Below are 55332 nucleotides of genomic sequence, written 5' to 3' on the forward strand. Positions count from 1 at the left end.
TTGCCTCCACTACCGTCTGCGTAGTCGTTGAGCCGTTCCGTGGTCCGCGATACGCGGTTCGCCAGACCGGCTACCGCGCGTTCGGCCACGGTCCCGGCAAGGTTCTGCACCGATTGCTGCAGCAAACCCGTCGGGGCAGATGTGGCGGTTTTCCCTGCCGTCGCCCCGGCACGGCCCACGGTATCGGCGACCCGGCCGATGGTGTGAGCGGTCGCCTTACGGTGTCCGTCGGTCTTCGGCATCGACCTCACCTCCTCACGCGGCGCACAGGCGCTTCGCCGGCGTCGGCGCCGGCTCGGACCGAGGAGACCGACTTACGGTCCGTGGAACCGGAGCGACGCTGCGAGCTTCGAGAGCTCGATTCCTGGCTGCCGGCTCGCGCACGCGCGGCGGGCCGTCCCCTGCGCTCGTCTTCTTCTTCGTACGAATCCGTTTCACGCGAATCCGTTTCGCGCTCATCTGGGCCTCTGTCGGCGACGAGTGTCGAACCCTGCTCTAGCCGGGCGCTGAGCGCATCGAGACGGTTGCTCGTGGCAGTCACCGCGGCCGAGCGGACCGCCCCCAGCAACTCCCCGCGCACCGTGTCGGTGAGCTGCGCCAGCTCCGGCGACGATTTGAGCAACGAAGTCCCGCGCTCTAGCAGCTCTGCGGTCATCCCCGTGTTCCGCCTCGCCATCGCCGCACCCGCAAGCGACAACGCAAAACGCATCTTGCGCGTGCGTCCCAGCACGTAACCGATCCCCACCCCCACCACAATTCTTACGCCATCTTTCATGGCCTACTCCTTGCTTGCTCGGCTGCCGCAGCACCGATACGGCCCCAGGTTGTTAGAGGTCGGGCCGCGACACCCTGATGAGTGGGATAGGCCATATTGCGAATGGCCATACTCGGCATATACCCGGCAACCACCCATCGAATCTGACGTCACGTGACGGTCGGATGTTGGCGGCGGTGAGCACTATCGCGCCCACCGTGCTGAGTGCGAGCCTGCCCGCGCCGATACGCCGAACCCCGACCTGGGACCGCGGCCGGGAAATCGCCGGCCACAAGGCCATCACCGCGGCGTGGCACTCAGCCGGGTCGATGGGGTGGCTTTGTCGACCCGCCTTGTCGTGGCGACGCCACTTGGCTGGAGTCACTGTTGACGGGCTGCGGGGATCTGGTGCCGGCCGAACGCACGCACATGCCGAATGTCGCGTATTTCGGAGGCCGCTAATCGGTTGCCGGTCAGTCTGCGAGCAGGATGGTGAGCAGGGTGCGGAGTTGGTGTTGTTGCTCGCTGGTCAGTCGTGCCAGCGGCCGGCTGGCGAAGGGCATGCGGGCTTGCAGGTCCTCGGCGACGCGTCTGCCCTGATCGGTCGCCGCGACCAGGCGCACTCGACGGTCGTTCGGATTCTCCCGGCGCTCGATCAGGCCCCGGGTCTGCAATTTGTCGACGAGCGCGGTGACATTCGACGGCTCGGTGTGCAGATGTTCGGCGATCCGCCGGGTCACGACCGGTTCCTGCGCCGCCAGTAGCGCTTTGGCCTGCATGGGCGTCAACCCATGGGCGCCGGCCGCTGCTTCCGCCTCGGTGGCGTACCGGCGGTTGATCGCGGCGAACAGCCCCACCACCTCGGCCGTCAGTTCCCGCTGCTCCTGCTCGCTCGACATGCCCTCCACTATAGCGATACCCCATAATAATTATGTTGTATTATGATTATGGTTCATAACCAATAGCCAGGAGGAACCCCATGAGCCCGTCCATCGACCGGAAAACCGTCCTGATCACCGGCACCTCAACCGGCATCGGACTGCACACGGCCATCCACGCCGCCCGCTCCGGCTGGCAGGTAATCGCCACCATGCGCGACACCGCGCGCTCGACCGCACTCGTCGAACTCGCCCGCCACAACGGCGTCGCCGACCACGTCGAGGTCCGGCAGCTCGACGTCACCGATCCGGCCTCCGTCCACCGCTGTGTCTCCGGCGTCGTCGACGACCACGGCCACCTCGACGCACTGATCAACAACGCGGGCGCCGGCCACCTGGGCACCCTCGAACTGGAGGACATCGGCGAGATCCGCGCCGTCATGGAGGTCAACTTCTTCGGCGTCCTCGAAGTCACCCGCGCCGCCCTGCCGCAGCTGCGCGCCACACGCGGACGAGTGCTGACCGTCAGCAGTGTCGGCGGGGTCATCGGACAGCCGTTCAACGAGGCATACTGCGCCGCGAAGTTCGCCGTCGAGGGCTTCATGGAAGCCTTGGCCCCGGTAGCCGCGCAGACCGGCGTCTCGGTCAGCGTCATCGAACCCGGTGCCGTCGCAAGCGAATTCGTCGCCAACGTCGGTGGACGAGAAGCACTGGCCACGAATGCGACCGGACCGTATGCCGCCGCGCTGGCCGCCTACCGCAAGCGCACCGAGAACGCCTTCGCCAACGCCCAATCTCCCGAATCCACGGCCCAGGCCATCGTCGAAGCACTCGACGCCAGCGACCTCCCGTTCCGAGTCCAGACCTCCGACACCGCCCGAGACTTCGTCGCCGTCAAACTCGCCGACCTCGACGGCGCGAAAGTGCAGGAGATGACCAGCACCTGGATCGGGTGAACCACCCAACCGCGTAATCAGGCCCGTCGTACCCGGATGTGGGCGAGCGAATAATCAATTCATCGCGTCGCCCACACCTACGCACCCTCCTCGCGCTGGTCACCGTTTTCGAACTACACCCATACGCCGCGAGGCGCGCGGTTCGAAGCGGCCAGGTCGCGTGACGAAAGATCAACGGTCCGAGATCATCTCGGGCCGCTCGGTCACGCGCGTTGCACGCGCAACGAGCGGATCGGCTCGTGGTTTGGCATGCCAGGATGGCCGCATGACTCAGGTCCCCGAAGAATGTGCACTTCCCACTGATCCGGCTCGGGCGAACGACTATGACAGCTTCGCCGAGCTGTACACGGCCGAGAATGAGACCAACCTCTACAACGCCTATTACGAACGGCCCGCGATGCTGGAGCTCGCTGGGGACGTAGCGGGCAGACGCATCCTCGACGCCGGCTGTGGCTCGGGCCCGCTTTCCGCGGCGTTGCGCGATCGCGGGGCCATTGTGTCCGGCATCGACGCGAGCACCGGGATGCTGGAACTGGCCCGACAGCGCCTCGGTGCTGACGCGGATCTCCGGGTCGCCGACCTGGCCGGCCCGCTGCCCTTCTCCACGGCAGCGTTCGACGACGTCGTCGCGTCCCTGGTGTTGCACTACCTGGAAGACTGGGGACCGACGCTGACCGAGCTGCGGCGTGTACTGATCCCCGGCGGCCGACTGCTCGTCTCGGTCGACCATCCCTTTGTGGCCTACGGCGTTCAACGCCTGGCCGGACGCAGTCCCAACTACTTCGAAACCTACAAATGGACCTTCAACTGGACCCTGGGCGACAGGACCGTCCCGATGAGCTTCTGGGCGCGGCCACTGCACGCGATGACCGACGCCTTCACCGCCGCTGGCTTTCACATCTCGCTCATCTGCGAACCGCAGCCGGTCCCGGCCGCCCGCGAGCTGTTCCCCGAGCAATACCGAGCCCTCACCACCGGCCCGAACTTCCTGTTCTTCGTCCTGCACAGCAGCTGACCGCCGCCACTTCGCGCCATTGCCAGCACTGACCGTGCCCATAAACATCCGCTTCTGCCGCGTGGCGCGCTGACCGAACCGGCCAGTGAGTGCGGCGGAACATCAACTGGCCCTTGCCATCCGAGGAACGGACGAACGCACCGTAATGCCGAGATCCGAGTGGTTGGCCCTATCTCGCACAAACCCTTCCGAATCGGCGAATCCTGACCAATTCCGTTGGCAACGTGCGTGATCCAGCCAACCCGGAACGCCGACCACCCTCCAGCTTCAACGCACTCTCCAGCCGCATACCGCGCTGACCGAACCGGCAGGCAGGCATCGGAAGATCAACGTACGCAGATCATCTGATGAAACGGCCGCGACTCGGACTCGACCGCTGGCTCGTGCGGCGGTCGAGCCAGCAGGCCGTCAGCTCAGCGTCTTCAATGCCGCCGCGTCGTATGGCTTCAGCTCGTCGATCTGTCCCGCAAGCACTTTGGAGGCCCATTCCGGGTCCTGGAGGAGCGCGCGGCCGACTGCTACCAGGTCGAATTCGTCGCGTTCGAGGCGGTCGAGGAGGTTGTCGAGGCTGCCTAGCGCGGCGCCCTCGCCGGTGAAGGCGCGCAGGAAGTCGCCGTCGAGACCGACCGAACCGACGGTGATCGTTGTTTTGCCGGTGAGCTTTTTGGTCCAGCCAGCCAGGTTCAGGTCCGAGTCCTCGAATTCCGGGAGCCAGTAGCGGCGGGTGGAGGCGTGGAAGGCGTCGACACCGGCCGCGGCGAGCGGTGCGAGGATTGCCTCGAGTTGCTGCGGGGTCTCGGCGAGGCGCGCGTTGTAGGCCTCTTGCTTCCACTGTGAGTAGCGGAAGATCACCGGGAAGTCGGGGGAGACGACCGCGCGGACCGCCGCGACGATCTCGGCCGCGAACTGTGTGCGGGCCACGGCGTCGCCACCATAGGCGTCGGTGCGGCGGTTGGTGCGCTCCCACAGGAACTGGTCGAGGAGATAGCCGTGGGCGCCGTGCAGTTCGACGCCGTCGAAACCGATGCGCTCGGCAGCCGCGGCTGCCTCCGCGAAGGCGCCGATCACGTCGTCGAGGTCGCGCTGGGTCATCGCCTTGCCCGTGCCTTCGGTGCCGTCGAGGCGAATGCCGGAGGGGCCGACCGCGGGCGCCTCGGCGAAGGGCGGCTCGCCATGGTTGCGGACCATGCCGATGTGCCACAGCTGTGGCACGATCGTGCCGCCCGCGGCGTGCACGTCCTCGACGACCTTGGCCCATCCCGCCAACTGGTCCTCGCCGTGGAAGCGCGGTACGCGATCGCTCTGTCCGGCCGAATCGTGGCCGACGTAGGTGCCCTCGGTGACGATCAAGCCGACGCCCGCGGCGGCGCGGCGTGCATAGTAGGACCGCACGTCCTCGCCGGGAACGCCGCCGGGGGAGAACATGCGCGTCATCGGCGCCATCACGATGCGGTTCGGAACGGTGAGTCCGTTCAGTGCGACGGGCTGGGACAGCAGGTGGGCCGTTCGGGAGGCGTCGGAGGCGGTGACGGTCACTGGGTACTCCTCGTGGTTACTTGCCAATGTCGATGGTTGAGAACTTCAAGCAATAGGTCAGACGCTAGTGGTAAATATTTGAGGTAGTCAAGTATCTGCGGATAGGCTGGTCCCATGGCAGCAGCTCCCCGCGTCGACACCGCCCAGCTCATGGAGTTGCTCTCGCTGTCGCTCGGCGCCTACTACGGGGACTTCACGCTCGCGGCGGCGAGCGAGAACCTCACGGCGATCCAAGGCAAGACCCTGACCGTGCTGCGCCGCGGGCCCGTCGCGATGCGCGCCCTGGCCGAAATCATGGCCTGCGACGCCTCCAACGTCACCGGGATCATCGACCGACTCGAGAAGCGCGGGCTCGTGCGCCGCGAGGCCAGCGCATCCGACCGGCGCGTCACGAACCTCATCATCACGACCGAGGGTGAGCGGATCACCGACGCGATCCGAGCGAAGATGCATGCCACCCGGGATGGGCTGAACAGACTCAGCGACGAAGAGCAGAACCACCTGTGCGCCTTGTTGGAACGGGTGTTCATCACCCGGTCGGCCGCCCGCCCCGAGTGACCCGTACCGAATGTGATTGGAGCCGAGCTTTATTCGGCGCATCTGCGGGGACTGTCCCGGTCGGCTCAGCGACCACCAACAGCGATCGTTGAGGCAACGGCAAGTGGATCATCGTCCTGGGCGCGCTCCGTGAGGTGTCACGTATTCGAATTACGTTGTGCCCCTCCTGATCGGGGCACCGGAACCCGTGGCTGGCTACAGCACAATGATCTTGGAATGGTTGGTAGCGCATTCCATTCCAACAGAGGGGTTTCCGCACGATGACTACTGTTCGCTCCGCTCTCCGTGCCGGCCTGGTGACCACGGTTGCCGCCGCCGCGATCGCGGCGGGATCCGCGGTCGCCGCCGCCTCCCCCACGTCAGCCGACGGGGTTCCCCTGGAACTCGCCTCGCCCGCAGACCAGCCGACCGTCGCCCAGCCGATCTACACCCCGGACAGCGGCAGCGCCGCAATCAACCTCCTCAACCTCCTCACCGGCAGCGCAGATCGCCCGTGCAACACCCCCATCACCTGCGGCTGACCTGACCTCGCACGCAGGCCATCCATCGCCGACTTCGCTCGATCCCGCCCCACCACAGCGTCCTAGCTGCCACCGGCGCGGCCTCAACTACCGTTACTCATTCGAACGTTCTCCTGCGATGGGACACCAAGCCCGACAAGCGCATCAGGAGGACGTTCCTCATGTCCAGACACCCGAAGCACCGAACGTCTTTCCATGCCGCAGGTCGCGCTGAGAGCACCGGCCAGTGTGGCGCAGTGGGAGATCAATTGGCCCTGGCGATCGAGGCCGGCGGAACGCACGCACATGCCGAATGCCGTGCGACCGGTCAAATCCCGCACAATCCGCTGTAGAAAGGCAATTTCGCGCCAATTCCTCAGCTGTAGTGAACGTTTAGAACAGATGGGTTGGCCGTGCATGTCCGCGTGGCAGCGCACTCTCCTGCCGCATAACGCGCTGACCGAACCGGCCAGTGCGAGGCGCCGGCGGTCGGAACCTGGTGCGGTGCAGAACGTCCGCAACTGCCGGTTCCAGGACATTTCGGACCGCTTACAGGGCCACCAGAACTAGGCTTCGCGGATGGTTCCGATCTCGCATGCGATTGGTTTCGCCATCGCCGCGTTCGTCATCATTGTCATTCCAGGGCCGAATGTACTGTTCGCCGTTGGGCGCGCACTCACGTTGGGACGGCGGCCCGCAGTGCTGTCGGTCATCGGTGGTGTGACAGGCTCGCTGGTACCGCTCATAGGCGCGGCTCTGGGGCTGGGGGCTGTCTTGATGGCCTCGGCGTTGCTGTTCACTCTCGTAAAGCTGATCGGAGCTGGGTACCTGATCTATCTGGGTATCACGACGATTCGGCGACGGAAGGAACTGGTTGCAGCGCTTGGTGCCGATGTTCCGGCCTCCGGTAACCACCGCGTGCTGCGACAGGGATTCATCGTGGGTGCGACGAACCCGAAGACGATGGTCTTCTTCGGCGCGGTGCTTCCGCAATTCGCGGCACCCGATGCGGGCGCGCTGCCAGCGCAATTGTTGACACTGGGTGTGATTTTCCTTGTTCTCCAGGCGCTTTCGGACGGCACATGGGCGTTGATGGCGGCCACCGCGCGGTCATGGTTCGCGCGATCGCCACGTCGACTCGAAGCGATCAGCACTACCGGTGGCGTGATGATCATCGGAGTCGGGACCAGCGTGGCATTCGCCGGAACCAACTAGGTACCGCAAGGAACGGCGACGGGACCGATGCACTCCAGGCCCTCAACGCCACTCTGCAAAACGCCCTCGACGAATACGGAGCCCTCGCCCCGGGGCACTGACCACAAGATCCTGCGCTCGGGCCCGAGGCCGTCGTCGACGTCCGCCCGGACGTGGCCGTCAGCTATGCCGATGAGGGCCGCTATGTTCCGTTCGGTGGGTCACCGGCCAGCGGGTGACGCCCACGGAATGCTCGTAGCCGACACTTCGCTCGATCAAGGCGGGCCATTCGCCGATTTCGCGCAGCGCCGACTAGACGTGAAGTCGAATGAGTCCATCGAGCGCCGCGACACCCATGACCCGGGGAATACCGATATCGATCTGCCCGGAGCGCGGTTCGGCCACCAGCAATCATGCGTTTGGGCCGGCTGTGTCCAGGGCGAACCACGGGTTCCGGCGCGCTGCGCCGAACCTTACGCGGTCGAAGAAAAAGCTCCGCACCTGTGGTGCGGAGCTCTTTATAAAAGGTCGCGCTGAATCAGATGGCGCGGACGTCCTGGGCTTGAGGGCCCTTCTGGCCCTGCTCCACCGAGAACTCGACACGCTGACCCTCGTCGAGGGATTTGTAACCCGCGCCGCTCACGGCCGAGTAATGCACGAAGACGTCCGGGCCGCCTCCGTCCTGAGCGATGAAGCCGAAGCCTTTTTCACCGTTGAACCATTTCACACTGCCTTGAGCCATGCTGTAAACAACTTCTTCTCTGTAGTGAGCCGGGCAAATTCTTGGTGAGAAGCCCGTTCTCAATCCCATACTATGCCATGAGGCTCCGCGATCGCGCGCATCGCATAGCCACAAAGGCCATGCCCGGCTAGGCCCGCGCTACGGCTGGTCACGGAAAGGTCTACCGCCGCAGACGATTTCGCCTGCTACCAGCCACGTGGTTGGGTGATCGTTTTCCGAACGGCTCCCGGCGGTCCGGGTGGTCTGCGCTCGCGGTGTGGACGGTCCAGTTCGGTGCCCTCCCTACCGCCGACGGCACGGCGGTCCTGCGTACTGATCACATGGCAGATCGGCCGAAGCGATACAGGAACGTGTGGGCTGGGGCCGGTAGTCGCCTCATCTCGCCTGTTGAGCAGTACGCTGGTCATTGGTCCCGGTGATTGCCGAGCCGCTCGAGGCCTCTCTGCGGTCCAACTTGTCGAATCGCGATGCCGGCCGAATCTCTCGGAGAGGCGAATGTGGCAACGACCGCAGGCGAAACGAATGACCAAGACTCCACTGCCGCCTTGGCGGGGCACTATGACGCTGCGGACAGCATCTGGGATGAGGACGAGTCTCCGGCGCTGCGCCGGGCACGTAAGGAAGCCGAGCTCACCGCCAGTGGTGATTCGACGCGAGCGTATCTGAAGCAGATCGGGCGAGTTCCGCTGCTCTCCGCGGCCGAAGAGGTCGATCTTGCGGTCCGGATCGAGGTCGGGCTGTATGCGGCGGAGAAGCTGCGGGCCGAGTCTTACAGGCCCTCGGGTCTCACGGTCGCACGTCGCCGAGACCTGACCTGGGTCGTGCAGGACGGCATCGCGGCCAAAGATCATCTGCTCGAGGCGAACCTGCGGCTGGTGGTGTCGATCGCCAAGCGGTACAGCGGGCGCGGCATGGCCTTTCTCGACCTGGTCCAGGAGGGCAATCTGGGCCTGGTGCGGGCGGTCGAAAAGTTCGACTACAGCAGAGGATTCAAGTTCTCGACCTATGCCACATGGTGGATTCGCCAGGCGATTTCTCGCGCCATGGCCGACCAGTCCCGCACCATTCGCATCCCGGTGCACATGGTGGAGATCATCAATAAGCTCGGGCGTGTACAGCGCGAACTGTTTCAGCAGCTGGGCCGCGAGGCGACAGACGAAGAGCTTGCCGCGGAATTGGGTATTACACCCGCGAAGGTTCTCGAGATTCGGCAAATCGCACGGGAACCGATCTCGTTGGACCAGACCATCGGTGACGAGGGCGCAACCCAGTTCGGCGATTTCATCGAAGACGCCGAGGCCATCGTAGCCGTCGAGGCGGTGGCGTTCACCCTGCTGCAGGAGCAGTTGGGGGCGGTCCTCGACACGCTCAGCGAGCGCGAAGCCGGCGTCATGCGCCTGCGTTACGGCCTGGATGACGGGCAGCCTCGAACCCTCGACGACATAGGGAAGATCTACGGCGTCACCCGTGAGCGGATCCGGCAGATCGAGTCGAAGACGATGTCGAAGCTCCGTCACCCATCGCGCTCACAGTTGCTCCACGACTACCTCGAATAGAGGGGTGATGGTCCTGCGGACGGTTGAAGGTCAGCAGCGGACCCTGCCGCATTTGTCTCGCGGCCCAATCCGGGAGGCCGGTCGGTGAACGCCTGGTACGCGCGCCGGGAGGCATCCACCAATCCTGATGTCCGACAACATAATTACATGCCCGCGGCCGTCTCGATGGAGCGCAGCATCGCCGAGAAGCCAGTTGCTGGCCGTCGAAACTTGAACCAGCACAGCGGCTTTGCTCAGGCCACGCGGTTCGAGGCCGGTCGCGGTGCGCCCGTGTAGGTCCACGCGACCGGCAGCAGGACGCCGACGTCGAGCTCGTCCGCCAATCGCTGCCTGGCCAGGCGTTCGCTCAGCTCCGGCATCGCGCCGACCGGACTGCCCGCCAGGTCGGTCAGGCACCTGCGCAGTACCGATTCCACCTGCCGCCGCGAAACCTCGCCGCCGAACTCCGCGCATAGCCGCCTCACCGTCTGCTCGTACATTCCGGGATTCATCGTGTGTCGCGACGGCGTGGTATCGAGAACCATGATCACGGCTACCAGGCTGCAGTGTGCGTCGACGCCACGGCAGGGCCGAAAGGCTCCTCCCGATTTGCCTTGGCCACCAACGGTTGTGCACTGCATCCAGGACCGACGGCAAGGTTGCGGGAACAGTGATGTGCCCTTCGGGGCCCCGACAGCTGACTTTCGGCCCCTGTGGTGAGCCAGCGTGGCGGGCGATCTTGGATCAGGCAGCGCCAGCGTAGCCGCTGCCACTTCCGGAATGTTCCTGCGCATCAGGAGAATCGCATGAGCGACACCACCGCCCAGCCCGCCATCGGCCGGAACTCGGTAATCTGGCCCGACCCCAGCCCCTTGGACTCTTGGTGGCACCGGGTGATGTACACCGAAACCAGCTCGGCCCCGCAGACACTCCGAATGGCACGCTGACCAGCGACCCTACGCATGCAAATCGACACCTCGAGCCGAAGAAGGAGAATCGGAGATGGCCCGAAAGCAGTGGAAAGATCTGAACGTGCGCACTCGCAGGCTGATCGTGGGCGCCGGCGTGATCGACGGCATCGCGAAGATCGCGGCCCTGCTGGATCTGCTCCGACGGCCGCCCGAGCAGATCCGCGGCTCCAAACGCGTATGGGCAACCTCGATCGTGCTGGTGAACTCGATAGGCGCCCTCCCCGTCGCATACTTCCTCCTCGGACGCCGCGCACCGGACGACAACGCTTGACCTGCCGCTGTACGGTCCTCCCGATCCCAATGAAGTTCATCGAGGGCGCACTCGATCGCCGATGAGCGATAAATCAGGGCGAGGATCGGCTGATGCAGTCCTACGAGTGCGCGTTCTGCGGCAATACGGTCGAGGACATGAGCGCTGACTTTCCTGTCATATCGGTGTCAGGCTCCGAGATACAGTGTTCTCGAGAGCTTTTCGTCGTTCAGCGGCGGTGGCGACCGCGACCACCGGAGCGAACCTCCTCAGTTGCCCGCGGTGTCCGAATCGGTCAGCGCGGTGCGGCCGGCGGCGAGACCGACAGCTGCCCAGAGACATTTGCTGCCGCCGAATGTCGCGCATTCACGAGGTCGCTGACGAGCGGCCAACGTCCAAGATCAGACAACAACCCCGCACCGCAGTAATGACTCGCTCTTTCTGGCGAGACATCTGACTGACTCACCTCAGCAGGCCCCAGCAGAAGTCAGGGATCTTAGTTCTCCTCCTCGTCGCCGTACATGAAGTCGCGGGCCCCCTTCCTCGTCCAGCCACCGCTGCTCATCACCCTCGCCGCGGGAGCTACTGTCGGGACAGCGGTGTTCCTGCTCGCCGCACGAATGATCGGAATTCCTGAAATTCGCACAGCGCGAACCACGCTGATCCGTTCGTGACGCCCGGGAGAGCGACCCGCCCTGGGACGCACGCGCGGCGAAGACCGGTGAGGCCGGAGACTATTTCCCCACCGCGGTGGCCTTCGCCACGGTGGGGTAGCCGAGTTGGGCGAGGGTTTGCCGCAACCCCGTGACGTCGGTGCTCGAGCGGCCGGAGATGGCCTCGGCCGAGGCGAGCACGACCTGGTGCTGCTGCTGGATCTTCTCGATCTGGTGCAAGGTGTCGACATCGCGGGCATTGTCGCCGAGCACCAGCCGGGATCTGCTCGAGCATCTCGATCCTGGTGACCGACGGCCGTGAGCGGCACGCGATGGCGGTCACGAGCAGCTGCGGTGGTGGCTGCGGAGCTGGTCACGTTCGGCGGTGAGCGCGGCGTTGGTGTCGCGCAACTCGGTGTTGGCGTCCTCGAGGTCGAGGATCCGCGCGATCGCGACCAGGTTGATCCCCTGCCCGGCCAGGGCGGCGATACGCGCCAGCCGCGCCAGGTCGTCGTCGCTGTAGCGGCGGGTGCCACCCGAGCTGCGGGCCGGGGTGAGCAGCCCGTGCTGCTCATAAAGGCGCAGCGAATGCGCTCCCATCCCGGCCAACTCGGCGGCCACCGAGATCCCGTACACCGCCTGCCCCCGACCGGGCCGGTGATCGGGCGGGTAGTGGTCGTGTCGATCCTGCAGCATCGGACTCCTCTCTCATTCTCCCCAGATTACCTCACAGCTATGCTTGCACTCTTCTCGGTAGAGTGCTAAAACAAATCTAAGCCAGATGACACAAGTTATCTGATTTCCCTTCTATCGAGAATGGAGTGAATGGGAGGTGGCGACCATGCTGATGCGTACCGATCCCTTCCGTGACCTGGATCGCCTGACGCAGGCGGTGTTCGGCACGCCGGCACGGCCGGCGGTGATGCCGATGGACGCCTGGCGCGAGGGCGAGGAGTTCTTCGTCGAATTCGATCTGCCCGGCATCGACCCGGACTCACTCGACCTGGATGTCGAACGCAATGTGGTGACCGTGAAGGCCTCACGCCCGGAACTGGATCCGGGCCGGTCGATGATCGCCGCGGAACGCACCCGCGGCGTGTTCTCTCGCCAGTTGTTCCTGGGCGACAACCTCGACACCGACGCGATTCGCGCCGACTACCGCGACGGCGTGCTGCGCCTGTCGATTCCGGTCGCGGAGAAGGCCAAACCCCGCAAGATCGAGATCACCCGCGCCGAGCCCGACCGCCAGGCCATCGACGCCTGACCCCCGGATCCCGCACGGCGACGATGGGGGTCCGGTGATGACTGCACCGACCAGCACCAGCGCCACGGAAGCCTCGTGGCTCGATGCGCGGCTGCTTGCGCTGGATCCCGACCTCGAGGAGTTGTTCGCCGCGGTCGAGGAGGCCCTACGCGCTGCCGCACCCGGTGCCCCGCGACCGGGACTGCACCCGGCGCCGCGGTCGCGCCGGTCCTGGCGGGGGCGCGCGGGGCGGCTCGCCCGCCTGCACGGCCGCAGCCCGGGCCCGATCCCACCGGCTCCGCGCGGTCCCCCGAGCCCGGGGCGCTGTGTCGGTCCGAATCCGAGATCGTGAGCGTTCGAGGAGGTGATGCCTGTCCCTCAACAGCACAACCGTTCCCGCACGGGAGGCCGGGCGCGTCGACCCCCTGAGCCTGTAGCCGGCACCAGTCCCCGGTCCGAGACTCTCAGGACGGGCGTGCACAGCCACTCGAGGTGGCATCGCAGGCAAGGCGCGTCGTTCCCGCCCCCACGTGGGATCTTTCACAACACTGCGTCAGATACCTTCCGTCGACGGGTGAGCCCGGTCAGCTGACATCTTCCGGGCTCACCCGGCCCCTTCCACTGCCCACCCGATGAGTTGGGAGGAAGGACACCGCCATGGTGACATCACGACCACCATCCCGGCCGGCACCGACAGCGTCGAGCAAGCCCGCCTGGTGCGCGAGGCCGATCGCGATCTCGGCCTGGACACGACCGCGCTGCAACCGCTGGCCGAACGGGTGCGCGCCGCCTTCGACTCCGCCGCACTGTTCACCGCCGCAGACATCGGCAGCGGCCCCGAAGCCGCCCGCGTCGTGCCCTACACCCGCGCCCACATGACCCCACTCCTCCCGTCGCACCGTCCGCGCCGCGTGCGACAACGTCGGCCGCGGTGGCGCCACCACACGCCGTGACCCGGTCACGCGGCCACAACCCGACAGGCTCTTGCCGGCCGCCTCCGATCCCGACACCCGCGGGCAGCACACGCGCCGACCAGCACACCAGCACGAGGATCATCATGACCCGCCGATCACATCCGCATGCCCCAGCCGATCATTCCCACGACGTGGGACAAAGGCTCACGGCCGCAACCGATTCCGGCGACTCACCGATGGGTGCACCGGCCCGAACCCAGCCCCCTGCGATCCGGGTGGAACACCACCATGGCTCCCGCCCAGCCGCCGAATGCGCCACTGAGGCCATGACCGAGGACTACGGCGGCACTGGTGAAGCGGTGGCGAAGGTGGTCGGCGCCGGCAACGCACTGCAAGCGGGCTGGTTCCGGTTCCACTTCGCCGACCAAAGCTGGGAGTGGTCCGACGAGGTGGCCCGCATGCACGGTTACACCCCCGGCGAAGTGACCCCGACCACCGAACTGCTGCTGTCGCACAAACATCCCGATGACCGCGACCGAGTGGAAGCGGCACTGGTCACCTCGGTGCACGACCACGCCCCGTTCTCCAGCCGCCACCGCATCATCGACACCCACGGCACCGAGCACCACGTCGTGGTGGTGTCGGACTCGATCACCGACGACACCGGCGCCGTGGTCGGCACCGAGGGCTACTACATCGACCTGACCGACCGCGACGCCGCACAAACCCACGCAATCCTCGACGACCTGCTGCCGCGGATACTCCAACACCGGGTGGTGATCGAGCAGGCCAAAGGAGCGCTGATGCTCGCCTACGGCATCAATGCCGAGCAAGCGTTCCGGGTACTGGTATGGCGGTCGCAGGAAACCAACATCCGCCTTCGTGATCTGGCGGCTCACCTGATCGGTGAAATCGCCACCATCCAGATATCACCGGCGACGCGCACGCAATTCGATCACCTGCTGCTGACCCTGCACCAGCACGCCCCTCGCAAGCCCGTCGAACAGGGCCTCGAACCATGAGACTCCGGCTCGCACGGCGGTGTCCCGGTAGCCGATCGGCTTACGGAACAGCCTGCCAGGTGGTCGGGGAAAACTCGCCAGGCCACGGTGTAGTTGCTGTCGGAGATCGAGGTAACCGCGAACCGCACGTGCTCGCCGCGGTGATCGACCGGGACGTCGGCGCCCATGATCCGCTCGGTGAGAGCCTCACGCGCGGCCGAGGACAGGACCGGGCGGCCGCGCTGATCCGTCCGGCCTCGGCGTCAGCTTTGCTGCGTTCATCAGCGAACAGCAGCTCCGGCAGGTTCTCTCGGTCGCGGATGCGCCAGGCGTCGGGTGCCGGTAAGAATCATGTCGCCTGGTACCTGAGCGTGTCTCCCGGTCTTCGGCCCTTATTCGATCTACAGCATCTCGGCGTACATGCGGCCGTCGCGCACCCCGAATTCGATCCGACACGGGAACTCCGACGGGTATCCGGCCTGGAGGTTGTGCAGATTGCCTCCGATGACGAATGTCGCCCACTCCCGCAACTCTTCGGGCAGTTGAAACATCCAGCCGTCGGTGGCGCGCACGTACGGGATGTCGGCACCGAGGGGATCGTGGCGGCCGAGAGCGGCCACATCGAGGATCATCCCCTTCTCCTGCGCTGACGCGATCGTGGGCGGCTGCAGCAGCATCATGGCGGAACCGTAGCGCCACCCACGCCCTCCGCGGGCGAGGCGCGACGAGGCGCGACGAGGACGCCCGATTTGCCCGGCCGGCAAGCCCGGAACCTACCGAAACCGCTGGTCACCCGACGCAATGAAAGCGCGGCGGCGCTTTGCCGCAAGGCATTTCAGCGGCTTCATGTACCACCTGACGCGATTCTTACTTTCACCCTTCGTGTGCGAGTGGTGGGGTCGGCTCCAACCCCCGCGGGGTGACACCCCGGCCAGCAGGGGGTCCCCTGCTGCGAAGCAGGGGACCCCCTGGGTTTCGACAGGGCGGGCAGTCATGCCGCCCAGGCGGTCAAAGCACTCGTTCGAGTAGCCAGTTGCCCTCTTCCTCGTTGACCAGCGAGGTTTTCGAGGCCGGGCCGGATGCGTAGAGGGCCTCGTCGAACTGGGAGCTGTCCGGATCGTCGCGGGGGCCGAGGCCTTCGAGGTCGCGGGTTCCCGCGCTGGTGATCTTCTCCAACCGCGGCATCTGGGGCATGGCTCCGACGGCGTTGAGCGCGTCTTGTTCGGCCGCGGTCGGTGTCGTGCTGTCGAGGCTGAAGAAGGCACCCACCCCATGAGCCATCCGCTTGTACTCGAGACGGGCCAGGGCGTAGCGGGTCAGCAGCGCGGCCCGGCCGGCGCCGACGACGGCCATGGGCTTGCTGCCAAAGCGCATCGCCTGCGTGCGCAGCGCAGCCTCTTCGATCACTTGCTCGGCGGTGTCCCAGTCGGATTTGTCGTCGTAGCCCACCAGGATCACGTCCTTGCCGCGTTGGGCCAGCTTCGTCCGCAGCGGATAGTCCGGGCCGTCCACCCGGTCCGCGAACGCGTCGAGGTCGGTGGGTCCGGGACCGGGTTCGGCGACCACGATCACCGGATCGACGACCCGCACCGCACCGTTGGCCGGGTACACCCAGGCGGTGCCCCCGCGGAGTTTCCACTGATCTGACGGAATGTTGTTGCCAGCCATGATTCGAACTCCTCTCACGTCGGAAAACGAAGAAGGAATCTCCCATCACGCACCCGTGACGGCGTGCAACAGCGCCCCGGTCACCGGCCACCGAACCGACGGTCACCAGGTGATCTTGATTCTAGGAGGCGTCTCCGTAGAACCACCGCTTCTCAGCGATCGCGGTATCAACCCGCGTAGCGCCGATGCGATCTAGTAGCTCCGCGGCCTGAGCCGGAGCGCCACACCGATCACGCTGGCGGGCAGCTTGACGGAGCATCCCCACCGGGCACCTGGACCGAATCCTGGCCCGGGACCCGGCCCTGACACCAGTCTTGAGTAGCCGCGTATGGCGCAGGACCGGGGTGCTGGACATGAGAGTAGCTCGCTTCCTGTTACGAGCTCGGATGTCAGAGTTGCCGGGGCGGAGCGCTAGCTGCCGGGCAGCAGGTTCGAACTACCGGATCCGATGCTGCCGCCGCCACCGCAGCCGCCCTGCTGGAGCTGCTGCGCCGCCGGTGTTCCGGGGGGCGCGGCGACCACGACCACCGTCAACGATTCCGTGTTACTGCCGGTGTGGGTGGACAGGGTGTGGGTTCCTGCGGTGAGTGGAACCCAGATGACGGACTGCCTGGAGCTTCCGATGCAGGCGCCGTTGTCGTAGAAGCTGCTGACGGGATTGACGGTGCTCACGCCATCGTAGCCAGCGATGAACGAATAGCTTTGTCCAACAATGAAAGACGCGGGTGTCGTGCAGGTTCCGCTCGAACAGTCCTGCACCTCGGGGCCGTGGATGCCAGCGGTGGCGAGGGCCGGGAACAGCGCGGTGAGGGTTCCGGCGACGCCGACAAGGGCTGCGGCCCAGGCGATGTGGCGTGCGCGACGGTTTGCGGCGGGCATTGGCGCTCCTTGCTTCGTCCAGATTTCTGGTCGAGCGGAATCCTGCCTTCACCCGCAGTGAAATACTCTCGCTTCACAAAATGGGTGACCCCAAACTTGTACGGGCACCGAAACGGGGGTCAGTCCGCCGCAGAGTACAGCGCGGTGGTCACCGTCTAGATTCGGCAGTCGTCGCCCCGTCATGCATGAACTGCACCGTGGCGATGAGCGAATCGGCCTGGTGACCGTTCGGAGTTCCCATTGCGGCCATGACTTCCCCTTGCTCTGCCCGAGGTACAGGTCGCACCAGGTGGTCAGCGGGTCGACGGCAGCGTGCCCGGTGACGACAGAGGTTCCTGCGATGAGAGCCAGCTGGATCGCACCGACGAAAGCTGCGCGGTGTGCGTACTTTGTGAATCGGTGGATTGCCATTATCCCCGCCCTCCTATCAGTGCCCGCGAACGTGTCGTCTCGGGCGCAGGGAAGGTGCTGCCGCATAGGGCCGACAAGATCCGCAAGTGCCTGGTCATAGATCGTTCGGCGGGAAAGTCGAGAATGGGTGGCGACGACCGGCCCCGACCTGGGGTCAACCCGCAGCCGGCAGAGTTCCGGGACCGGTATGCCTCGTGGGCGACGGAAGGTACTCGCGCAGCGCTGCACGATTCAGGCTGACGAAAGTCATCTGGAGCGAGCTGCGATGCCGCTGGTTGCGCTGACCGGACCCGCCATCGCGGGTGCGTGGAAGGTCAACGGGCAGGGGTCCGTCTGAGCCCGCCGATCGGATGTCGTCAGTGCACGGTAACGCCGAGTTACGGATAGCCGGGTGTCCCGCACTGCCTACCGCCAATCAGCGCCGTCTCGGTGCGGATTCCCCGATGGTCGATCCTTTCGGCCCTGGTGGGGTGGCTGGCGGAGCGCGCAGAGTGGGTGGACCCCGGTCGGCCCGACACGAATAGAGGTCATCGATGATTCCGGCAAATACTCTGGTACACAGTATGTTTCAGCGACTGTATGCGATCAAACGTCGGATGTACCAGGGCGGGCGGCCCGGAAGCCTGGCGAAAGCGCTGAACTGGATCTCGCGCCTGCAGTACTCGGCAGGTCTGCTGTCTCCTCACTATGCCGTGACATTGGAGATAGCCGGTCGCAGTACTGGCCGCCCGGTTCTGCTGCCGCTCGTGGCCGCAGACTTCGAGGGCGACCGTTATCTGGTATCGATGCTCGGCGCGGACGCCAACTGGGTTCGCAATGTCCGGGCCGCCGGCGGCCGAGCCATACTGCACCGCCGCGGGTCCGAAGCTGTGCACCTGGAAGAAATACCCCCTGACCTTCGTGCCCCCATCTTGCGCCGCTACCTGGCCATAGCTCCTGGCGCCCGCCCTCACATCTCGATCGATCGTCACGCACCGCTGGACGAGTTCGAGAAGATCGCCGATCAATACCCCGTCTTCCGTATCGACCCTGCGGTCTGACATGAGACACGTACCGTGCGACCGAGCGAGCCGACCCGATCCAGATGAGAATCGGCGAGAACGCACCATGATGCCGCACGCCGCGCTGACCGAACCGGCCGGCGTGGAGAAGGCAAAGGTCAACGGGCCGTGAGTATCCGGTGCCGACTGAACGCTGTTGCGGATGGATGGTCGAGGGGTGAGCCCGATCTGGGCTACCCGCTGGGGTATTCCGTGTGGATTTCGCCGGCGAACAGTCTCCAGTAGAAGGCGTTCATCGTCGCGGCGGCGGGTGCGTGCTGGGTCAGGATCTCGGCCACTGCCGGTGGCACGTCGTCGGGGATATGGCCGGCGGCGCACTGGAGTACGTACTCATTGCGGGCGACGGGGCCGCCGCTGGTTGGCATCGGTATTCCGCAGACCTCGGTCACCAGCCAGTTGACCAGACGCATTGCGGCGTAGTCGGCGTCATGAGTGGCGTGACGTTCGACGAAGTCGCGTTCGGCAGTCGACAGGTCGAAACGCGGCGAGGTGGCCAGGCCGAAGTCGGAGAGATAGATCCGCTCACCATCACTGCGCATGTTGCCGAAATGTCCATCCATATGCAGCAACTGGTGATCGCGCAGGAACATTACGATCTCTGAAAGCTGCTGCTCGACCAGGACGGCCTTACCAACCGGGTTCTCGCGCAGCCAGTCTGCCATCGTGAGTGGGATGTATTCGCAGAACAGCACAAGGGAGCAGCGCGCGGCGGCCAGCGCGGCCAAACGGGCACGAACCGCCGGGGACCCGCCCTGGGCTGCGACAACCGTGTCGATGTCGGCGTGTTCGGCTGCGACCGGCGGCCGGCCGGGCAGCACCCGCCAGTGGTAGAGCATCGGGAACGACTGTGTCTCACAGGCCAGAACGGCGTCGGTGACGATACTGTTCGCTGCCAGCTCTCGCCACGCGTTGAAGCTCGGGCCACCAATTCCGTACTGGCAGAACAGCGGCAGATCGAAGAGATTCGCCGTGGAGGCCCGACGGGTCAGCTCCCGATCGGTCAGCGGGATGCGCTTGACGAACACCGGAACGCCGTCGACGTCGAGAACCGCCGAACTGCCGCCCACTCCCACACTGTCGGGCCGACCCGCGTCCATCAGCTCGGTGAGCTCGAGGTCACCGTGGGAAGCCAGCACAGCTGAGAGTCTTTGGTAGCGCTCACTTCTGGGGGCTGTCACGGCACGATTCTGTCACCGGCCGACGAGGTCGGCTGCTGGTGGTGAACTGCGCCCCGTGACCGATGACGGGACAGGTCTTGTCGGCGAACGCACGATCGTGCCGATTGAGTGTTGCGATAGGGCAGGATTGCTTCCCGAAAGTCCTGCGACACCACTGCTCGAACCTGCCGGCCATGCGGTCGGCGTGGCGAACGACCCAGTCCTGCAAGCCGATCGAGTCTCCGACGCCAATCATCCGTGCGGTTGAAGCACAGCGGGCCCGAGCAGCCGACTCATCGCCCAGCTGGGTACGGTCGAAAACCGTCTCCTCCGTTGCGATCTCGACGTACCAATCGTCGTCTTCCGCGGCGAGTACGGCCGCGGTGAGAGCACGGCCGACGCGGCAGGGCCGTCGGGTTCAGCAGGAGGAATTGGCGGATCGCCGCCCCGAAACCGGTGGTCAACGCGGCCCATGAAATCCGGTGGTCGGGTGTGGCGACCACGTGGCAATACGGAATGGGGAATGAACTTCTGGAATAGCAGATGATCTCAGCAATCACTGCTATCCCAGACGCTCACTCGGATATCGAGCGTTGCAGGCCGGAGTTCTTCGAAGCCGGACTCAGATGCACCAGATGACGCTGCCGAGGTTGAAACACCATGCGGCTGATCCGAAGGATCCGTCGACCGGGGTGGCGGAAGTGGCCGGAGGTGCCGGGGCGGTGGAATCGGCGGTAGCCGCGGGCGCGGCCAAGGCGAGCATGGGTGCGGCAATAACGGTCGCGGCTACGGTTTTGAAGATTCTTCTGGACATTTCGCTTCCTTACAACGAGCTTTGTGACGTCCGACGTGCAACTAGGCTGCGCTGCCCAACCGCCGGACAGGGACTGCTGAATGCGTCGCGTGTCGAACCGACTTCGCGACACCCGATTCGCTCTTCGATAGGTACCCGACCCTGTCAGCAGCATACTCCCGGCTACCGCGCGATTTGTCCGGAGCTCGGAGATCAAGATGATGAATTTTCCGCATAAGTGAGCGATCGGCGTACAGTTCGAACCACCCTTCCGCCGACGCTCGGCAACCTGATCACTCGGCAGATCTGAATCGATCCAGGAAAGAGAGAATCTCGGTCGCGGTTCGGTCGACCTGGTCGAGGTGGAGGTAATGGCCTGAGGCTTCGATGCTCGCAACGGTTGCGGCGGACGAGATGAGTTGTGCCGCAACGGTCTCAGCTTCGTCCTCGGGGGCGGGCAGGTCTGCGTCCTCGGCGCCGGCCGGATTCCGACAGGTTCTTTCGGAGATCGGCGATCGACTGGTCGAAGTCGGCGGGCCTCCCGGCCGGGAAGAGTGTTCGGTTGGCTGCGCGAATCCAAGACCGCAGAGGACCCGACCGGGTTCGGCGGGTAGTCGCGCGGCGACGAAAGGTGCTGGCTAGCGGTTGAATTCGGCGTTGACCACGCCCTTGGTGAAGGCGGACCATTCGGCGGGGTTGTAGTCGAGGGTGACGCCCTGGGGGTTGATGAGGGTTGCGCTTCCGTCGGCGAGGACCTCGACGGACAGCTGGTCTCCGATTGGCCCGGAGTCGCCGCTCAACACGAGGTCCAGGAAGGCCGGCCAGAGTTCGGCGGTGATCGCCAGCGTCGGTTGGTCGTGAGACGGGCCCGTGTACTTGCTGTCTCGGATCAGTACACCTTCGGCGCGGTGAGAGACCTCGACACAGGTACCGTCCCCGCCACTGAAGGTGGACTTGAAGAATTCGGCGCTCACGCTTTTCACCTTAGTTCTGACATGCAATCTCCTTGATCAGCGCAAGCGAACGCTGGTGGTCGAGCGCGATCGCTTGGATCTGCTCGAAGAGGTACTCGAGTGCGGTGACTCGCTTGGCATCATCAACGATCTCGAAGTACGCGGCAGCTTCGATCCAGCCCAGAGTGGGAAGCCGCGCGCTGTCGAAGTCCAGCAGGTGGAAGGTCGCGGAGTTCAGACTCGCGATGGCGCCGCCTGCCTCGTACGGAATGATGCGGATGTCGAGAGTGTCCGGATGCTTCTCTGCCATCTCGATCAGATGCTGCAGTTGCCTGCTGCGAATGTCATCGTTGCCGACCTTGTACATCAGGGCCGCCTGCCCCACCACGACCGACAGCTCGAGCGGATCGGAAGCTTCGAGTAGCTGCTGCCGACGTAGCCGCGCGCTGACACGCGGCTCGACTTCGGTTGGCCTGCCAGTGGTTACCCGGGCCTTCATGAGAACGCGTGTGTAGTCCTCGATCTGAAGCAGTCCCGGTATCACGATGTTCTCGAAGCTGCGGATGCTCTGCGCACCCGCTTCCAGCCCGTAGTAGCGCATGAGGTGTTCGTTGAACAGGGCGGAATACTCAGCGAACGGATGCCGCGCTTTCGCAATGTCGCGCAGCGCCAGCAACTCTTCTCGTTCGTCGGCGTCGAACTCGAGCAGGCTCATGAGGTCCTTCAGCTTGTCCTCGGCGAGCGTGCCTCGCCCCCGAGTGAGCGCGGACCAGTACTGCTGGCTGACATCGAGCGCCTTCGCGATCGTGCTCGTCTTCACTCCGCGCTCGTCGGCCCGGTTTCTGATGCGCAGCATCAACTCCCAGTTGGCGACCGTTGGAGACGTACCAGTCATCTCGATCCTTCCTGCGAAGAAACCGCCAACACCGTATAGCACCGGACACGCCCGAAGTGCCGATTCAAGTCTTGCTAGTTGTAACAACTAGACGTAACGTGTGATTTGAACAACATTTCACAGCCGAGGTGGCGCACGGACCGCCCGGTATCGAAACCCAAGATCCGCAAGCGCATTCAGCGAGGAGCTGGCGTAATGCTTTGGGACATTTGGTTTTTACTTCTGATCACTGCTACCGGAATCGCACTACTGGCAGTCGCGCGGTGGGGATTCGGCGAGACCCGCCCCGCTGTAACTGGTCACGCCCCGCCGGTCGCGGGCCGGTTCGCCCGGGTGCCGCTACACAACCGCCACCGCGTGCGCGGCAGACATCGCGCGCGGTAACAACGTGCCCTCTTCCCATCGAACGAATCGGAGTCGATGATGACCAATCCCTATATCGCGCCCGCCGATCCACCCATGGCCGGCCGGGCGGCGGCATCGCTGCGCGATTACCCGGCCTTGCATGCCGCACCCTCCCACAGCACGATGTTCTCCGATCGGGAGATCGAAGCCCTCTTGCGCGCCCACGGCGACGAATGCGACAAGGGCGGATGCGCGCTGCGCCGACATCTCCTGCGGTTGCGCGATGAGCGCGAAGGGCGGCGAGCATGATCAGGCTGCCCGATTGGGTGAAAGTCGGTGCGCCCGTCCGGTTCCGGATGACCGGGCGAGACGAGTCCGACTGCACCATCACCGCGATCAGTTCCAGCGGGCGCGTCACTCTCTGCAATGGCGAATGCTTCGCCCCAGCCCACCTGACATCCGGAAGTCTCGATGCCACACGGTATTTCGAGAAACTCAACCGGCTCTCCGGGGTGACGAAGTCCGCTCGCAGCGGCTGACGAGAGCCGACATGACGCTGTGGAGCGGGGCAGTGGCCGCGCTCCACGGGTTCATGTCAGGCATTCAGTCGATCTTGACGCTCATCCCGTAGTCGATGGTGGCGTGGGACGGCGAGGAGATGGTGAGCCGGTAGGAACCGTTGACCGGCAGCACGACCCGGGTCCACTGGTGCTGGTAGGACAGGGTTCCGGTGGGGCCGGTGACGGTGACGGTCGCGTCGGACCAGTTCGGGCTCGCCTCGACGATCATCACCTGGCCGCCACGGGCGTCGACCTGGTAGGTGTCGTGGCTGAAGCCGGTCAGGCGGCCGCTGACATAGCCGTTGTCGGTGTTGTACGCGAAGTAGATCTGATGCACGTCGTCCGCGGAAGCCGGGCCGGCGCCGAGAATGGTGGCGGTCGAAGCGGCGGCGAGAACTGCGGCGGCGAGGAACTTCTCTTTCATGCTGCCAAGAGTCGGCGGACGCACCAATCAAATTCCAACAGAACACTATCGGAGCTCGTGGTTGTCGATTCCCACACCGCGACGCGCACGTCGTTGTAGGAACGTCGAACATCCCCGCAACCGCGAAAACGGCCACGGTCAACGTGCTCTGACCGGTCGCCCGGGTTCGGCTCAGGCCGCGCGCCGAACCCGGGCCCGGCTCAGGCCGCGCCCGATTCGAAGGCGCTCATGGTTCCGGCAACACTGTCCGGCTTCTCCCACGGAGCCGGTTCCGGGAAATACGACTCCAAGAATTCCGAGACCGCGCGCACCCGTTCGGTCTCCGGGACCTCGGGGAAACTGCCGTCATTGAGACAGAAGAAATCCACGTTCCGCCGCTTGGCCAAGCCGTCCAGCAGCGCCAGGCCGGTGTACGACGTGGTGTCCACATAGCGCATCTTGGCGGCCTCCTGCGGCACCGCGCGGCCGGTGAGCAGGGCGTAATAGTGGTAGAGCGAATTGGTCACCGAGATATCGGTGGCGGCGCGGAAACGGCTGGCCCGGGTGCGGGCGAAATCGTCCGCGAAGACCTGTTCCATTTCATGGAGAACGCTGCGGCGCAACGGGACCGGGGTGTGCTCCAGGTGACGGGTGATGACGTGGCCGAAGCGCCGGGCCAGCAGGGCGCGGTTCACGCGGGCCGCGTTCTCGAAGCCGCTACGGCGTTCGTCATTGGCCCCCGGACCGATGCGGGTACCCGCCTCGATATAGCGGCTGATGCCCGCCGGGGTGAAGAACATGGACGGGCGGACCGGACGCGCGAAGAACATGTCGTCGTTCGAATACAGGAAATGCTCCGACAGCCCCTCGATGTGCTGCAGCTGGCATTCCACCGCATGGGAATTGAAGACCGGCAGCCCACTGATATCCGAGAAATGGTCCACCGCACGGACGATGGTGACCTTCGGATCCTCGGCCAGCCAGTCCGGCACCCGGGAATCCGTGGCGATGAAGATGCGGCGGATCCACGGCGCGTTCTTGTGCACCGAGCGCAGGGCGTAGCGCAGCTCGTCGATCTGACGGATGCGGGCGTCCGCCGCATCGCCCTCCCCGACCACCACCTGCGCCATCATTCCCGCACGGCGGGCCCGGAATTCGGGGTCGGTGCCGTCCACCCACGAGAAGACCAGGTCGATGTCGAAGCCGACATCGGTCGGATTGGGGGTGAACATGCCCGCCAGGGTGGGCCAGCTGGCGTCGTAGAGCAGGACTGTGGCGGGCTCCACGTCGGCGACGTCGAAGACCATGCGGGTCAGGGCATTCGGACGCGGGCATTCGACCGTGTCGCCGTGGTACTCCCACAGTTCGAGTTCCACATGATGGGCCGGATCCAGGTCACGTCCGAGGCGGAAGACATTGTGCGGCTTCTCATTACAGGAGAACCCAGCGACCATCGCGGCCCCCAGTACCCGTCTCAGGGCCGCCCGGTGACCGCTGTCCACGGCCAGCACCAGGCGATGGTCGGCGTCGCGCACCAGCACGAACGGCACCTCAGCGGCGGCCAGTTCGCCACGCAGGTAACGCAGATCGTCGATCACCGCGTCGGACACCATCAGATTCGCCGCGGTCGCGCGCCCCACCATCTCCACCATTTCCGGCTGCTGCCCGGAACCCAGATCCACCATCACCGTCTCCACTCTCTTCGCTGTGTCCACCTCACGTTCGTGGCCTCGTCTCGGCGCGACCGGGCACCGGGCGGGACCCGGTGCCGGCGTGCGCCGTGAAATCTGTTGCGCAGTCAGAAGAACGGAGCGGACAGGGTGGTGCGGTGTGTGGTCCACGGTCGTCGCTGATACGGCCGGAATCCCATTCGCACTCACCTCACTCGTTCACATGGCGCCTGTCGCGCCGGTTGGCAAAAGCTGTCGCGTTCGTCGACGCCCGGGATGGACAAGCGACCTTCACCGGGCGGTCATCGGCCGGTTACTCGCGTGACCTCGTTCAGTCGAGGGACTGTTACGAATGATGCAACCGTTATCGCTTCTCGTCAATGTGTTTCCCCGCAGGTCCAGTGGTGTTTTCACAGTCGTAACGGACAAACCTCACGAGACGGGCAACACTCTGAGGTCGATTCGGACGCCAGCGGGCCAGCGCGGCAACGACATACACTTGCGGAGCACAGTCCAGCTCGCTGTGCGCAACCCGATGGTGAGGTGACGCGGATGGTAGCCGACGCGCGGGAACGTCAGGAACCCTCGACAGTGACGCGACCGGACGACGCCGGAACGCAAGAGACCGACCACCCCGAACTGGACATCCTACCCGAATGGCCGCAGGACACCATCGCGGTCCTGGTCACCACCGACCCCGCACCGCACGCCATCCCGGTCTCCTGGCCGGTGCGCGCCGGGGATCGCCGAATCCTGCTCAGCCTCAAGTCCGATCGCGGTTCCCTGGCCCGGCTGCGCAAGCAACCCGACATCGCGCTGCTGATCCTGGGCGGCGGCGATGTGGCACTGTGCGCCCGCGGCTCGGCGGCGGTGATCGCCGATCCCATGCCCGACGCGGACGACTACGCGGCGGTGGAATTGACCATCGAGGTGATCGACGATCATCGGCAATCGGCATTCGCGGTCGCCACGGGAATTCAGCGCACCGTCCTCGACGACAGCGAACTACGCTATCTGGAGAAACGAGTCGCGACGCTGAAAGTAATGGCGGCCGACCGCAACTGAGTATCGAAGGAGACCGTGTGTCTGTCAGCTTGGCCAAGGGCGGAAACGTTTCACTCTCCAAGCAGGCGCCGAACCTGACCAAGGTCGCGGTGGCGCTGGGCTGGGACGTGCGCACCACCACCGGCGCCGACTACGACCTGGATGCCAGCGCGCTGGCCTGCGGATCCAATCAGCGCGTGCTCTCGGACGCGCACTTCATCTTCTACAACAACCTGCGCTCCCCCGAGGGCACCATCGAACACACCGGCGACAACCTCACCGGCGCGGGCGACGGTGACGACGAGGTGATCAATGTCGACCTGGCCGCCATGCCGCCGACCATCACCAATATCTTCTTCCCCGTCTCCATCCACGAGGCCGACGTCCGCCGCCAGTCCTTCGGACAGGTCCGCAACGCCTACATCCGCGTGATCGACGCCGTCACCAGCGCCGAACTCGCCCGCTTCGACCTCACCGAGGACGCCTCCACCGAGACCGCCATGGTCTTCGGCGAGCTCTACCGCCATGGCCCCGAGTGGAAGTTCCGCGCCATCGGCCAGGGCTACGCCTCCGGCCTGGCCGGCATCGCCCGCGATTACGGCGTGAACGTGTGATCATCGCCTTCTCCGTGACACCGCTCGGCGTCGGCGAGGACGTGGGTCGCGCCGTCGCCGAAGCGGTACGGATCGTGCGGGCCAGTGGGCTGCCCAACGAGACCAATGCCATGTTCACCACCATCGAGGGTGACTGGGAGGAGGTCATGGCCGTGGTCAAACAGGCCACCGACGCGGTGATGGCCGTCGCGCCCCGATGCAGTCTCGTCCTGAAAGCCGACATCCGGCCGGGCGTCACCGGCGCCATGCAGGCCAAGGTCGACACGGTCGAGCGCTACCTCGCCGAGGACTGACGGACCGCAAGCCCTCAGTCTGTGACGCAATGATCACGTCAAAGTATTGACGCGTTTGTGCTGTTCGCGACGCCAACGTTGTCCGCCACCGATACCCGCGTACACGGCGGACACTCCGATCACGCTGAACCACCCGTACGACCGGACCGCATAGTTCGGTCAGCGGTCAGGCGATGCGCTGGCGAAGCCACGCGGGGATCTCGTCGCCGGCGCGGGGGTAGGTGGCGAGTTCGCGGCGGCATTCGTCGGGCTCGGGGATGGGGAGCCAGTCGGGGATGTCCTTGAAGGACAGGGTGAATTGGGCCTTGGTGGAGGCGGCGCGCAGGACCACCTGGCCGCTGAGCCAGGTGCCGGTCATCGGGTCGTAGCAGACTTCCTTGAGCCGGTTGAGGAGCGCGAGGACCTCCTCCGAGGGCTGGAGCTCATCGGCGTGATCGGCCTCGGGGTCGGTCATCTCCAGCTGGATGCCGGCGTGACCGTCGTCGCCGACCAGGGAGAACCACAGCACCGCGAGATTCCAGCTCGCCGGAAGCGCGTCGGTGAGAGCACTGACGAGCGCACTCTCCACCATGTCGCGATCGGGCGAGCGCGGCGGGGGCGGCGGCGCGTCGGCGGGCGCGTCCTCGACGGCGAGCACGGACAGACCCGGATGATGGTCCCGCATGACGTCCACCACCATCTGCACCGGCACCGGCAGGCGCTCGGCCACGATGAACAATCGGCGGTCCGGATTCCGGCGCGCGATAACATCACCGAGTGCCTGTACACGGTCACGGAATTCGGCGGGATCACGCAGCACCACCTCCGCGAACATCTCCGCGCGACCGCCCTTGCGCAACCGCCCGATACCCAGGCGCACCCGCTCCACCTCCGCCCACGCCACATGCGGGAAACCGCGATAGGTGAAGCCCTGATCGGTGACCAGCAGCGTCGGCTGCGGGCGGAGCAGATCCTCGAGCATGGCGTACACCCCGAAACCGAACAACGCCATGGCCAATCCACCGAGCACCCGCATGACCAACTGTTGATCACCGTCGAAGACCACGAAACCCGGTAGCGCGGTCATCAATAGGAAGAACACCAGCGCGATGATCGCGCCCATCCGCGGCGGGTAGTACTCGGTGATCGATTCACGCCCCGAAGCATGCACCCCTCTGACGCTAGCCGAAACGCGCCGAAGGCAACACCGCCGTTATCGTCCGGCATCGCGTCCGCAACGCGCGGCCCATCCGCCGAGCCGGAACCCGTTCAGCCGCGCGGCCAGTACCGATGCCAGTCCGCGGCGGTCAGCGCCCGACGCTCACCACGATCGATTTCCGCGGCGTCCTCGGCGGCGCGAACGGCCGTGGCGAACGCGAGAGTGGCCTTGCGCAGCCGCTCTTCGGCACTGTCCGGGCCGCCGAGTTCCACGACCCGCAGCGCACCCGGAATCAGATCCTCGGGTAAACCGGCCTTGATACCGCGCGAACGGACCTTCTCCGCCAGCGCCAGCGCGGGCTGCGCCATGGCAATACCGTCCAGGCAGGAGCGCCGCGCCTTCTCCGCGGATTTACGCTCCTCCCAAGCCTTTTCCTGCGCCGCGATCTTGTCCGCGACCGCCGCGGCCGGATCGAAGGCGTTGTCGATCAGGTGCGGACTGCGGTGCACCAGCTTGGCCACCAGCGCCGCTGCCACCTCGGCAACCGTGAATTCCCCTGCGGCCTCGGCGATCCGGGAGTGGAACAGCACCTGCAGCAGCAGGTCGCCGAGTTCCTCCTTGATGGTCTCGGCGTCCTCGTCCTGAATCGCGTCGAGCAGCTCGTAGGTCTCCTCCAGCAGGTAGGGCCGCAGCGAATCGTGCGTCTGCGTCACCTCCCAGCCGCCGAAGTTCCACAGCCGGTCCATCACCTCGACCGCGTCGCCCAGTGCCGCGGTCATCCGCGCGATATCCGCCACCGCCTCGGTGGTGAGGCCATCCCCTGCGGTCATCGCGGAGCCAGCACCTCCGCGGCGACCTTGACATCCACTGCGCCCGGGGCCTTTCCGTCCAGGGCGAGAAGCAGGTCGGCGACGAACTGGAGCACCTGGACATCGCGGACCCTCGCCGCGCCGACGCTGTCCTCCACGCGCGGCAGCGGCAGCTGGACGATGCCGGTCGCCGCGCGATAGGTGGCGTTCGGGTACAGCCGCTTCAGCCGCAGCTGCTTGGAATCCGGGAGCTGCAGCGGCGACACCTTCAACGTCGTTCCGGTGACGCCGATCTCGGCGATGGCGTACTCGCGGGCCAGCAGCCGCAACTTGGCGACCGAGACCAGGCGGCCTACCTCCACCGGGAGCGGGCCGTAGCGGTCCACCAGCTCCTCGACCACCGCCGACAGCGCCGAATCGTCCTGGGCGGCAGCAAGTTTGCGGTACGCCTCCAGGCGTAGCCGGTCGGAGGCGATGTAGTCGGGCGGGATGTGCGCGTCGACCGGCAGGTCGATGCGGACCTCCTTGACCTCCTCGTCCACCGTGATCGGGCGGCCGTCGGCAGCGGCCCGATAGGCCTCCACCGCCTCGCCCACCAGGCGTACGTACAGGTCGAAGCCGACGCCGGCGACATGGCCGGACTGCTCGGCGCCCAGCACATTGCCCGCGCCGCGAATCTCCAAGTCCTTCATGGCCACCGCCATACCGGCACCCAGGTCCGAGTTCTGCGAGATGGTCGCGAGGCGGTCGTACGCGGTCTCGGTGAGCGGCTTCTCCGGCGGGTACAGGAAGTAGGCGTAACCGCGTTCGCGGGACCGGCCGACCCGGCCGCGCAGCTGGTGCAGCTGCGAAAGCCCCAGGGCGTCGGCGCGTTCCACGATCAGGGTATTGGCATTGGAGATGTCCAGACCGGTCTCGATGATGGTGGTACACACCAGGACATCGAATTCCCGCTCCCAGAAGCCCTGCACGGTCTTCTCGAGCATGTCCTCGTTCATCTGCCCGTGCGCGACCACGACTCGCGCCTCCGGCACCAGGTCGCGAATCCGCTTGGCCGCCTTGTCGATCGACGACACCCGGTTGTGCACGTAGAACACCTGGCCGTCACGCAGCAGCTCACGGCGGATGGCCGCGGCCACCTGCTTGTCGTTGTACGCGCCCACATAGGTGAGTACCGGATGCCGCTCCTCCGGCGGGGTGAGGATGGTCGACATCTCGCGAATACCGGCGAGGGACATCTCCAGCGTGCGCGGAATCGGCGTGGCGGACATGGTCAGCACGTCCACGTGGGTGCGCAGCGCCTTGATGTGCTCCTTGTGCTCGACGCCGAACCGCTGCTCCTCGTCGATGATGACCAGGCCCAGATCCTTCCAGCGCACCCCGGTCTGCAACAGGCGGTGAGTGCCCACCACGATGTCGACATCCTTGGTGGTCATGCCCTCCAGGATCTCCCGTGACTCGGCCGCGTCGGTGAAGCGGGACAGGCCCTTCACCACTACCGGGAAACCGGCCATCCGCTCGGTGAAGGTCTGCAGATGCTGTTGCGCCAGCAGCGTGGTCGGCACCAGCACCGCCACCTGCTTGCCATCCTGCACCGCCTTGAACGCCGCGCGCACCGCGATCTCGGTCTTGCCGTAACCGACGTCGCCGCAGATGACGCGGTCCATTGGGACCGCCTTCTCCATATCGGACTTCACCTCGGCGATGGCCGAGAGCTGATCGACGGTCTCGGTGAACGCGAAAGCGTCCTCCATCTCCTGCTGCCACGGAGTGTCCGAGCCGAAGGCGTGACCCGGCGCGGCCTGCCGGGCGGCGTAGAGCTGCACCAGCTCGGTGGCGATCTCACGAACGGCCTTGCGCGCCTTGCGTTTCGTATTGGCCCAGTCGGAACCGCCCAGTTTGGACAGCGACGGCATCTCGCCACCGACATAGCGCGACAGCTGATCCAGCGAATCCATCGGCACGAACAACCGGTCCCCGGGCTGGCCGCGCTTGCTCGGCGCGTACTCGATGACCAGGTACTCGCGGCGCGCACCGCCGACGGTCCGCTCGATCATCTCCACGAAACGGCCGATGCCGTGCTGATCGTGCACCACCATGTCGCCCGCGGTCAGGGCCAGCGGATCGACCTGATTGCGGCGACGCGCGGGCAGCTTCTTGCCCTCGCCGGGGGCGGTGACCCGGTTGCCGGTGAGATCGGATTCCGCGATCACCACCAGCTTGGCGTCGTCGAACACCACACCGTCGTGCAGCGAACCGCACAGCACGCCGACCAGACCGCGCACCGGCTCGGCGCCCGCCTCCAGTGCCGCGGCGGGCACCTCGGCGTCGGCGAGACGTTCCAGAATGCGTTGCGCCGTACCGTGTCCGGCCACCACGATGACCGCGCGGCCACCGGTGGCGACATGCGCGCGCAGCGACGCGAAGATGGTGGCGACCAGTTCCTCGGAACCACGCGCGGAGGCCGCTGCCAGCACCGGCAGCGCGATCTCCTGCGGATCGTCGGCGGCCAGCGGGCTCAGCGTCCACCAGGGCAGGCCGCGCCGCTCGGCATCGGCGCGCACAACGTCCAGGCCCCGATAGCCGGAGGCGGCCAGATCCAGCCCGTGCGCGCCCAGCGGCGCGGCGCCGCCGAAGGAGGCCGCCGTCCATGACGCCTCCAGGAACTCCTGCCCGGTGCGGACCAGGTCGGCGGCGCGGGTGCGGACCTTCTCCGGATCGCACAGCAGCACATGGGCTTCCGCGGGCAGCGCGTCCACCAGCAGTTGCAGCTCACCGGGCTGCAGCACCGGCAGCAGCGCCTCCATGCCCTCGACCGGCACGCCCTGGGAGATCTTTTCCAACATCTCCACCAGCGCGGCATCGGCCGGATTCTCGGCGGCCACCTGGGCGGCACGCTCGCGCAGGGCATCGGTGAGCAGCAGCTCGCGGCACGGCGGCGCGACCACCAGATCGATCGGCACCTCGTGGATCGAGCGCTGGTCCTGCACCGAGAAGGCGCGCACCTCGGAGACCTCGTCGCCCCAGAACTCCACGCGCACCGGATGATCCGCCGTCGGCGGGAAGACGTCCAGAATGCCGCCGCGCACCGCGAACTCGCCGCGCTTGCCGACCATGTCGACGCGCTCGTAGGCGAATTCCACCAGCCGAGCGAGCAATCGATCGAAGTCGAACTCGGCGCCGCGGCGCAGCACGATGGGCTCGATCTCCCCCAGCCCCGCCGCCATCGGCTGCATGAGCGAGCGCACCGTGGTGACCACCACCCGCAGCGGCCCCGCGAAGCCCGGATCCTCCGGATGCGCCAGCCGGCGCAGCACCTGCAACCGGCGGCCGACCGTGTCCGCGCCCGGAGAGAGCCGCTCGTGCGGCAGCGTCTCCCAGGACGGGAACAGCGCGACCGTGTCGCCCAGCATCTCCGTCAGCTCGACGGCCAGATCGTCGGCCTCGCGCCCGGTGGCCGTCACCACCAGCAGCGGGCGCTGCCCGGCAATGGTGGTCGCCACGAACGGCCGCACCGCCGACGGGGCGACCAGCATCGCCGACTCCCGGCCGATCAGGCTCGTGACCTGCGCCAGCGCGGCGTCGGCACCGGCCACCGCAGCCAGTCCCGCCAGAGGTGGACGTTGGGTGGTCATGGGGCGGACTCCTCGGCGCAGATCAGCGTTGCAGACGGCCAACCGAGTCTAATCACCCACGGTGACAGCTTCAGCAGGCAGACGTACTCGATGACCCGCCCGGGAGCCCGGGGTGCGGGCGGGCGACTGATTTCGCCGCCCGAGCGGGGCCGGAGCCTGTGATAACAATGGTCAGCGGGAGGAGGTCCGGGGCTCGGCCCGCTGTGACCAGAACACCCGGGTCCAGGGGACAGCATGACCACACCGCCACCCGCTCCACCCAGCGGCGGCCGACCCGATCACCACACCAATCCACCGCCTTCCGACAGCCAGTGGGCCCCCACCGAGCAGTGGCAAGGACAACCGGTCCAACCGCCCGCCCAGCCTCGAGGGCAGTACCCGCCGCAGCAGCAATTCGGGCAGCCGCAGGAGCAATTCGGGCAGGCTGCAGGCCAAAATGGTCCTGCGCAGGAGTACCCGCCACGGGAAGTCGGTGCGCCGCAGGGGCCTGACGTCGATCCGTACGCACAGTTCGGTTCCCCGCGGGCACAGTTCAGTGCGCAGCAGGCACAATTCAGTGCGCAGCAGGCACAGTTCAGTGCGCAGCAGTACCAATTCGGTGCCCCACAAAACCAGTTCAGCGCCCCACAAAACCAGTCCGGCGCCCCGCAGAACCAGTTCGGTTCGCCGCAAGGGCAATTCGGGCAGCAGCCGCCCTTCCCCGCGCCGGGGCAGTACGGCGTGCAACCGCCACCGGTCGCACAGCCGTTGGGGCGCAACAAGAATCGGATGATCCTGCCGGCGCTGGCCGGAGTCGTGGTGCTGGCGGTAGGTGCGGTGATCGCCGTGGTGGCGACCCGATCCGATGATTCGGGCGGTACGCAGGCCCAGACCACGGCGACCTCGAGCGCGGCCGCCACCACCAAAACCGGTGCGGGCAAGAACGATCCGGCCGCGCTGGTGCTGGCGGTCGACGACCTGCCGGTCGGCTGGACCGAGGACACCAAGAAGGAGCAACAGACCAACGGCGGCACCGACGAGGCCCGCGTCTCGGGCGAGACCCCGGACTGCACCGCGAAGCTGAAGAAGGAAGCCGCCCCGCCCGCGACCAAGCCGACGGCCAAGGCCACCTCCGCCTTCGGCCAGAAGGGCGGATACGGCGGCGCCTCGGTGACGACGACGGTCGCGTTCCGCCCGCAGAGCGAGATCCAGAGCGAGTTCGACGAGGAGAAGGACGCCTCCGACAGCTGCCCGACGGTGATCTACGACGGCATGCAGATCGTCTACACGAAGATCCCGAACATTCCGGCGGTCGGCGACGCGATCATCGGCTACCAGATGGACGCCACCGCGGCCGGCGGCGGACAGGCCCGCGGCCTGCACTACGTGTGCCGGTCCGGCGGCAAGATCTGGTATTTCGACTACAACGCCAACGTCAACGACTACCATGCCGACGAGGCCAACCGCCTGTTCACCAAGGCCCTCACCAAGTGGCAGACGGGGATCAAGTAGCCGATCGGTGAAACCGGCTGCGCCGCAGGCCGATCGAAACCGGCCGCACCGCAGGACTGCTCGCTACGCGCGCACGCTCACTGCACGTAGCGACGCAGCCGCCGGGCCGCGAATTCGCGGAAGTAGGCGACCTTCTCCTCGGGCACGATGCTCGGCAGCAGGAAGTACCAGGCCCGCTCCATGCGGCTCGCCATCTGATCGATGGACTCCGTGCTGACCGCGACGATGTGGACGCCCGTGGTCATCTCCTGCAGCAGCAGGCCGATGGTATCGGGATCCAGATCGGGTTTGAGATCCCCCTGGGCGATCGCGCGTTCGGCGAGCAAACGGTGCGTCTCACCCCACGTCTTGGCGATATTGTCGCCGGTCGCGCCGCGGTAGTCGCCGATCTGGTGGGTGAGCTTGAGCATCGCGCCGACCATCGGATCGTTCATGGTGAGATCGGCGACCACATAGGTGATCCCGATGCACGCCTCCAGCGCCGGCACCCGCGGATCGAAGAATCCCTGGCATGCGCTGACCAGTCGCTCGTTGCCCTGATCGACGACCGCGCGGGCCAGTTCTTCCTTGGATCCGAAGTGAAAGTACAACGCGCCCTTGGTCACATTCGACTGCGCGATGATCTCGGACAGGGACGCGTTCGCGTAGCCCAGTCGCAGAAAGACATCGGCAGCGCCCGCGAGCACGGAATCGCGAGTGATCTCCGCACGCGCTTGCCTAGCCATCAGAGCCGCCTGTCATCAAACCAGCCATCCTGAAGTAGACCGATATCCCGAAGTTGACCGACATCACAGTTCGAACAGCACTCGAAGGATGGGTGAACCGTACCACCCGGCTGCGCGCTGCCAGCCGATTCGAGCATTCGACCCGTCCTCCTTCGCAATTCGCTGGTTAACTGTCCAGTTCTGCCCCGCTAGGACAGACATATCAGACTGAATTCAGACCGCCGGGTTCTATAACCCTTTGCCGCTCGGCCATTCCGACGCCAGTTCGGGTTCCGCTTCCAGATGCGTGAGGCCGTTCCAGCACAGGTTGACCAGGTGCGCGGCCACCACTTCCTTCGACGGCTGGCGCTCGTCCAGCCACCACGTCGCCGCCGTCGCAACCATTCCCACCAGCGCCTGCCCGTACAACGTCGCCAGATTCGGGTCCAGCCCGCGGCGCTCGAAATCCCCGGCGAGAATGTGCGCCACCTGATTCACGGCCTCGTTCAGCAGACTCGAGTACGTGCCCTCCGCCGCCGACACCGGCTGATCCCGCATCAGGATCCGGAAGCCGTCGGTCCGCTCCTCCATATAGGTGAGCAACGCCAGCGTCACCTGCTCGAGCCGCACCCGCGAACGGTTCTGGGTCAGCGACGAGGTGATCATCTCCAGCAACGTCGACATCTCCCGGTCGACCACCACGGCGTAGAGCCCCTCCTTGCCGCCGAAGTGCTCGTACACCACCGGTTTCGACACCTGGGCGCGCGCCGCGATCTCCTCTATCGAGGTGGCGTCGTACCCCCGCTCCGCGAACAGCGCCCGGCCGATCTCGATGAGCTGCTGGCGGCGCTGGGTGCCGGTCATACGCGGCCGCGCCGGCTTGGAGCCCTCGCCCGTCGTCATCGCCACCTGCCCTTTCGCCCTGCCCCCGAGCACCTTTGCAGGGGGTGCGGGGCCCTCGGCCGCCGCGCATTCGTACGTAGCCTATAGACAGACACGTTCGAATCTATGTAAGCGGTTCGACGTGGAGGCGTACTTCATGCGAGGATCAGACCCGCATGAAGCGCCAATCCGCCGTGGTGTAATGGCAGCACAACTGATTTTGGTTCAGTTTGTCCAGGTTCGAGTCCTGGCGGCGGAGCTCGCGAGCAGGGTCGATATGGTTGGCCCCGCACAACATCGCTGACCCACACTGTGGCGTTGACCCGCACTGTGGCCCAGCACAACCTGACTCAGCACATGATGACCGGCAGCCGAGGGAGATCCATGCCACAGCAGACCGCCGTCGTCGTTCTCGCCGCCGGAGCCGGAACCCGAATGCGGTCCAAGACACCCAAGGTGTTGCACCCGCTCGCCGGTCGGAGCATGCTCGCCCACGCGCTGCATGCCGCGCACGAGATCGACCCGACGGCGCTCATCACCGTGATCGGACACGACCGTGAACAGGTCGGCGACGCGGTCGGCAAGGTGGGTGCCGAACTGGGCCGCCAGATCACCCTGGCGGTGCAGGATGAACAGCGCGGCACCGGGCACGCCGTGCAGTGCGCGCTCGCCTCGCTGCCGGAGAACTTCACCGGCGACGTCCTCGTCACCTATGCCGACGTGCCACTGCTGGACGGGCACACGCTGCACGCGCTGCTCGACGAACACCGCAGCTACTCGGACGGATCCGCCGTCACCGTACTGACTTTCGAGCCCGAGGACCCCAACGGCTACGGGCGCATCGTGCGTGACGCCGAGGGCCAAGTGCTGGAGATCGTCGAGCACGCCGACGCCAGCCCGGCACAGGCGGCCATCACCGAGGTCAACTCCGGCGTCTACGTCTTCGACGCGGCCGTGCTGCGAATCATGATCTCGCGCATCGACACCGCCAACGCCCGCCACGAGCTGTACCTCACCGACGTGCTCAAGCTGGCCCGCGAGGCCGGGCACCCGGTGCACGGCGCGCGGCTGATCGATTCCGCCAAGGTCACCGGCGTGAACGACCGGGTGCAGCTGGCCGGCGCCGCCCGCACCCTGAACCGCTACATCCTGGAACGGCACATGCGCGCCGGGGTCACCATCATCGACCCGGGCAGCACCTGGATCGACGGCAATGTGGTCATCGGCCGCGACGCGATCATCCGGCCGGGCGTACAGCTGTTGGGCGACACCGTGATCGGCGAGGACGCCGAGATCGGACCCGACTGCACGCTCACGGACGTGACCGTCGGCGACGGCGCCAAGGTGGTGCGCACGCACGGCGAGAAGTCGAGCATCGGCCCGGGCGCCAGCGTCGGCCCCTTCGCCTATCTGCGGCCCGGCACCTCGCTCGGCGCCGAGGGCAAGATCGGCGGCTTCGTCGAGACCAAGAACGCCACCATCGGCGCGCACTCCAAGGTCCCGCACCTCACCTATGTGGGCGACGCCACCATCGGCGAATACAGCAATATCGGGGCGTCCAGCGTCTTCGTCAATTACGACGGGGTCAAGAAGCACCACACGACGGTCGGCTCGCACGTGCGCACGGGCAGCGACACCATGTTCGTCGCGCCGATCACCGTGGGTGACGGCGCGTATTCGGCGGCGGGTACTGTACTGCGCAGAAGCGTTCCCCCGGGAGCGCTCGCGGTGTCGGGTGGAGCACAACGCAACATTGACGGCTGGGTGCAGCGCAATCGCCCCGGCACCGATGCAGCCCGCGCGGCCGAAGCGGCTCTCGCGGCGCTCCCGGATGATCCGCCGGGAACCACCGAGATATCCAACGAGCAAAAGGATGGCGAACGTCAGTGACCGCGTTCTCTACCGATAACCAGAAGAATCTGATGCTGTTCTCGGGGCGCGCTCATCCTGAGCTCGCCGAGGCGGTGGCCAAGGAACTCAACGTCCACGTCACTCCCCAGACCGCACGCGACTTCGCGAACGGTGAGACATTCGTCCGGTTCGAGGAATCGGTCCGCGGCTCCGACGCTTTCGTGCTGCAGAGCTTCCCGGCCCCGCTGAACCAGTGGGTCATGGAACACCTGATCATGATCGACGCGCTCAAGCGCGGTTCGGCCAAGCGCATCACCTCGGTGCTGCCCTTCTACCCCTACGCCCGCCAGGACAAGAAGCACCGCGGCCGCGAGCCCATCTCGGCCCGCCTGATCGCGGACCTGCTCAAGACCGCGGGCGCGGACCGCATCATCACCATCGACCTGCACACCGATCAGATCCAGGGCTTCTTCGACGGCCCGGTCGATCACATGCACGCGCAGGTGCAGCTGGCCGAGCACATCCGCAACAACTACGACCTGTCCAACATCACGGTCGTCTCCCCCGACGCCGGCCGCGTGAAGGTCGCCGAGAAGTGGGCCAACTCGCTGGCCGACGCGCCGATGGCGTTCATCCACAAGACCCGCGACCCGCTGGTCCCCAACCAGACCGTCTCCAACCGCGTGGTCGGTGAGGTCGAGGGCCGCACCTGCATCCTGATCGACGACATGATCGACACCGGCGGCACCATCGCCGGCGCCGTCAAGGTGCTCAAGGCGGCCGGCGCGGGCGACGTGGTCATCGCCGCCACCCACGGCATCCTGTCCGACCCGGCCGCCGAGCGTCTCGCCAACTGCGGGGCCAAAGAGGTCGTGGTGACCAACACCCTGCCGATCGAAGAGGCCAAGAAGTTCCCGACGCTGACCGTGCTGTCGATCGCCCCGCTGCTGGCGCAGACCATCCGCGAGGTCTTCGAAAACGGTTCCGTCACCGGCCTTTTCAACGGGAACGCGTAACCGGTCCGTCCGACTTCATCGACGAGCGCCCCTCCTGCCCGCAGGAGGGGCGCTCGTCGCGTTCCCGACCGTGGCCGCCCACGCGGGAATGGCGGCGGCAATGGATGTCCGTTTCGAGTGGCAAGCGGTAGCGTTGGATCGAACTCGAGGTTTGCTACTGGTGCGCTCATAGCGCGGAGAGGTGGTGCCGAATGGCCGGCCAGCCCGATGAGGACGATGCCCGCGTGATGGACGAGATCTTCGACACCGATCAGGTCTTCGACAGCGATGTCGACAACCTCGACTATGACCTCGGCGACGACGACCAAGAGGACGAGATCCGCGAGTACACGCGGTTCATCACCGATCCGCCCGAGGACCTCGTCATCCGCAATCGCGAGAACGACGACACCGGACGCCTCGGCATCGCGTCCGAACTCGACCAGGAGTGGACCCGCCGGCGGCAGCGCGAGGAGTTCGTCGCCGAGGACGACCGGCCCGCGGAGGTCGCCGCCATGGAGATCGTGGAGGAACCCGGCGACTAGGACTGTTGCGCAGCACGTACCGCAGCGGGATATCCGTGAAGAGGCACACCACGATCGAGGAGGGCGCGACATGAGCACGCCGCCGCACGAACCCGGCAAGCCGTCGGAGGAATCCGGCACCGGACCGGCCGACATGTTCAAGAAGGAATCCGACACCCCGGCCGCCGGCACGCCGCAGGCCCCGGACGAACCGGTCACGGACGAACCCACGACGCAGTACACCCCGGGCACTCCCCCGGCCGGTCAGCCCGACCTGACACAGTTCAACCCCGCGGCGCACTACGATCCCGCCACCCGGTTCAACCCCGTCCCGGAGGGCAATCCCAATCCTGCCGACGCCGCGCCCCCGCAGTATCCGTCGGGCGGGGTGTACGGGTATCCGCCGCAGAGTGAGCAGCCGCCCGTCGCCTATCCGGGCGGTGGATTTCCGCCCTACCCGAACGCTCCCCACCCGCAGGGCGGACAGCAGCCCTATCCCCAAGGCGCGCAGCCGCCGTACCCGCAGCAGTTCGGGCCCGGCCAGCAGCCGCCCTACGGTCAGCAGCCGTATCCGCCCTACCCGGGCGGCGCGAATTTCGGTGCGCCGCCGCCGCGTTCAGGGCCGCAGACCTTCTCGATCATCGGATTCGTCTGCGCGGCCATCGCACTCATCTTCTGCCCGCCGCTGTTCGGCATCGCGGGCATCGTGCTCGGCGTGATCGGGCACAACAAGGGCGAGCCGCTGGGCAAATGGGCCGCGGTCGCCTCCGGGGTGGCGCTGGTCGTGGGCATCATCATCGGGGTCGCGATCTACGGCTCCGGGATGATGACGAACACTAATTGACCATGACCACGTTCACCGGATTCCCGCTCGCCGGACTCGACTTCTACGAGGATCTGGAAGCCGACAACAGCAAGACCTTCTGGACCGCCCACAAGCAGGTGTGGGAGGAGTCCGTCCGGGATCCGATGAAAGCCCTTGTCGCCGAGCTGGAACCGGACTTCGGCGAAGCCAAGATCTTCCGGCCGTACCGGGATGTGCGCTTCGCCAAGGACAAGTCGCCCTACAAGAACCACCAGGGCGCGGTGGTGTACAGCGCGCAGTACTCCGGGTGGTACGTCCAGATCGGCGCCGCCGGGCTGCGGGTGGCGGGCGGCATGTACGCCGCCGAGCCCGCCCAGCTCGCCGCGCTGCGCGTCGCCATCGACGACGAGGTGCGCGGGGCGGAACTGGAAGGCCTGATCGCACAGCTCGTCTCGGCCGGATACCAGATCGGCGGGGACAAGCTGGCGACCAAACCCAAGGGCTACGACATCGATCACCCGCGCATCGATCTGCTGCGGCACAAGTCGCTCACCGCCGGAAGAGATTTCGGCGCGCCCAAGTGGCTGAGCACTCCGCGCGCCGCCCGGGAGATCCGGGCGGCGTGGGAGGAGATGCGGCCGCTCATCGAGTGGCTGGCGGCGGTGACGGCGCAGAAGTAGCCGCCACCGCACGTGCCGATCACCGGCGCTCGGCGAGCACCAGGGCGAACCGCTCGTCCGGATCGGTCCACACCCGCTCGGTGCTGAAACCGGCTGCGTCCAGCTCGCTTTCGAGCACCTCCCGGCGGAACTTGGCGGAGATCTCGGTGCGCAGCTGCTCGCCCGCCGCGAAATCGACGGTCAGGTCGAGCTCCGGGATGCGGACGGTCATGGCCTCGGTGGCCTCCAGCCGCATCTCGATCCACTCCCGCTCGGCGTCCCAGATCGCGACGTGCGTGAACTTCTCCGGCTCGAAGTTCGCGCCCAGGCGAGTATTGAGGACGTGCAGCACATTCCGGTTGAACTCCGCGGTGATACCGGCGGCATCGTCATAGGCCGGCACCAGCACCGCCGGGTCGATGACCAGACCCGCGCCGAGCAGCAGCTGCTCGCCCGGTTCCAGCACATCCCGGATGCCGCCCAGGAATTCGGCGCGCTCGGCGGGGATCAGGTTGCCGATGGTGCCGCCCAGGAAGGCCACCATGCGGCGGCCGCCGCCGGGCAGGTTGTCCAGGGTGGCGGTGAAATCACTGACCACGCCGTGCACGCCCAGACCCGGGAACTCCGCGGCCACCTCGTCCGCGGCCATCCGCAGTGCCGACACCGAGACATCCTGCGGCACATAGCTCTTCAGCGCGCCCTCGGACTTCAAGGCGTTCAGCAGCAGGCGGGTCTTGGCCGCCGATCCCGCACCCAGCTCGACCAGCGCCTCGGCCTGCGCGATGCGCGCGATCTCGGCGACGACCCGCTCCAGCAGGGCCCGCTCGGTCCGGGTCGGGTAGTACTCGGGCAGTTCGGTGATCTTCTCGAACAGCTCGCTGCCGCGAGCGTCGTAGAACCACTTGGGCGGCAGCCACTTCGGCTGCGCGGTCAGCCCCGCTCGCACGTCCGCGCGCAACGCGGTCGTCAAATCCTCGTCGGTCAGATGGATCTCCACCGTAGCCGCAGTCATGAATCAGCCCTTCCGATCTCGATATCCAGTGGTTCCACCGCAACCCGCCCGTTCCGCACACTCACCAGCTGCCGATCGGCGACCGGCCGCCAGCGCGGATGGTCGTCGAACGGTTCCGAGGCCACCACCACGAACCTGCCGGCCTCCAACACCGACAAAGAGTGATGCCACGTCGTCCCCCACACCCCCGCCCCATTCCCCACCAGCAAGTTCAACCGCGCCCTCGGCGAGCGTGCGAGCACCGCGGCCATCAGCCGCCGCAATGCCTCCTCGGGTCGCGCGGAGTCTTCGAGCAGGCCGCGCAGGATCACCCACAGCGCTGCCGAATCCGTCAGGGATTCGGCGTCCAGTAACGGGGGTGAGTCGAATTCGGTGGCCACCGTGGTCAAGACGTGGCGCCAGTCGGGGATCGCGCCGTTGTGGCTGAAAGCCCAACGGCCGTGGGTGAAAGGGGCGCAGGCCGCCCGCTCCACCGGCATTCCCACCGTGGCCGAGCGGACCGCGGCCAGGACCGCCGTGGAGCGGATCTGGGGCAGCACCTCGTCGACGGCGGGGTCGGTCCAGATCGGCGCGGCATTGCGGTAGCGGCTGACCAGCGGATCGATTGGCGGCCCCGGGGTTTCGGGCGGGTCGCCCGGCGCGCCGCCGTGCCAGATGACGCCGGGGCCGTGGTCCGGGGCGGCGGCGTCGGGGTGATGCCACCAGGCGACGCCGAAGCCGTCGGCATTGATGGTGCCGCCGCGGCGCATGTCCCGCGGGGCCCACGATTGGGTGCGCAGGGAATGCGGGCCCTGGGTCAGCAGCGCGCCGACCGCCGTGGGCGGGCCCAGGTAGGCGAGATGTCTGCACATCACCGTTCGTCCGATCTCAGGTCCCGGGCCAGCCGGAAACCGGAGAAGATCTGACGGCGGATCGGGTGATCCCAGTTGCGGAAGGTGCCACGGGAGGCGACCTGATCGGCGCCGAAGGAACCGCCGCGCAGAACCCGGTAGTCGCCGCCGAAGAAGACCTCGGAGTATTCGCGGTACGGGAAGGCGCGGAAGCCCGGATATGCCTCGAAACCCGAAGCGGTCCACTCCCACACGTCGCCGATCAGCTGGTGCACACCCGCCGGGGACGCGCCGGCGGGGTAGGCGCCCACATCGGCCGGTTCCAGGTGGTGCTGACCGAGATTCGCCAGTGCCTCGGTGGGATCGATGTCGCCCCAGGGGTACCGGCGGGAGCGGCCGGTGGCCGGATCGAAGCGGGCGGCCTTCTCCCATTCCGCCTCGGTCGGCAGGCGCTTGCCCGCCCAATTGGCGTACGCCTCGGCCTCGAACCAGCAGACGTGCACCACCGGCTGATGCGCGCGCAGCGGCTGCATGGTGCCGAAAACCCGTCGCCACCAACGCCCCCCGGCGTCCTGCTCCCAGAACTGGGGCGCGGTCAGCCCGGCCGCCACGCGGTGTGCCCAGCCGCGCTCGGACCACAGCTCGGGGCGCTCGTAACCGCAGTCGTCGACGAAGGCCAGATACTGCTCGTTGGTGATGGGCGCGGCATCGATGGCGAAGGCGTCCACCCGCACCGGGTGCGCCGGGCGCTCGTTGTCCAGCGCCCAGGGATCGGAGTCGGTGCCCATGGTGAATTCGCCTGCGGGAATCACGACTTCACCGGTGACCGCCACCCGCGCGACCGGAGGGGGCGGGGCGGACAGCACCGCCTCGCCGGTCCGCAGCTGATGGGTGGCGAGCATGGTCTCGTCGTGCTGCTGCTCGTGCTGGGCGATCATGCCGAAGGCGAAACCGTCCTGAACCAGCTCACCGCCGCGTAAGGGGCTGTGCTCCAGCACATCCCACACCTTGTCCCGCACGGTGCCGACATAGGCGCGGGCCTGCTCCGGATCCAGCAGCGGCAGCGCGGGCCGGTCCGCCCGCGCGTGCTGGAAGGCGTCGTAGAGGTGATCGATGTCCTGGCGCACGGGTTCCCGCCCGCCCACATCGCGCACCAGCCACAGCTCCTCCTGATTGCCGATGTGCGCGAGATCCCAGACCAGCGGGCTCATCAGCCGCGAATGCTGGGCCACCAGTTCGGCCTCGTCGATGCACTCGGTCAGGCCGATGGTCCGCCGCCGCGCCCGGTCGAGCGCGTCCGCGATCCGCCCGCGCAACGCCTCGGTCTCCGCCCGATCCGATCCCGGCAAATGCTGAATTGTCATGAGAGAACTTCCGATTCGGTCGGGGTGCGGCCGCTGCGACATCGGTCGGCAGCGGCGGCCAGTTCCTTGGCCGCCTCCGGAGTGGCGGCATGGGCCGTGGCCAGGTCGAGCAGGGCCACCGCGGCGGCCCGCAGCTCCCGGTCGGCCAGCCCGCAACGGGCGGACTCGGACCAGAGCTGGGCGGTGGAGGCGGCCAGCGTCGTTGCCTCCGTGATGGTTCCGGGATCCGACAGCAGTGCGTCGAAGGCATGCACCGGCACCGACCAGCTGTCACCCGGCTGCGCGTCGAGATAGCGGACCTCGAGGTGCCCGGCCGCGCGGACCGGCGGGAAGAGGGTGGTCAGGTGATAGTCCAGATCCGCCCGGTCCGGGCGGCGGCCGATCTCCTCGTCCAGCGCCCCGCACAGCCAGTCGGCGAAGGTGGCCCCGGGCGGGGCCGACCAGTCACCGGCCTGTGGATCCGCCGACCGCACACACAACAGCGGCACATCCAGCGCCCAGCGCGCGTACCCGGTGATCGGATCGGCCCAGTCCTGCACGGGCGGCCGGGTGCGGAGCTGGTCGAGCCGCTGCCAGGCCCGCATGCGCTGGGAGGCCCAGTCGCCGGGCGGGGCGGTGTGCAGACCGGGTGAGCAGGCGAAAGCGGCCAGCAGGGCGGGGCCCACGGCATGCAGGACCTGCCAGCGGGCGGCGATCTCGGCGGGATCCGCGCCCGCGTCGACACTCACCTGGGTGGCGGCGGTGTTGCACATCATGAGCGCGCCGAACGGGCCGATGCCGGCGAACATCTGCTCCATGGCCCGGTAGCGGGGCAGCTGCAGAACACGAAGCGGCCGCCGAGTTGCGTCGGCGGCGGCGGAAATGATTCGAATTTCGCGGGATTCGAGCAGCTCCCGCAGGCGTATCGCGTCTGTCCGCAAGCGCTCGCACAGTTCGGCGGCGGTGCCGAACGGGGCACTGGACAGTTCGATCTGACCGCCGGGTTCGAGGGTGACCCGGCTGCCGCCCGGCAACGGATCGGCTGGGGAATCGGGGGAGATGGACCGTGGCGCATACGGTCCGAGGGCGTCCGCGAGGACCCTCGGGTCCGGACGCGAGTTGGTCGCCGAAAGCTCACCCTGCGCGGTGAGCCACTCGAGTTCGGCGCCGATGAGCAGCGGTGGGCCCTGCTTGAAACAGACTTTTCCGATATAAGCCTCGGCGGCGGCGCGTGACGTGAATTCGCCACCCGGCTCCGATTCGGCCAGGCCACTGTGCAGCACATCGGTCGGTGACGCTGTGACAGCCATGCCAACCTCCGTCTGATGCGGTCGCCGCTCAGGATCGGGCCGGCGACCCAAACCAGAGTAGCGAGGGACTATGACAACAAATCTGACGAAATGAAGAACACCGCAACCGATATGGTCGATTCCATGCTGGATATGGCCGGACTACGGGCCGAAACGCCCGGGTGTGAAAACCAGGTATTTCTCGACAGCGCAGGGTCGTCGCTCCCCCCGCGGATCGTCGTCGACACCACCATCGCGCACCTGCGGCGCGAGGCCGAGATCGGTGGCTACCGCGCCGCCAACGAACGCATCGACGACCTGCACGGCGTCAAGACGGCCATCGCCGAACTGATCAACGCCGACCCCGCCGCCCTGGCTCTCAGTGACAGCGCCAGCCGCTCCTGGAGCGACTTCTTCTACTCGGTCCCCCTCGCCCCCGGCGACCGCATCCTGATCTCCGGCGTGGACTACGGCAGCAATGCCATCGCCGCCCTGCAGCGCGCCCGCCAGACCGGCGCGGTCGTCGAGGCCATCCCCAGCGACAGCAGCGGCCAGCTCGACCTCGACGCGCTCGACGCCATGATCGACGAGCGCGTGAAACTGGTGTCGCTGGTGCACGTTCCGACGAATGGCGGCCTGGTGAACCCAGTCGCCGAGGCCGCCCGGATCGCACACCGGGTGGGCGCGCTGGCACTGCTGGACGCCTGCCAGTCGGCCGGTCAGCTGCCGCTCGACGTCGCCGCACTCGACGTGGACGCGCTGTCCGCGACCGGCCGCAAATGGCTGCGCGGCCCGCGCGGCACCGGCTTCCTGTACGTGCGCCCCGAACTCGCGCTGAGTCTGGAACCCGGGCGGCTCGACCTGCACAGCGCCGAATGGATCGCCCCCGACGACTACGTGCTCTCCCCCGACGCCGGCCGCTTCGAATTCTGGGAATGCTCGGTCGCGAGCCGCCTCGGACTGGGCGCGGCCGTCCGCTACCTGCTCGACCTCGGACCGTCGCAGGTGTACGCGGCGATCGCCGAACGCGCCGGATACCTGCGCAAGGCCCTGCAGGAGATCCCCGGCGTCGATGTCCGCGACCGGGGCATCCAGCACGCGGGCATCGTGTCCTTCACCGTGCACGGCCTGGAGCCCGTCCAGGTGCGCGATCGGCTGGCCGCGCAGGCCATCACGGTGACCGTCAGCCACCGCGGTTCCACGCTGCTGGACATGACCGCACGCGAGCTGAATTCGGTGGTCCGGGCCTCCCCGCACTGCTTTGTGAGCTTCGAGGAGCTGGATCGCTTCGTCGGGGCGGTCAGAACCCTGGCCTGACCGGCGCATCACGTCGTAACAGCCGGCGCACAATTCCGAAACGGCCAACAGCCCTCCCCGGAAGCGGGGATTATTTGAGGTGCTGGTTCGGCGTCTGAGGAGTCCATCGTGAGCCGATTCACCGACGAGATGTATGCCACCGCCCGCGTCTCCCAGCGGGGGCTGGTCACCGGCGAACCGGATGCGCCGGTGCGGCACGGCTGGGGCGAGATCCACGAGCTCGCGCGGCACATGGCGGGCGGGCTGGCCGCTGCCGGAATCGGCCCGGGCGACGCGGTGGGCGTGCTGGCGGGCATGCCCGCCGACATCGCGCCCGGCTGCCAGGCAGTGTGGATGCGCGGCGCCTCCATCACCATGCTGCACCAGCCGACCCCGCGCACCGACCTCCAGGTGTGGGTGCGCGACACCGAGACCGTGCTGAGCATGATCGAGGCGCGGGCGGTCATTCTGGGCGCGCCGTTCGAGATCGCGGAACCCCTGCTGCGCGAACGCGGTATCGAAGTGGTGACCTTCGAATCCATGCGCGCGGGCGAGCCGATCGATCCGGTGCCCACCGACGAGGACGATATCGCTTTGCAGCAGTTGACCTCCGGATCCACCGGCTCCCCCAAGGCGGTGCGGATCACGCACGGAAACTTCTTCGTCAATGCCTACGCCATGTTCGATCGGGTGAAATTCCAGCTCGACGACGACGTGATGATCAGCTGGCTGCCGCTGTTCCACGACATGGGCATGGTCGGATTCCTCAGCGTGCCCATGCAATTCGGCGCGGAGGTGGTGTGCGTGACGCCGCTGGACTTCCTCGCCCGCCCCATCCTGTGGGCCGAGCTGATCTCCAAATATCGCGGAACCGTCACCGCCGCACCGAATTTCGCTTACTCGCTGCTGGCGCGCCGATTACGCAATGCCGAAGACGGCGCGTTCGATCTGAGCAGCGTCCGCTATATGTGGAACGGCGCGGAACCCGTCGACGCCGACACCATGGACGCCCTCGCCGACGCCGGAAAACGGTTCGGCCTCAGCGCCACCTCCCTCACGCCGGTGTACGGCATGGCCGAGACCACGCTCGCCGTCTCCATCCCCGACCCGGGGCTCGGCCAGGTCCTCGACGTCGTCGACGCCGACCTGCTGGAAGCTCTCGGCAAGGCCGTCCCCATCCGCGACCCGGCTCACCATCACGGCAGTGTGCGCCGCCTGCCGACCCTCGGCTATCTCGTCGACAATCTCGAGGGCCGGGTGGTGGACGCCGAACGCCGGCCCCTTCCGGTGCGCAGCGTCGGCGTCATCGAATTACGCGGCCCCGCAGTCACATCCGGCTACGTCACCGTCGACGGCTTCCGCGCCGCGCAGGATCCCGAAGGCTGGCTCGACACCGGCGACCTCGGCTACTTCACCGAGAACGGACTGGTAGTGGTGTGCGGGCGCATCAAGGACGTCATCATCATGGCGGGCCGCAATATCTTCCCCACCGACATCGAGCGAGCGGCCCTGCGCGTCAAGGGCGTTCGCCCCGGCAATGCGGTCGCCGTGCGTCTCGACGTGGGTCAGAAGCGCGAAAGCTTCGCCGTCGTGGTCGAATCCAACGACCACCAGGATCCCGACGAGGTCCGCCGGATCGAACACGACATCGTGCACGCCGTCTTCTCCGAAGTGTCGGTACGGCCGCGCAGCGTGACGGTGCTCGGCCCGGGCGCGCTGCCCAAGACCTCCTCCGGCAAGCTGCGGCGCTCGGCCACCGCTACGTACCTCGGCTGACCGCCGGGCTATTCCGTTCCAGCGACCAGGAGTTCGAGGGTCAGCTTCGGCATCTCCTTGACGATGTACTGCAGCCGCCACTTGTCGCTGAACAGCGCGAGCAGGGCGCCGTCGGTGCGGGTGAAGACCTCGACACCACGCTGCCGGTTCAGCTCCTCGGCCGACTCGGCGTCGGTGCGGCGGGCCAGCTGGTAGGGCAGGTGGTCGAGCTGTGTCTCGACATTGAACTCGGATTGCATTCGGGCCGTGACGACTTCGAACTGCATGGGGCCGACCGCGGCCAGCACCGGCGACTGCTCACCGCGGGCGTCATTGCGCAGCACCTGCACCACGCCCTCGGAGTCGAGCTGGTCGATGGCCTTGCGGAACTGCTTGTACTTGCCCGCGGTCTGCGCCCGCAGCGTCGCGAAATGCTCCGGCGCGAAGGACGGGATCGGCGGGAACTCGACCTTCTTGTCCACGAACAGCGTGTGGCCCGGCGCCAGCGCCGTCGCGTTGACCAGACCGACCACGTCACCCGGGTAGGCGGTGTCGACGGTGGTGCGCTCGCGACCGAAGACGGTCAGCGCGTACTTGGTGGCGAAGGGCCGCCCGGTCTGGGCGTGGGTCACCACCATGCCGCGCTCGAACTCACCGGAGACGATGCGCATGAACGCCAGCCGGTCGCGGTGCGCGGTATCCATGCCCGCCTGCACCTTGAAGATGACGGCGCTGAAAGGCGCGGTGGTCTCGCGCGGATTCCCGTTGATGTCCTTGCGGCCGCGCGGCGGCGGCGCCAGCTCGACGAGAGTGTCGAGCAGCTGGCGCACACCGAAGTTCAGCATGGCGGAGGCGTAGATGACCGGCGAGGTGTGCCCGGCCAGGAACAGCTCCTGATCGTGGTCCTGCCCGGCGGCCGAGAGCAGCTCGCTCTCCTCGGCGGCCGTGGCCCACACCTCGCCCTCGCGCTCGGCGGCCTGATCGGGCGTGAAGTGCTCCTCGGGTGCGATGGTCGCGCCGCCCGCGGTGCGGGTGAAGTGGATGTACTCGGTGGGCGCGCCCTCCTCCCCACGGCGCAGCAGGCCGCGGAAGTCGCCGGCGATGCCGACGGGAAGGAACAGCGGGGTGGGGGTCAGGCCGATGCGCTCGATGATCTCGTCCAGCAGCTCCAGCGGCGCCTGGCCCGGACGATCCCACTTGTTGATGACGGTGATGACCGGGATGCCGCGATCGCGCGCGACCTGAAAGAGCTTGAGCGTCTGCGGTTCCAGGCCCTTGGCGGCGTCGATGAGCATGACCGCCGCGTCGACCGCGGTGAGCACGCGGTAGGTGTCCTCCGAGAAGTCGGAGTGGCCGGGGGTGTCCACCAGGTTGATCACGCAGTCGCCGTACTCGAACTGCAGGGCCGTGGAGCTGACCGAGATACCGCGTGCCTTCTCCATCTCCATCCAGTCGGAGACGGTGGACCGGCGGCCTGCCTTGCCGTGGATCGCGCCCGCCTCGGAGATCATTTTGGCGTGCAGCGCCAGCGCCTCGGTGAGCGTCGATTTACCGGCGTCCGGGTGGGAGATCACCGCGAAGGTGCGCCGCCGCGCCGCCTCGTCGGCCAGCCGACCGGCGGTAGCTGAGGTGGCAGTCGGGGAACTCACGGGGGACTCCTTTTGTGCGGACGAGGCAACCGCCCCAGGGTACGCGACCGGCCCCGCTGCCCGACCGGCCGGTCCAGCTCACTCCGCGCTGTTCACCGGTTCACACCGCGAGGTGGCGGGCGACGGCCCGCGCGACCAGCGCTTCGATATCGGTCCCCGGCGCGATCGCCTCGATACTGCGATTCCCGACCACCACCGCGATGCCGTGCAGCTGGGTCCACAGACTCAGTGCCCGTTCGTCCGCGCCGTCGGGCACGCACTCGGCGACCAGCGCCCGCCAGCGCGCGAACATGGGCAGGGTCGTGTTCACCCGCAGGTTCTCCCCCGCGCCCGCGAGCAGGTCGTGACGGAACATGAGGGTGAACATCTCCGGCCGCGCGGTCGCGAAATCGATGTAGGCCAGGCAGGTGCGCTGGACGCGGACCGGCGCCGAATCACCTTGCACCGCATCGATTTCGGCGCGCAGATCGGCGTAGCCGCGCGCGGCGATCGCCGCCAGCAGGGAATTGTGGGTGGGGAAGTACCGGCGGGGCGCGCCGTGTGAGACCCCCGCCTCCCGTGCGATGGCCCGCAGGCCGAGCTCGCCCGCTCCGACCTCCTCGAGCAGGGCGACGCCCGCGCTCACCAGACGTTCCCGCAGTGGCTCAACCGAAGTCATGCGCCACATTCTCCCGATAGGGGTAGACAGTGTCTACTCCGATCCGGTAAGAACGAAGGGTAGACACTGTCTACGAGTGCGATTCGGAGGTCTTCCATGTGGTACTGGCTGCTGAAGCACGTCTTGGTGGGGCCGGTGCTGCGGCTGCTGGGACGGCCGGAGATCGAAGGGCTGCACCACGTTCCGGACGACGGACCGGTCATCATCGCCGCCAACCATCTGGCCGTGGTCGATTCGCTCTACCTGTGCCTGGCGCTGCGCCGCAAGGTCACCTTCATCGCCAAACAGGAGTACTTCACCGGGGGCGGCTTCCGCGGCCGCGTCAATCGCTTCGTGATGAACGCCACCGGCCAGGTACCGGTGGACCGCACCGGCGGCGCCGCGGGCTCGGATTCACTGGCCGCGGCGGTCCGCATCCTGGAGTCGGGCGGCATCTGGGGCATTCACCCGGAGGGGACGCGCTCCCCCGACGGCCGCGTCTACCGCGGGCGCACCGGCGTGATCCGGGTGGCCATGCAGACCGGGGCTCCCGTCATCCCGGTCGTGCTGTCCGGCACCGATCGGGTCAATCCGCGCAATCGGCGATTCCTGCGCCCGGCCAAGGTGCGCATCTCCTTCGGCCACCCGCGCTATTTCCCGCCGGCCGATCAACAGGCCGTGCGCCGCGCCACCGACGAGCTGATGGCCGATATCGTGCGCCGCTCCGGGCGGCCCTATGTCAATTGCTACGCGACCTCATTCAAGAAGCAGGCCGCATAAAACAAAACGGCCGGTTGTTCGGATCCCGCGCAGCATCCGAACAACCGGCCGTCCGTCCGTCAGCCGACGCTGGACGCCGAACCGGTGGAAGTGGAAGTGCCTCCGCCCGCGGCGCCGAGGCCCTTCAGCAGGCTGTTGATGATGGTGGTGAGCGGGGTCAGCGAACTGCCGGTCCCCGAAGTCGAAGGCGTGGGAGTCGGCGAGGGCGGGCAATCGTTGGCCGTGACGAATTCGAGGGCGTCACCCTGACCGACCGTGTCCGCGGCGGCGAGCGGGGCGGTGAGGGCCACCGCGGTGGAGATGGCGGCGATACCCGCGGCCCCCATACCGATCCGGCGAATGCTCTTCATACATATGTCCTTATGGTGCAGCGCATTCCCCTGAGCTGGGGAATGATGCGAAACGATAGTGTGTCAAATTGCGGGAAGCAAGACCCCGAACGCCATCCGCAAGCCCCGATTTTCGAGGTGGTGGCCGCCGGACGAAAACGGCCGGTCGCCCGGGACCCAGCGGCCCAGGACAACCGGCCGCCGGCCGCCGTGTTCGTCAGCCGACGCTGGAGGCGTTGTTGCCGCCCAGGCTGCCCAGCAGATTGGAGATGAGCGGGATCAGCGTGCTCGCGCTGCCGGTCCCCGTGGTGGTCGTGGTCGAGGGGTCGGAGACGGTGACATCCACCGGACCGGAGGTGGGCACCGACTGGGAGCCGCCGGTCAGCACGACCCAGAGGTGGTGCGAGCCCGAGGTGGCCGGGGTCCACTGCACCGACGCCGTGGTGCTGCCCGAGGAGGTGGCCGAACCGACCGCCACCGTGCTGCCGCCGACATTGTCGTAGACATCGGCGGTCACGCCCGGGACGCCGGTGATGATGTTGATCGTGTACGCCGTACCGGTCGTGAAATTGCTGCCGACGACGGTCATGCCGTTGCTCGAGGTGTCGGCGGCCGCGAACGGGGCGGCGAGCGCGACGGTGGCGGAGATGGCGGCGATACCCGCGGCGCTCAGGCCGAACCGGCGGATGTTCTTCATGCAAGTTCCTTTTGCTTCGGAAGGCAGGCTACTCAGCGTGCCGAACAGATCGACTGGCCCCGGAAAGGGATTCGCGCGTATTTCCTTATGATGCAAGACATTTCCCACAGGCCAGCGAATCGGTCGAAACGCTAGCGTGTCAGTTTCTTGGAAACAAGACCATGAATATTCCTGTGTAATTCCTGGGAGTACCCGCCCGCCGGCGGCCACCGAGGGGGTGGCACAGAGCCGTTCCGCCCGCGTGTTAGAGTCTTCGGGTTGTCTCGGCGAGGGTGTGGCACCCAAACTGCCCACCGTGATCGACGCGGCTCGGCCCATACGGCCGTCCATGTTGGTCTTCGCCGACGAGCAGACCAACCTCAGCCAGGGCGGCCCAGTCGCCTGGCGACCAGCTGACATTGCAGCCCGGACGAGCCGTAGGAGTAGACAGTCATGTCCGACGTCACCATTCTCGAAGCCACCGTACGCACCGAGTTCGGCAAGGGCGCTGCCCGCCGCACCCGCCGCGACGGCAATGTCCCCGCCGTGCTCTACGGCCACAACGAGGAGCCGCAGCACCTGGCCGTGAACGCCCAGGCGTTCGCCGCCGTCCTGCGTGAGCACGGCACCAACGCCGTGCTGAACCTCGACATCAACGGCAAGAAGCAGCTGGCGCTGACCAAGTCGGTCGTCGTCCACCCGATCCGCCGCTACATCGAGCACGCCGACCTGCTGATCGTGCGTCGTGGCGAGAAGGTCACCGCCGACGTGAACGTCACCCTGGTCGGCGACGCCGCCGCCGGCACCCTGGTCACCCAGGACACCACCACCCTCTCCATCGAGGCCGAGGCCCTGCACATCCCCGAGTCCATCGAGGTCTCCATCGAGGGCGCCGAGGCCGGCACCCAGATCCTCGCGGGCCAGATCGAGCTGCCGAAGGGCGTCACCCTGGCCGGCGACGCCGAGGCCCTGATCGTCAACATCATCGCCGCCCCGGCCGCCGCCGCCGAGGAAGAGGCCGCGGCCGCTTCCGAAGCAGCCGCCGCGGAGTAACTCCTACTCCCACAACGGTTCTCGATGACCGAGGCAACAGCCGGGCCCGCGCTCGTGGTCGGTCTGGGTAATCCCGGATCCGAATACGAGCACACCCGGCACAATGTCGGTTTCCTGGTCGCCGATGTGCTCGCGGAGCGCGTCGGCGGCCGTTTCACCGTGCACAAGAAGTCCGGCGCGGATCTGCTCGAGGCCCGCCTGGACGGGCGCAAGGTGCTGCTGGCCAAGCCGCGCACCTACATGAACCTGTCCGGGCGGCCTGTCGCGGCGCTGGCCAAATTCTTCTCCGTGCCCGCCTCCGAGGTGATCGTCGTCCACGACGAACTCGACCTTCCCTTCGGCGCCATCCGTCTCAAACGCGGCGGCGGCGAGGGCGGGCACAATGGGCTGCGCTCGATTTCGCAGGCCCTCACCACCAAGGACTATCTGCGCGTCCGGTTCGGCATCGGCCGGCCACCGGGCCGCCAGGATCCCGCGGACTATGTCCTCAAGCCCTTCTCCGCTCCGGAACGCAAAGAGGTTCCGGTGATCGTCGAGCAGACCGCCGACGCGGTCGAGCTGCTGGTGCGCGTGGGGTTGGAAGCCGCACAGAACCAATTGCACTGACGCGCAACGTATTCGGCGCGCAGTGATCAGGCCCCGGTCAGCCGAGCGTGCCGGTCCCGTCCGAGCTCGGCTCGACGCGCGGCGTGTCCTCCGGATTGCGGGCGATCAGCCCCCAGCGGCTCGAAGTCAGGCGCAGACTCGGTAGATCCGAGAGGGACAACACCACTTCATAGGTGCGTTCGTATCCGGTGTGCGCGATGCGCCACTGCCCGTCGTCGCAGCGGACGTACCGGTCCGTATAAAACGCCGCGCCGCGGAGCAGCATGTTGTGACCCGGGATGAGCACGGTGTCGGCCAGGTACCAGGTGCCGGTCGCCTCGTCGCCGTCGACATCGATCTCCGGGTGGTCGCAGCGGTGCTCGGTGATGACGTGCGGGCCCAGCGTGTTACGCATGAAGGCCAGGAAGGCGTCGCGCGATTCGAACTGGAGGTACTCGCTGTAAGTGGCGGTGGCCTCCGGAATCATGGTGTCGGCGAACTCGTCCCACGCCTTCGTGTCGAGCGCGCGCAGGTAACGGAACTTCAGCCGGCTGATCGCCGCGACGGCATCGGAATCCATACCTTCAACAATCCCATCAGGTGAAGGAAACCTTCAGGGATCGGCACGGATTTGTACCGGATCGCTATCAGCCGGATACCGACTCAGCCGTTGATGCTGAAGCAGGTGTTGCAGAAATCCTCGCCGAACTCGGTCAGACGCAGACTCTTTCGCACGATTTTCGGCACGCGACCGGCCTTCTTGAGCGCCTGCTCCACGACCGGCTGCACCTCGAGCACCATGTATCGCGACAGAACGACCGGATCGTCCGAGGTCATGGTGAGACCGAGGCGGTTCAGATTGATCAGGTAGTGCCGCGAACGGTCCGGGTAGCGAACGCCGGACTGCTCCGGAACCGAGGTCAGGTCCCCCGCGACCAGCTCGGAACCGATGCCCAGCGGCCGGTTGGTGCGCACGTCCACCGATGGCTGCGGCCCCTGCAGGGCCATGAACCGCAGGATGCGGGCCTCGTCGGGGGCGAGCTGATCGAGGATCCGGTCGTAGGCCGGGTGCACGTCCTCGGTGAAATAGACGTCGGCCGAGCGAGCCAGCAACGCGTCGCCGCGCCGGCGCAGGTCATCGGTGGTGACCGAGCGGACC

Annotated in this window: 57 protein-coding genes, 1 tRNA gene and 2 pseudogenes (1 of these 60 only partly in view); 28 read left to right on the plus strand and 32 right to left on the minus strand. The window is 66.8% G+C overall.

The genetic code is table 11. The features are described from left to right. The 3 genes and pseudogenes from ON33_RS42860 to ON33_RS24170 all read right to left on the minus strand — a co-directional run. Positions 1-242: pseudogene (locus tag ON33_RS42860) on the minus strand (SRPBCC family protein); the annotation flags it as partial. A 5-nt stretch (positions 243-247) separates the two neighbouring features. Next, complete coding sequence (locus tag ON33_RS24165) at positions 248-775, minus strand: hypothetical protein (protein WP_051152730.1); 528 nt, start codon at positions 773-775, stop codon at positions 248-250. Between the two features lie 452 nt (positions 776-1227). Next, positions 1228-1653: a MarR family winged helix-turn-helix transcriptional regulator gene (locus tag ON33_RS24170; RefSeq protein WP_040861410.1), complete on the minus strand. Its 426-nt coding sequence runs from the start codon at positions 1651-1653 to the stop codon at positions 1228-1230. 80 nt (positions 1654-1733) lie between these two features. Between ON33_RS24170 and ON33_RS24175 the strand changes: the two genes are divergently transcribed. Next, positions 1734-2588, plus strand: coding sequence for an SDR family oxidoreductase (locus ON33_RS24175; RefSeq protein WP_040861367.1), 855 nt, complete (start codon positions 1734-1736; stop codon positions 2586-2588). Positions 2589-2748: 160 nt separating this feature from the next. After that, on the plus strand, positions 2749-3603 hold the full coding sequence (locus tag ON33_RS24180) for a class I SAM-dependent methyltransferase (protein ID WP_245550688.1): 855 nt from the start codon (positions 2749-2751) through the stop codon (positions 3601-3603). 408 nt (positions 3604-4011) lie between these two features. On the opposite strand, the gene ON33_RS24185 is transcribed toward ON33_RS24180, so the two are convergent. After that, complete coding sequence (locus ON33_RS24185; RefSeq protein ID WP_040861369.1) at positions 4012-5139, minus strand: NADH:flavin oxidoreductase; 1128 nt, start codon at positions 5137-5139, stop codon at positions 4012-4014. Between the two features lie 114 nt (positions 5140-5253). On the opposite strand from ON33_RS24185, the gene ON33_RS24190 reads away from it, so the two are divergent. The 3 genes from ON33_RS24190 (at position 5254) to ON33_RS24200 (ending at position 7412) form a co-directional block, all read left to right on the plus strand. After that, on the plus strand, positions 5254-5697 hold the full coding sequence (locus ON33_RS24190) for a MarR family winged helix-turn-helix transcriptional regulator (protein ID WP_040861370.1): 444 nt from the start codon (positions 5254-5256) through the stop codon (positions 5695-5697). Between the two features lie 260 nt (positions 5698-5957). Continuing rightward, entirely contained in the window at positions 5958-6218 is a 261-nt protein-coding gene (locus tag ON33_RS24195) for a hypothetical protein (protein WP_157184700.1), read from the plus strand. Between the two features lie 558 nt (positions 6219-6776). After that, positions 6777-7412, plus strand: coding sequence for a LysE family translocator (locus tag ON33_RS24200; protein WP_040861372.1), 636 nt, complete (start codon positions 6777-6779; stop codon positions 7410-7412). Between the two features lie 517 nt (positions 7413-7929). Here ON33_RS24200 and ON33_RS24205 read toward each other — a convergent pair. Continuing rightward, the gene (locus ON33_RS24205; protein WP_040861373.1) at positions 7930-8133 is read right to left on the minus strand and encodes a cold-shock protein; all 204 of its coding nucleotides are present in this window, start codon (positions 8131-8133) and stop codon (positions 7930-7932) included. A 488-nt stretch (positions 8134-8621) separates the two neighbouring features. On the opposite strand from ON33_RS24205, the pseudogene ON33_RS24210 reads away from it, so the two are divergent. Beyond that, positions 8622-9689, plus strand: a pseudogene (locus tag ON33_RS24210) (RNA polymerase sigma factor); the annotation flags it as partial. A gap of 233 nt (positions 9690-9922) precedes the next feature. Here ON33_RS24210 and ON33_RS38510 read toward each other — a convergent pair. Beyond that, positions 9923-10168, minus strand: coding sequence for a three-helix bundle dimerization domain-containing protein (locus ON33_RS38510; RefSeq protein WP_157184701.1), 246 nt, complete (start codon positions 10166-10168; stop codon positions 9923-9925). A 306-nt stretch (positions 10169-10474) separates the two neighbouring features. On the opposite strand from ON33_RS38510, the gene ON33_RS41575 reads away from it, so the two are divergent. Together ON33_RS41575 and ON33_RS24220 are read left to right on the plus strand one after the other, a co-directional pair. Next, positions 10475-10615, plus strand: a complete 141-nt coding sequence (locus tag ON33_RS41575) for a hypothetical protein (protein ID WP_157184702.1) — start codon at positions 10475-10477, stop codon at positions 10613-10615. Between the two features lie 55 nt (positions 10616-10670). Beyond that, positions 10671-10910, plus strand: coding sequence for a hypothetical protein (locus ON33_RS24220; RefSeq protein ID WP_040861374.1), 240 nt, complete (start codon positions 10671-10673; stop codon positions 10908-10910). Between the two features lie 713 nt (positions 10911-11623). On the opposite strand, the gene ON33_RS24225 is transcribed toward ON33_RS24220, so the two are convergent. Together ON33_RS24225 and ON33_RS24230 are read right to left on the minus strand one after the other, a co-directional pair. Beyond that, positions 11624-11815 carry a hypothetical protein gene (locus ON33_RS24225; protein ID WP_040861375.1) on the minus strand — a complete coding sequence of 64 codons (192 nt, stop codon included), beginning with the start codon at positions 11813-11815 and terminating at the stop codon, positions 11624-11626. A gap of 66 nt (positions 11816-11881) precedes the next feature. Then, entirely contained in the window at positions 11882-12238 is a 357-nt protein-coding gene (locus tag ON33_RS24230) for a MerR family transcriptional regulator (protein ID WP_040861376.1), read from the minus strand. A gap of 145 nt (positions 12239-12383) precedes the next feature. Between ON33_RS24230 and ON33_RS24235 the strand changes: the two genes are divergently transcribed. From ON33_RS24235 to ON33_RS24245, 3 genes are all read left to right on the plus strand, one after another. Beyond that, entirely contained in the window at positions 12384-12806 is a 423-nt protein-coding gene (locus ON33_RS24235; protein ID WP_083869263.1) for an Hsp20/alpha crystallin family protein, read from the plus strand. A gap of 611 nt (positions 12807-13417) precedes the next feature. After that, entirely contained in the window at positions 13418-13738 is a 321-nt protein-coding gene (locus ON33_RS24240) for a hypothetical protein (protein WP_040861378.1), read from the plus strand. Positions 13739-14025: 287 nt separating this feature from the next. After that, positions 14026-14721 (plus strand): PAS and ANTAR domain-containing protein, encoded by a 696-nt coding sequence (locus ON33_RS24245; protein ID WP_040861379.1) that lies wholly within the window; start codon positions 14026-14028, stop codon positions 14719-14721. A 380-nt stretch (positions 14722-15101) separates the two neighbouring features. On the opposite strand, the gene ON33_RS24250 is transcribed toward ON33_RS24245, so the two are convergent. The 3 genes from ON33_RS24250 to ON33_RS24260 all read right to left on the minus strand — a co-directional run bounded on the left by ON33_RS24250 (position 15102) and on the right by ON33_RS24260 (position 17247). Next, a complete protein-coding gene (locus tag ON33_RS24250) occupies positions 15102-15380 on the minus strand; it encodes a hypothetical protein (RefSeq protein ID WP_040861380.1) in 279 nt (92 codons plus the stop codon). 328 nt (positions 15381-15708) lie between these two features. Next, positions 15709-16368 carry a hypothetical protein gene (locus tag ON33_RS38515; RefSeq protein ID WP_051152732.1) on the minus strand — a complete coding sequence of 220 codons (660 nt, stop codon included), beginning with the start codon at positions 16366-16368 and terminating at the stop codon, positions 15709-15711. 411 nt (positions 16369-16779) lie between these two features. Beyond that, positions 16780-17247, minus strand: a complete 468-nt coding sequence (locus tag ON33_RS24260; RefSeq protein ID WP_040861381.1) for a hypothetical protein — start codon at positions 17245-17247, stop codon at positions 16780-16782. A gap of 974 nt (positions 17248-18221) precedes the next feature. Between ON33_RS24260 and ON33_RS24265 the strand changes: the two genes are divergently transcribed. Beyond that, positions 18222-18698 (plus strand): PNPOx family protein, encoded by a 477-nt coding sequence (locus tag ON33_RS24265; protein WP_218001507.1) that lies wholly within the window; start codon positions 18222-18224, stop codon positions 18696-18698. Positions 18699-18892: 194 nt separating this feature from the next. Here ON33_RS24265 and ON33_RS24270 read toward each other — a convergent pair whose 3' ends face one another. The 4 genes from ON33_RS24270 to ON33_RS24280 form a co-directional block, all read right to left on the minus strand. Next, positions 18893-19855 (minus strand): BUD32 family EKC/KEOPS complex subunit, encoded by a 963-nt coding sequence (locus ON33_RS24270; RefSeq protein WP_245550689.1) that lies wholly within the window; start codon positions 19853-19855, stop codon positions 18893-18895. Positions 19856-20498: 643 nt separating this feature from the next. Beyond that, positions 20499-20690, minus strand: coding sequence for a hypothetical protein (locus tag ON33_RS41580; protein ID WP_157184703.1), 192 nt, complete (start codon positions 20688-20690; stop codon positions 20499-20501). A gap of 617 nt (positions 20691-21307) precedes the next feature. Then, the gene (locus tag ON33_RS24275) at positions 21308-21643 is read right to left on the minus strand and encodes a DUF397 domain-containing protein (RefSeq protein WP_157184704.1); all 336 of its coding nucleotides are present in this window, start codon (positions 21641-21643) and stop codon (positions 21308-21310) included. Positions 21644-21653: 10 nt separating this feature from the next. Beyond that, positions 21654-22517, minus strand: a complete 864-nt coding sequence (locus ON33_RS24280) for a helix-turn-helix domain-containing protein (protein ID WP_040861384.1) — start codon at positions 22515-22517, stop codon at positions 21654-21656. A gap of 420 nt (positions 22518-22937) precedes the next feature. Between ON33_RS24280 and ON33_RS24285 the strand changes: the two genes are divergently transcribed. After that, positions 22938-23171: a hypothetical protein gene (locus tag ON33_RS24285; RefSeq protein ID WP_040861385.1), complete on the plus strand. Its 234-nt coding sequence runs from the start codon at positions 22938-22940 to the stop codon at positions 23169-23171. Between the two features lie 294 nt (positions 23172-23465). Here the strand turns inward: ON33_RS24285 and ON33_RS24295 are convergent, their stop codons facing one another. Both ON33_RS24295 and ON33_RS24300 read right to left on the minus strand, forming a co-directional pair. After that, positions 23466-23846 carry a hypothetical protein gene (locus ON33_RS24295; RefSeq protein ID WP_040861387.1) on the minus strand — a complete coding sequence of 127 codons (381 nt, stop codon included), beginning with the start codon at positions 23844-23846 and terminating at the stop codon, positions 23466-23468. A 200-nt stretch (positions 23847-24046) separates the two neighbouring features. Next, a complete protein-coding gene (locus ON33_RS24300) occupies positions 24047-25477 on the minus strand; it encodes a stealth family protein (RefSeq protein ID WP_245550692.1) in 1431 nt (476 codons plus the stop codon). Positions 25478-26086: 609 nt separating this feature from the next. Between ON33_RS24300 and ON33_RS24305 the strand changes: the two genes are divergently transcribed. From ON33_RS24305 to ON33_RS24315, 3 genes are read left to right on the plus strand one after another with little or no spacing between them, the layout of a single operon-like run. Then, the gene (locus ON33_RS24305; RefSeq protein WP_040861388.1) at positions 26087-26560 is read left to right on the plus strand and encodes a hypothetical protein; all 474 of its coding nucleotides are present in this window, start codon (positions 26087-26089) and stop codon (positions 26558-26560) included. A 17-nt stretch (positions 26561-26577) separates the two neighbouring features. Further along, the gene (locus tag ON33_RS24310; protein WP_040861389.1) at positions 26578-27153 is read left to right on the plus strand and encodes a TerD family protein; all 576 of its coding nucleotides are present in this window, start codon (positions 26578-26580) and stop codon (positions 27151-27153) included. Continuing rightward, complete coding sequence (locus ON33_RS24315; protein ID WP_040861390.1) at positions 27150-27446, plus strand: MTH1187 family thiamine-binding protein; 297 nt, start codon at positions 27150-27152, stop codon at positions 27444-27446. Before ON33_RS24310 ends, ON33_RS24315 begins: the two co-directional genes overlap by 4 nt. 166 nt (positions 27447-27612) lie before the next feature. Here ON33_RS24315 and ON33_RS38520 read toward each other — a convergent pair whose 3' ends face one another. The 3 genes from ON33_RS38520 to mfd all read right to left on the minus strand — a co-directional run bounded on the left by ON33_RS38520 (position 27613) and on the right by mfd (position 33028). Next, the gene (locus tag ON33_RS38520) at positions 27613-28596 is read right to left on the minus strand and encodes a hypothetical protein (protein WP_157184705.1); all 984 of its coding nucleotides are present in this window, start codon (positions 28594-28596) and stop codon (positions 27613-27615) included. Between the two features lie 98 nt (positions 28597-28694). Beyond that, positions 28695-29414, minus strand: coding sequence for a nucleoside triphosphate pyrophosphohydrolase (locus ON33_RS24325; protein ID WP_040861391.1), 720 nt, complete (start codon positions 29412-29414; stop codon positions 28695-28697). Further along, on the minus strand, positions 29411-33028 hold the full coding sequence (gene mfd / locus ON33_RS24330; RefSeq protein WP_040861392.1) for a transcription-repair coupling factor: 3618 nt from the start codon (positions 33026-33028) through the stop codon (positions 29411-29413). Before mfd ends, ON33_RS24325 begins: the two co-directional genes overlap by 4 nt. Positions 33029-33796: 768 nt before the next feature. Here mfd and ON33_RS24340 point away from each other — a divergent pair. Next, positions 33797-34519 (plus strand): hypothetical protein, encoded by a 723-nt coding sequence (locus tag ON33_RS24340; RefSeq protein WP_040861394.1) that lies wholly within the window; start codon positions 33797-33799, stop codon positions 34517-34519. Positions 34520-34596: 77 nt separating this feature from the next. Here the strand turns inward: ON33_RS24340 and ON33_RS24345 are convergent, their stop codons facing one another. Next, complete coding sequence (locus ON33_RS24345) at positions 34597-35244, minus strand: TetR family transcriptional regulator (protein ID WP_040861395.1); 648 nt, start codon at positions 35242-35244, stop codon at positions 34597-34599. Between the two features lie 228 nt (positions 35245-35472). Continuing rightward, complete coding sequence (locus ON33_RS24350; RefSeq protein WP_040861417.1) at positions 35473-36087, minus strand: TetR/AcrR family transcriptional regulator; 615 nt, start codon at positions 36085-36087, stop codon at positions 35473-35475. A 206-nt stretch (positions 36088-36293) separates the two neighbouring features. On the opposite strand from ON33_RS24350, the gene ON33_RS24355 reads away from it, so the two are divergent. The 6 genes from ON33_RS24355 (at position 36294) to ON33_RS24385 (ending at position 40960) form a co-directional block, all read left to right on the plus strand. Further along, positions 36294-36364, plus strand: a tRNA-Gln gene (locus ON33_RS24355). Between the two features lie 125 nt (positions 36365-36489). Next, on the plus strand, positions 36490-37995 hold the full coding sequence (glmU, locus tag ON33_RS24360) for a bifunctional UDP-N-acetylglucosamine diphosphorylase/glucosamine-1-phosphate N-acetyltransferase GlmU (RefSeq protein WP_040861396.1): 1506 nt from the start codon (positions 36490-36492) through the stop codon (positions 37993-37995). Beyond that, complete coding sequence (locus tag ON33_RS24365; protein ID WP_040861397.1) at positions 37992-38972, plus strand: ribose-phosphate diphosphokinase; 981 nt, start codon at positions 37992-37994, stop codon at positions 38970-38972. The genes glmU and ON33_RS24365 overlap by 4 nt, the downstream gene beginning before the upstream one ends. Positions 38973-39163: 191 nt before the next feature. Then, positions 39164-39496 (plus strand): hypothetical protein, encoded by a 333-nt coding sequence (locus ON33_RS24370; RefSeq protein WP_245550690.1) that lies wholly within the window; start codon positions 39164-39166, stop codon positions 39494-39496. 70 nt (positions 39497-39566) lie between these two features. Further along, positions 39567-40319, plus strand: coding sequence for a DUF4190 domain-containing protein (locus tag ON33_RS38525; protein ID WP_051152735.1), 753 nt, complete (start codon positions 39567-39569; stop codon positions 40317-40319). Between the two features lie 2 nt (positions 40320-40321). Continuing rightward, on the plus strand, positions 40322-40960 hold the full coding sequence (locus tag ON33_RS24385; RefSeq protein WP_040861398.1) for a DUF2461 domain-containing protein: 639 nt from the start codon (positions 40322-40324) through the stop codon (positions 40958-40960). A gap of 19 nt (positions 40961-40979) precedes the next feature. On the opposite strand, the gene egtD is transcribed toward ON33_RS24385, so the two are convergent. The 4 genes from egtD to egtA are packed head-to-tail and all read right to left on the minus strand — an operon-like array spanning position 40980 to position 45434. After that, complete coding sequence (gene egtD, locus ON33_RS24390; protein WP_040861399.1) at positions 40980-41951, minus strand: L-histidine N(alpha)-methyltransferase; 972 nt, start codon at positions 41949-41951, stop codon at positions 40980-40982. Further along, positions 41948-42802, minus strand: coding sequence for a class II glutamine amidotransferase domain-containing protein (locus ON33_RS24395; RefSeq protein ID WP_040861400.1), 855 nt, complete (start codon positions 42800-42802; stop codon positions 41948-41950). Before ON33_RS24395 ends, egtD begins: the two co-directional genes overlap by 4 nt. Beyond that, complete coding sequence (egtB, locus tag ON33_RS24400; protein ID WP_051152736.1) at positions 42802-44145, minus strand: ergothioneine biosynthesis protein EgtB; 1344 nt, start codon at positions 44143-44145, stop codon at positions 42802-42804. Before egtB ends, ON33_RS24395 begins: the two co-directional genes overlap by 1 nt. Further along, complete coding sequence (gene egtA, locus ON33_RS24405) at positions 44142-45434, minus strand: ergothioneine biosynthesis glutamate--cysteine ligase EgtA (RefSeq protein ID WP_083869260.1); 1293 nt, start codon at positions 45432-45434, stop codon at positions 44142-44144. The genes egtB and egtA overlap by 4 nt, the downstream gene beginning before the upstream one ends. A 123-nt stretch (positions 45435-45557) precedes the next feature. On the opposite strand from egtA, the gene ON33_RS24410 reads away from it, so the two are divergent. Then, positions 45558-46730: an aminotransferase class V-fold PLP-dependent enzyme gene (locus ON33_RS24410; RefSeq protein ID WP_040861423.1), complete on the plus strand. Its 1173-nt coding sequence runs from the start codon at positions 45558-45560 to the stop codon at positions 46728-46730. 108 nt (positions 46731-46838) lie between these two features. Continuing rightward, a complete protein-coding gene (locus tag ON33_RS24415) occupies positions 46839-48485 on the plus strand; it encodes a fatty acyl-AMP ligase (RefSeq protein WP_040861401.1) in 1647 nt (548 codons plus the stop codon). A gap of 8 nt (positions 48486-48493) precedes the next feature. Here the strand turns inward: ON33_RS24415 and ON33_RS24420 are convergent, their stop codons facing one another. Next, the gene (locus tag ON33_RS24420) at positions 48494-50113 is read right to left on the minus strand and encodes a peptide chain release factor 3 (protein ID WP_040861402.1); all 1620 of its coding nucleotides are present in this window, start codon (positions 50111-50113) and stop codon (positions 48494-48496) included. A 100-nt stretch (positions 50114-50213) separates the two neighbouring features. Beyond that, complete coding sequence (locus ON33_RS24425) at positions 50214-50771, minus strand: TetR/AcrR family transcriptional regulator (protein ID WP_040861424.1); 558 nt, start codon at positions 50769-50771, stop codon at positions 50214-50216. Between the two features lie 96 nt (positions 50772-50867). Here ON33_RS24425 and ON33_RS24430 point away from each other — a divergent pair, with 96 nt between their 5' ends. Next, positions 50868-51530, plus strand: a complete 663-nt coding sequence (locus ON33_RS24430; protein ID WP_040861403.1) for a lysophospholipid acyltransferase family protein — start codon at positions 50868-50870, stop codon at positions 51528-51530. 59 nt (positions 51531-51589) lie between these two features. Here ON33_RS24430 and ON33_RS24435 read toward each other — a convergent pair whose 3' ends face one another. Beyond that, positions 51590-51880 (minus strand): hypothetical protein, encoded by a 291-nt coding sequence (locus tag ON33_RS24435; RefSeq protein WP_157184706.1) that lies wholly within the window; start codon positions 51878-51880, stop codon positions 51590-51592. Positions 51881-52076: 196 nt separating this feature from the next. Next, entirely contained in the window at positions 52077-52556 is a 480-nt protein-coding gene (locus ON33_RS24440; protein ID WP_040861405.1) for a hypothetical protein, read from the minus strand. A gap of 432 nt (positions 52557-52988) precedes the next feature. Here ON33_RS24440 and ON33_RS24445 point away from each other — a divergent pair, with 432 nt between their 5' ends. Together ON33_RS24445 and pth are read left to right on the plus strand one after the other, a co-directional pair. Further along, positions 52989-53588: a 50S ribosomal protein L25/general stress protein Ctc gene (locus ON33_RS24445; RefSeq protein ID WP_040861406.1), complete on the plus strand. Its 600-nt coding sequence runs from the start codon at positions 52989-52991 to the stop codon at positions 53586-53588. 24 nt (positions 53589-53612) lie between these two features. Further along, entirely contained in the window at positions 53613-54194 is a 582-nt protein-coding gene (gene pth / locus ON33_RS24450) for an aminoacyl-tRNA hydrolase (protein WP_040861407.1), read from the plus strand. A 37-nt stretch (positions 54195-54231) separates the two neighbouring features. Here the strand turns inward: pth and ON33_RS24455 are convergent, their stop codons facing one another. Both ON33_RS24455 and ON33_RS43540 read right to left on the minus strand, forming a co-directional pair. Beyond that, positions 54232-54753 carry a nuclear transport factor 2 family protein gene (locus ON33_RS24455; protein ID WP_040861408.1) on the minus strand — a complete coding sequence of 174 codons (522 nt, stop codon included), beginning with the start codon at positions 54751-54753 and terminating at the stop codon, positions 54232-54234. 83 nt (positions 54754-54836) lie between these two features. Beyond that, positions 54837-55332: the 3' portion of an Abi-alpha family protein gene (locus tag ON33_RS43540; RefSeq protein WP_083869261.1), read on the minus strand. Its footprint extends 386 nt past the window's final position; the window shows 496 of its 882 coding nt (coding positions 387-882); its start codon lies off the right edge, out of view; its stop codon occupies positions 54837-54839.

The sequence above is a fragment of the Nocardia niigatensis NBRC 100131 genome, assembly GCF_000308655.1.
Classification (GTDB): domain Bacteria; phylum Actinomycetota; class Actinomycetes; order Mycobacteriales; family Mycobacteriaceae; genus Nocardia; species Nocardia niigatensis.

Coding starts and splice junctions, on each gene's coding strand:
- ON33_RS24165 (WP_051152730.1), bottom strand. CDS start 775: ATGAAAGATGGCGTAAGAATTGTGGTGGGGGTGGGGATCGGTTACGTG.
- ON33_RS24170 (WP_040861410.1), bottom strand. CDS start 1,653: ATGTCGAGCGAGCAGGAGCAGCGGGAACTGACGGCCGAGGTGGTGGGG.
- ON33_RS24175 (WP_040861367.1), top strand. CDS start 1,734: ATGAGCCCGTCCATCGACCGGAAAACCGTCCTGATCACCGGCACCTCA.
- ON33_RS24190 (WP_040861370.1), top strand. CDS start 5,254: ATGGCAGCAGCTCCCCGCGTCGACACCGCCCAGCTCATGGAGTTGCTC.
- ON33_RS24195 (WP_157184700.1), top strand. CDS start 5,958: ATGACTACTGTTCGCTCCGCTCTCCGTGCCGGCCTGGTGACCACGGTT.
- ON33_RS24200 (WP_040861372.1), top strand. CDS start 6,777: ATGGTTCCGATCTCGCATGCGATTGGTTTCGCCATCGCCGCGTTCGTC.
- ON33_RS24205 (WP_040861373.1), bottom strand. CDS start 8,133: ATGGCTCAAGGCAGTGTGAAATGGTTCAACGGTGAAAAAGGCTTCGGC.
- ON33_RS38510 (WP_157184701.1), bottom strand. CDS start 10,168: ATGTACGAGCAGACGGTGAGGCGGCTATGCGCGGAGTTCGGCGGCGAG.
- ON33_RS41575 (WP_157184702.1), top strand. CDS start 10,475: ATGAGCGACACCACCGCCCAGCCCGCCATCGGCCGGAACTCGGTAATC.
- ON33_RS24220 (WP_040861374.1), top strand. CDS start 10,671: ATGGCCCGAAAGCAGTGGAAAGATCTGAACGTGCGCACTCGCAGGCTG.
- ON33_RS24230 (WP_040861376.1), bottom strand. CDS start 12,238: ATGCTGCAGGATCGACACGACCACTACCCGCCCGATCACCGGCCCGGT.
- ON33_RS24235 (WP_083869263.1), top strand. CDS start 12,384: ATGCTGATGCGTACCGATCCCTTCCGTGACCTGGATCGCCTGACGCAG.
- ON33_RS24240 (WP_040861378.1), top strand. CDS start 13,418: ATGAGTTGGGAGGAAGGACACCGCCATGGTGACATCACGACCACCATC.
- ON33_RS24245 (WP_040861379.1), top strand. CDS start 14,026: ATGACCGAGGACTACGGCGGCACTGGTGAAGCGGTGGCGAAGGTGGTC.
- ON33_RS24250 (WP_040861380.1), bottom strand. CDS start 15,380: ATGATGCTGCTGCAGCCGCCCACGATCGCGTCAGCGCAGGAGAAGGGG.
- ON33_RS38515 (WP_051152732.1), bottom strand. CDS start 16,368: ATGGCTGGCAACAACATTCCGTCAGATCAGTGGAAACTCCGCGGGGGC.
- ON33_RS24260 (WP_040861381.1), bottom strand. CDS start 17,247: ATGCCCGCCGCAAACCGTCGCGCACGCCACATCGCCTGGGCCGCAGCC.
- ON33_RS24265 (WP_218001507.1), top strand. CDS start 18,222: ATGTTTCAGCGACTGTATGCGATCAAACGTCGGATGTACCAGGGCGGG.
- ON33_RS41580 (WP_157184703.1), bottom strand. CDS start 20,690: ATGTCCAGAAGAATCTTCAAAACCGTAGCCGCGACCGTTATTGCCGCA.
- ON33_RS24280 (WP_040861384.1), bottom strand. CDS start 22,517: ATGACTGGTACGTCTCCAACGGTCGCCAACTGGGAGTTGATGCTGCGC.
- ON33_RS24285 (WP_040861385.1), top strand. CDS start 22,938: ATGATGACCAATCCCTATATCGCGCCCGCCGATCCACCCATGGCCGGC.
- ON33_RS24295 (WP_040861387.1), bottom strand. CDS start 23,846: ATGAAAGAGAAGTTCCTCGCCGCCGCAGTTCTCGCCGCCGCTTCGACC.
- ON33_RS24300 (WP_245550692.1), bottom strand. CDS start 25,477: ATGGTGGAGATGGTGGGGCGCGCGACCGCGGCGAATCTGATGGTGTCC.
- ON33_RS24325 (WP_040861391.1), bottom strand. CDS start 29,414: ATGACCGCAGGGGATGGCCTCACCACCGAGGCGGTGGCGGATATCGCG.
- mfd (WP_040861392.1), bottom strand. CDS start 33,028: ATGACCACCCAACGTCCACCTCTGGCGGGACTGGCTGCGGTGGCCGGT.
- ON33_RS24340 (WP_040861394.1), top strand. CDS start 33,797: ATGATCCTGCCGGCGCTGGCCGGAGTCGTGGTGCTGGCGGTAGGTGCG.
- ON33_RS24345 (WP_040861395.1), bottom strand. CDS start 35,244: ATGGCTAGGCAAGCGCGTGCGGAGATCACTCGCGATTCCGTGCTCGCG.
- ON33_RS24350 (WP_040861417.1), bottom strand. CDS start 36,087: ATGACCGGCACCCAGCGCCGCCAGCAGCTCATCGAGATCGGCCGGGCG.
- glmU (WP_040861396.1), top strand. CDS start 36,490: ATGCCACAGCAGACCGCCGTCGTCGTTCTCGCCGCCGGAGCCGGAACC.
- ON33_RS24370 (WP_245550690.1), top strand. CDS start 39,164: ATGGCCGGCCAGCCCGATGAGGACGATGCCCGCGTGATGGACGAGATC.
- ON33_RS38525 (WP_051152735.1), top strand. CDS start 39,567: ATGAGCACGCCGCCGCACGAACCCGGCAAGCCGTCGGAGGAATCCGGC.
- ON33_RS24385 (WP_040861398.1), top strand. CDS start 40,322: ATGACCACGTTCACCGGATTCCCGCTCGCCGGACTCGACTTCTACGAG.
- egtD (WP_040861399.1), bottom strand. CDS start 41,951: ATGACTGCGGCTACGGTGGAGATCCATCTGACCGACGAGGATTTGACG.
- ON33_RS24395 (WP_040861400.1), bottom strand. CDS start 42,802: ATGTGCAGACATCTCGCCTACCTGGGCCCGCCCACGGCGGTCGGCGCG.
- egtB (WP_051152736.1), bottom strand. CDS start 44,145: ATGACAATTCAGCATTTGCCGGGATCGGATCGGGCGGAGACCGAGGCG.
- egtA (WP_083869260.1), bottom strand. CDS start 45,434: ATGGCTGTCACAGCGTCACCGACCGATGTGCTGCACAGTGGCCTGGCC.
- ON33_RS24410 (WP_040861423.1), top strand. CDS start 45,558: ATGCTGGATATGGCCGGACTACGGGCCGAAACGCCCGGGTGTGAAAAC.
- ON33_RS24425 (WP_040861424.1), bottom strand. CDS start 50,771: ATGACTTCGGTTGAGCCACTGCGGGAACGTCTGGTGAGCGCGGGCGTC.
- ON33_RS24430 (WP_040861403.1), top strand. CDS start 50,868: ATGTGGTACTGGCTGCTGAAGCACGTCTTGGTGGGGCCGGTGCTGCGG.
- ON33_RS24435 (WP_157184706.1), bottom strand. CDS start 51,880: ATGAAGAGCATTCGCCGGATCGGTATGGGGGCCGCGGGTATCGCCGCC.
- ON33_RS24440 (WP_040861405.1), bottom strand. CDS start 52,556: ATGAAGAACATCCGCCGGTTCGGCCTGAGCGCCGCGGGTATCGCCGCC.
- ON33_RS24445 (WP_040861406.1), top strand. CDS start 52,989: ATGTCCGACGTCACCATTCTCGAAGCCACCGTACGCACCGAGTTCGGC.
- pth (WP_040861407.1), top strand. CDS start 53,613: ATGACCGAGGCAACAGCCGGGCCCGCGCTCGTGGTCGGTCTGGGTAAT.
- ON33_RS24455 (WP_040861408.1), bottom strand. CDS start 54,753: ATGGATTCCGATGCCGTCGCGGCGATCAGCCGGCTGAAGTTCCGTTAC.